The organism is Brevibacillus sp. HB1.1, from assembly GCF_013332445.1.
Taxonomy (GTDB): domain Bacteria; phylum Bacillota; class Bacilli; order Brevibacillales; family Brevibacillaceae; genus Brevibacillus; species Brevibacillus porteri.
In genome coordinates this window covers 1-51187 of the sequence record NZ_JABMIV010000021.1, presented here as the reverse complement: position 1 = coordinate 51187, position 51187 = coordinate 1, and the positions used below count along the sequence as shown (strand labels likewise).

51 protein-coding genes and 1 pseudogene are annotated in these 51187 nt (G+C 46.1%); 15 read left to right on the top strand and 37 right to left on the bottom strand.

Annotated features, from left to right (window positions below):
• The 3 genes and pseudogenes from HPY27_RS29260 to HPY27_RS29255 form a co-directional block, all read left to right on the top strand.
• A pseudogene (locus HPY27_RS29260) lies at positions 1–1806 on the top strand (hypothetical protein); the annotation flags it as partial.
• Positions 1807–1889: 83 nt separating this feature from the next.
• Positions 1890–2078 carry a hypothetical protein gene (locus tag HPY27_RS29980; protein ID WP_145958313.1) on the top strand — a complete coding sequence of 63 codons (189 nt, stop codon included), beginning with the start codon at positions 1890–1892 and terminating at the stop codon, positions 2076–2078.
• Positions 2079–2100: 22 nt separating this feature from the next.
• Complete coding sequence (locus tag HPY27_RS29255) at positions 2101–2490, top strand: M67 family metallopeptidase (RefSeq protein WP_217438134.1); 390 nt, start codon at positions 2101–2103, stop codon at positions 2488–2490.
• Positions 2491–2526: 36 nt separating this feature from the next.
• Here HPY27_RS29255 and HPY27_RS29250 read toward each other — a convergent pair whose 3' ends face one another.
• From HPY27_RS29250 to HPY27_RS29225, 6 genes are all read right to left on the bottom strand, one after another.
• A complete protein-coding gene (locus HPY27_RS29250; RefSeq protein WP_017251140.1) occupies positions 2527–2715 on the bottom strand; it encodes a hypothetical protein in 189 nt (62 codons plus the stop codon).
• 16 nt (positions 2716–2731) lie between these two features.
• Positions 2732–3028 carry a ferredoxin family protein gene (locus tag HPY27_RS29245; RefSeq protein ID WP_007726971.1) on the bottom strand — a complete coding sequence of 99 codons (297 nt, stop codon included), beginning with the start codon at positions 3026–3028 and terminating at the stop codon, positions 2732–2734.
• Positions 3028–4323, bottom strand: coding sequence for an FAD-dependent oxidoreductase (locus tag HPY27_RS29240; protein ID WP_017251139.1), 1296 nt, complete (start codon positions 4321–4323; stop codon positions 3028–3030). Before HPY27_RS29240 ends, HPY27_RS29245 begins: the two co-directional genes overlap by 1 nt.
• Complete coding sequence (locus tag HPY27_RS29235) at positions 4316–5338, bottom strand: electron transfer flavoprotein subunit alpha/FixB family protein (protein ID WP_173622415.1); 1023 nt, start codon at positions 5336–5338, stop codon at positions 4316–4318. Before HPY27_RS29235 ends, HPY27_RS29240 begins: the two co-directional genes overlap by 8 nt.
• Positions 5335–6165, bottom strand: a complete 831-nt coding sequence (locus HPY27_RS29230; protein ID WP_069845507.1) for an electron transfer flavoprotein subunit beta/FixA family protein — start codon at positions 6163–6165, stop codon at positions 5335–5337. Before HPY27_RS29230 ends, HPY27_RS29235 begins: the two co-directional genes overlap by 4 nt.
• Positions 6166–6398: 233 nt before the next feature.
• On the bottom strand, positions 6399–8660 hold the full coding sequence (locus tag HPY27_RS29225) for an immune inhibitor A domain-containing protein (RefSeq protein ID WP_173622414.1): 2262 nt from the start codon (positions 8658–8660) through the stop codon (positions 6399–6401).
• Positions 8661–9057: 397 nt separating this feature from the next.
• Between HPY27_RS29225 and HPY27_RS29220 the strand changes: the two genes are divergently transcribed.
• The gene (locus HPY27_RS29220; RefSeq protein WP_017251135.1) at positions 9058–9816 is read left to right on the top strand and encodes a TrmB family transcriptional regulator; all 759 of its coding nucleotides are present in this window, start codon (positions 9058–9060) and stop codon (positions 9814–9816) included.
• Positions 9817–9940: 124 nt separating this feature from the next.
• The gene (locus HPY27_RS29215) at positions 9941–11128 is read left to right on the top strand and encodes an MFS transporter (RefSeq protein ID WP_173622413.1); all 1188 of its coding nucleotides are present in this window, start codon (positions 9941–9943) and stop codon (positions 11126–11128) included.
• A 77-nt stretch (positions 11129–11205) separates the two neighbouring features.
• Here the strand turns inward: HPY27_RS29215 and HPY27_RS29210 are convergent, their stop codons facing one another.
• Positions 11206–12492: an ATP-binding protein gene (locus tag HPY27_RS29210; RefSeq protein WP_254613029.1), complete on the bottom strand. Its 1287-nt coding sequence runs from the start codon at positions 12490–12492 to the stop codon at positions 11206–11208.
• Between the two features lie 283 nt (positions 12493–12775).
• On the opposite strand from HPY27_RS29210, the gene HPY27_RS29205 reads away from it, so the two are divergent.
• On the top strand, positions 12776–13960 hold the full coding sequence (locus tag HPY27_RS29205; RefSeq protein ID WP_069845512.1) for an amidohydrolase: 1185 nt from the start codon (positions 12776–12778) through the stop codon (positions 13958–13960).
• Positions 13961–14018: 58 nt separating this feature from the next.
• Here HPY27_RS29205 and HPY27_RS29200 read toward each other — a convergent pair whose 3' ends face one another.
• The 13 genes from HPY27_RS29200 to HPY27_RS29140 all read right to left on the bottom strand — a co-directional run bounded on the left by HPY27_RS29200 (position 14019) and on the right by HPY27_RS29140 (position 27841).
• A complete protein-coding gene (locus tag HPY27_RS29200; protein ID WP_174226554.1) occupies positions 14019–15194 on the bottom strand; it encodes an FAD-dependent monooxygenase in 1176 nt (391 codons plus the stop codon).
• Between the two features lie 15 nt (positions 15195–15209).
• The gene (gene cysK, locus HPY27_RS29195) at positions 15210–16124 is read right to left on the bottom strand and encodes a cysteine synthase A (RefSeq protein WP_174226553.1); all 915 of its coding nucleotides are present in this window, start codon (positions 16122–16124) and stop codon (positions 15210–15212) included.
• 133 nt (positions 16125–16257) lie between these two features.
• Positions 16258–17310, bottom strand: coding sequence for a hypothetical protein (locus tag HPY27_RS29190; protein ID WP_174226552.1), 1053 nt, complete (start codon positions 17308–17310; stop codon positions 16258–16260).
• Positions 17311–17434: 124 nt separating this feature from the next.
• Positions 17435–18265: a hypothetical protein gene (locus HPY27_RS29185; RefSeq protein WP_174226551.1), complete on the bottom strand. Its 831-nt coding sequence runs from the start codon at positions 18263–18265 to the stop codon at positions 17435–17437.
• Between the two features lie 151 nt (positions 18266–18416).
• Complete coding sequence (locus HPY27_RS29180; RefSeq protein WP_174226550.1) at positions 18417–19403, bottom strand: ROK family protein; 987 nt, start codon at positions 19401–19403, stop codon at positions 18417–18419.
• A gap of 27 nt (positions 19404–19430) precedes the next feature.
• The gene (locus tag HPY27_RS29175) at positions 19431–20255 is read right to left on the bottom strand and encodes a sugar phosphate isomerase/epimerase family protein (protein WP_174226549.1); all 825 of its coding nucleotides are present in this window, start codon (positions 20253–20255) and stop codon (positions 19431–19433) included.
• Positions 20256–20260: 5 nt separating this feature from the next.
• The gene (locus HPY27_RS29170) at positions 20261–21235 is read right to left on the bottom strand and encodes a Gfo/Idh/MocA family protein (RefSeq protein ID WP_174226548.1); all 975 of its coding nucleotides are present in this window, start codon (positions 21233–21235) and stop codon (positions 20261–20263) included.
• A gap of 15 nt (positions 21236–21250) precedes the next feature.
• Positions 21251–22225 carry a Gfo/Idh/MocA family protein gene (locus HPY27_RS29165; RefSeq protein ID WP_174226547.1) on the bottom strand — a complete coding sequence of 325 codons (975 nt, stop codon included), beginning with the start codon at positions 22223–22225 and terminating at the stop codon, positions 21251–21253.
• A gap of 13 nt (positions 22226–22238) precedes the next feature.
• Entirely contained in the window at positions 22239–23228 is a 990-nt protein-coding gene (locus HPY27_RS29160; protein WP_017251124.1) for a Gfo/Idh/MocA family protein, read from the bottom strand.
• 70 nt (positions 23229–23298) lie between these two features.
• Positions 23299–24141, bottom strand: coding sequence for a carbohydrate ABC transporter permease (locus HPY27_RS29155; RefSeq protein WP_174226546.1), 843 nt, complete (start codon positions 24139–24141; stop codon positions 23299–23301).
• Between the two features lie 30 nt (positions 24142–24171).
• Positions 24172–25131 carry a carbohydrate ABC transporter permease gene (locus HPY27_RS29150; protein WP_173622406.1) on the bottom strand — a complete coding sequence of 320 codons (960 nt, stop codon included), beginning with the start codon at positions 25129–25131 and terminating at the stop codon, positions 24172–24174.
• A 71-nt stretch (positions 25132–25202) separates the two neighbouring features.
• Positions 25203–26483: an ABC transporter substrate-binding protein gene (locus HPY27_RS29145; RefSeq protein ID WP_017251121.1), complete on the bottom strand. Its 1281-nt coding sequence runs from the start codon at positions 26481–26483 to the stop codon at positions 25203–25205.
• A gap of 152 nt (positions 26484–26635) precedes the next feature.
• On the bottom strand, positions 26636–27841 hold the full coding sequence (locus HPY27_RS29140) for an ROK family transcriptional regulator (RefSeq protein WP_017251120.1): 1206 nt from the start codon (positions 27839–27841) through the stop codon (positions 26636–26638).
• A gap of 220 nt (positions 27842–28061) precedes the next feature.
• On the opposite strand from HPY27_RS29140, the gene HPY27_RS29135 reads away from it, so the two are divergent.
• Complete coding sequence (locus HPY27_RS29135) at positions 28062–28304, top strand: hypothetical protein (RefSeq protein WP_174226545.1); 243 nt, start codon at positions 28062–28064, stop codon at positions 28302–28304.
• 250 nt (positions 28305–28554) lie between these two features.
• Here the strand turns inward: HPY27_RS29135 and HPY27_RS29130 are convergent, their stop codons facing one another.
• Complete coding sequence (locus HPY27_RS29130) at positions 28555–30780, bottom strand: glycosyl hydrolase family 18 protein (RefSeq protein ID WP_174226544.1); 2226 nt, start codon at positions 30778–30780, stop codon at positions 28555–28557.
• Between the two features lie 305 nt (positions 30781–31085).
• Between HPY27_RS29130 and HPY27_RS29125 the strand changes: the two genes are divergently transcribed.
• The 4 genes from HPY27_RS29125 (at position 31086) to HPY27_RS29110 (ending at position 33956) form a co-directional block, all read left to right on the top strand.
• Positions 31086–31604, top strand: coding sequence for a hypothetical protein (locus tag HPY27_RS29125; protein ID WP_017251117.1), 519 nt, complete (start codon positions 31086–31088; stop codon positions 31602–31604).
• Positions 31605–32300: 696 nt separating this feature from the next.
• Positions 32301–32570 (top strand): hypothetical protein, encoded by a 270-nt coding sequence (locus HPY27_RS29120; RefSeq protein WP_174226543.1) that lies wholly within the window; start codon positions 32301–32303, stop codon positions 32568–32570.
• 224 nt (positions 32571–32794) lie between these two features.
• A complete protein-coding gene (locus tag HPY27_RS29115; RefSeq protein ID WP_017251115.1) occupies positions 32795–33181 on the top strand; it encodes a hypothetical protein in 387 nt (128 codons plus the stop codon).
• A gap of 376 nt (positions 33182–33557) precedes the next feature.
• A complete protein-coding gene (locus HPY27_RS29110) occupies positions 33558–33956 on the top strand; it encodes a hypothetical protein (protein WP_173622403.1) in 399 nt (132 codons plus the stop codon).
• A 67-nt stretch (positions 33957–34023) separates the two neighbouring features.
• On the opposite strand, the gene HPY27_RS29105 is transcribed toward HPY27_RS29110, so the two are convergent.
• Complete coding sequence (locus HPY27_RS29105) at positions 34024–34176, bottom strand: hypothetical protein (RefSeq protein WP_017251113.1); 153 nt, start codon at positions 34174–34176, stop codon at positions 34024–34026.
• 73 nt (positions 34177–34249) lie between these two features.
• On the opposite strand from HPY27_RS29105, the gene HPY27_RS30700 reads away from it, so the two are divergent.
• Positions 34250–34519 (top strand): DUF1871 family protein, encoded by a 270-nt coding sequence (locus HPY27_RS30700; protein WP_173622402.1) that lies wholly within the window; start codon positions 34250–34252, stop codon positions 34517–34519.
• On the opposite strand, the gene HPY27_RS29095 is transcribed toward HPY27_RS30700, so the two are convergent.
• From HPY27_RS29095 to HPY27_RS29085, 3 genes are all read right to left on the bottom strand, one after another.
• Positions 34428–34835: a dATP/dGTP diphosphohydrolase domain-containing protein gene (locus tag HPY27_RS29095; RefSeq protein ID WP_254476011.1), complete on the bottom strand. Its 408-nt coding sequence runs from the start codon at positions 34833–34835 to the stop codon at positions 34428–34430. The genes HPY27_RS30700 and HPY27_RS29095 overlap by 92 nt on opposite strands.
• A 381-nt stretch (positions 34836–35216) precedes the next feature.
• A complete protein-coding gene (locus HPY27_RS29090) occupies positions 35217–35648 on the bottom strand; it encodes a hypothetical protein (RefSeq protein WP_173622401.1) in 432 nt (143 codons plus the stop codon).
• 256 nt (positions 35649–35904) lie between these two features.
• Positions 35905–36138, bottom strand: a complete 234-nt coding sequence (locus tag HPY27_RS29085) for a hypothetical protein (RefSeq protein WP_254475982.1) — start codon at positions 36136–36138, stop codon at positions 35905–35907.
• 140 nt (positions 36139–36278) lie between these two features.
• On the opposite strand from HPY27_RS29085, the gene HPY27_RS29080 reads away from it, so the two are divergent.
• Positions 36279–36614: a DeoR family transcriptional regulator gene (locus HPY27_RS29080; protein ID WP_085965035.1), complete on the top strand. Its 336-nt coding sequence runs from the start codon at positions 36279–36281 to the stop codon at positions 36612–36614.
• Positions 36615–36727: 113 nt separating this feature from the next.
• Here HPY27_RS29080 and HPY27_RS29075 read toward each other — a convergent pair whose 3' ends face one another.
• A complete protein-coding gene (locus HPY27_RS29075; RefSeq protein ID WP_483296521.1) occupies positions 36728–36904 on the bottom strand; it encodes a DUF3850 domain-containing protein in 177 nt (58 codons plus the stop codon).
• An 80-nt stretch (positions 36905–36984) separates the two neighbouring features.
• Between HPY27_RS29075 and HPY27_RS29070 the strand changes: the two genes are divergently transcribed.
• Positions 36985–37506: a M23 family metallopeptidase gene (locus HPY27_RS29070; RefSeq protein ID WP_017251108.1), complete on the top strand. Its 522-nt coding sequence runs from the start codon at positions 36985–36987 to the stop codon at positions 37504–37506.
• A gap of 485 nt (positions 37507–37991) precedes the next feature.
• On the opposite strand, the gene HPY27_RS29065 is transcribed toward HPY27_RS29070, so the two are convergent.
• The 11 genes from HPY27_RS29065 to HPY27_RS30475 all read right to left on the bottom strand — a co-directional run bounded on the left by HPY27_RS29065 (position 37992) and on the right by HPY27_RS30475 (position 50417).
• Positions 37992–38333: a hypothetical protein gene (locus tag HPY27_RS29065; RefSeq protein WP_174226541.1), complete on the bottom strand. Its 342-nt coding sequence runs from the start codon at positions 38331–38333 to the stop codon at positions 37992–37994.
• A gap of 193 nt (positions 38334–38526) precedes the next feature.
• Positions 38527–38748 carry a helix-turn-helix domain-containing protein gene (locus tag HPY27_RS29060; protein WP_003387736.1) on the bottom strand — a complete coding sequence of 74 codons (222 nt, stop codon included), beginning with the start codon at positions 38746–38748 and terminating at the stop codon, positions 38527–38529.
• 421 nt (positions 38749–39169) lie between these two features.
• Positions 39170–40093, bottom strand: coding sequence for an ABC transporter permease (locus HPY27_RS29055; protein ID WP_017251105.1), 924 nt, complete (start codon positions 40091–40093; stop codon positions 39170–39172).
• Between the two features lie 44 nt (positions 40094–40137).
• On the bottom strand, positions 40138–41061 hold the full coding sequence (locus HPY27_RS29050) for an ABC transporter permease (protein WP_017251104.1): 924 nt from the start codon (positions 41059–41061) through the stop codon (positions 40138–40140).
• 34 nt (positions 41062–41095) lie between these two features.
• Complete coding sequence (locus HPY27_RS29045) at positions 41096–41959, bottom strand: ABC transporter permease subunit (RefSeq protein ID WP_017251103.1); 864 nt, start codon at positions 41957–41959, stop codon at positions 41096–41098.
• Between the two features lie 355 nt (positions 41960–42314).
• Positions 42315–42836 (bottom strand): GNAT family N-acetyltransferase, encoded by a 522-nt coding sequence (locus HPY27_RS29040; RefSeq protein ID WP_100169666.1) that lies wholly within the window; start codon positions 42834–42836, stop codon positions 42315–42317.
• A 31-nt stretch (positions 42837–42867) separates the two neighbouring features.
• A complete protein-coding gene (locus HPY27_RS29035; protein ID WP_174226540.1) occupies positions 42868–44961 on the bottom strand; it encodes an ABC transporter transmembrane domain-containing protein in 2094 nt (697 codons plus the stop codon).
• 20 nt (positions 44962–44981) lie between these two features.
• Positions 44982–45506, bottom strand: a complete 525-nt coding sequence (locus tag HPY27_RS29030; protein WP_174226539.1) for a hypothetical protein — start codon at positions 45504–45506, stop codon at positions 44982–44984.
• 74 nt (positions 45507–45580) lie between these two features.
• Positions 45581–46039 (bottom strand): chemotaxis protein CheX, encoded by a 459-nt coding sequence (locus HPY27_RS29025; protein WP_017251098.1) that lies wholly within the window; start codon positions 46037–46039, stop codon positions 45581–45583.
• A gap of 177 nt (positions 46040–46216) precedes the next feature.
• The gene (locus HPY27_RS29020) at positions 46217–46615 is read right to left on the bottom strand and encodes a hypothetical protein (protein ID WP_069845532.1); all 399 of its coding nucleotides are present in this window, start codon (positions 46613–46615) and stop codon (positions 46217–46219) included.
• Between the two features lie 70 nt (positions 46616–46685).
• Positions 46686–50417, bottom strand: a complete 3732-nt coding sequence (locus HPY27_RS30475; RefSeq protein ID WP_174226538.1) for a S8 family serine peptidase — start codon at positions 50415–50417, stop codon at positions 46686–46688.
• Between the two features lie 189 nt (positions 50418–50606).
• Here HPY27_RS30475 and HPY27_RS29010 point away from each other — a divergent pair, with 189 nt between their 5' ends.
• Positions 50607–51050 carry a MarR family winged helix-turn-helix transcriptional regulator gene (locus tag HPY27_RS29010; RefSeq protein WP_017251095.1) on the top strand — a complete coding sequence of 148 codons (444 nt, stop codon included), beginning with the start codon at positions 50607–50609 and terminating at the stop codon, positions 51048–51050.
• Positions 51051–51187: the final 137 nt, after the last annotated feature.

Here is a 51187-nt window from a genome sequence, read left to right as displayed (position 1 = left end):
GATCTTGATCAAAAACTTCAGACGAAAGACCAAGAACTTCAATCCCTGACTCAAAACTTGCAGAAGCAAGAACAACAGCTCACTTCCAAAGCGTTAGATCTACATTCCCAGACGCAAGATCTCAACGCACGGGAGCAGGACCTTCTCCATTTTGAGCAAGAGCTCCAAGTACAAGGGCAAAAACTGCAGACACAAGCAGATAATCTGCAAACAAAAGAACAAGAACTAACCATCCTCGAACAAGGTATTAAAGCTCGGGGGCAAGACCTTCTCACCCAGGCGCAATACCTTCAAGCACGAGAGCAAGACCTTTACACTCTCGAGCAAGAGCTGCAAACGCGCGGGCAAGAACTTCTCTCTCAAAATCAAAACCTCCAGACGAAAGAACAAGAGCTGCTCACTTTCGAGCAAGGGCTTCAGGCACGAGATCAAGAACTTCTCGCGCAGACGCGAGACCTTCAAGCAAGGGAAGAAGAACTAAACGGTTTTGAACAAGATCTGCAGGTACAAGGAAAAGAGCTACAAGCTCATGCACAGGCGTTGCAGGTTCAAGAACAAGAGCTCAAGACCCATGAACAGGGGCTTCGGGATTGGGAACAAGCCAACCTCTCCCAGGAGCAGGCGCTTTTGGCTCAGAGCCAAGAACTACAGGTTCAAGAACAAGGGCTTCAATCCCGAGAGCAAGCACTACAGCTTCGCGGACAGGAGCTTCTCTCACATGAGCAGGAAATCCACTCCCACGAGCAAGAGTTACTCACACTAAAACAAGAGCTGAACGAGCGAGATCAAGAGCTACACAACCAAGAGCAGGAGCTCCAGGCTCAAGGGCATACCCTACACAATCGTGAACAGGAATTGCTTACTCGGGAGCAAGAACTAAATACACTGGAATTGGCCCTCCTCTCTCAGGAGCAGGAAATACATGTTCAGAGGCAAGATTTGCAAACCCGAGAGCAGGAGCTACAAGTGCAGAATCAAGATAGATACACCCGAGAGCAGGAACTTGAAGCGCAAAAACAGGATTTACGTACGAAAGAGCAAGAGCTAGAAGCCACCCGCCACGATATGTTGCAAAAAGCAATAGATCTCGAACAAAGTTGGACAGCAAAGCACGAAGAGACTTCTCAGCAATTAACAGAAGCTCTCCTTGAGCTGGAAGCAGCTCGGTTAACGAAAAATCAACTCGTCGCTGACTATAAAAAGCTGGCCGAATCGCATTCCCTGCATGAGCAAGAATTGCAGCAAAGCATCCAAAAACGCGACGAAGAAATCCAACAAACACAAAACACCGTTAAGAGTCTCCAGTCGGAGTTAAAAGATACACAACAGAAATTAACGGAGGCACAGGATCGTATCAAAGCTTTTCAGCAACAAGCCAAGGAAACCGACGAAAAGCTCGCAAACGTCTCTCTTCAAAAAACTAAATGGAACGAAGTACTGGAGAAAACTACCCAAAAATACGACTCTCTGTTAACAGAAAAAGAAAAAGCTATTGAGCAGTTTACATCCCAGGAGCAAGTATTGAAAAAGACGATCACCGGACTCAAAAACGTGGTGAAAGATCTCCAAAACACCGAAGAAAAATACAAGCAAATCATCAAAGAATTCACGCAAAAAGAAGCTCGAACCAATAAAGCCTTCAGTCAACTCCAGCATAATGCCCAATTTCAACCGAGTACTCAATTCCACCCAAGCACGCAATTCATGCCAAGCTCCGACCCCTCCACTCAACAACTATCTTCCACACCAGTAAAGATGCAGATGCCCTATCCCAAAAATGGCAACGAGTTCAACCCCTTTCGTTGAAACGTTGAAAATGTGCGAGAGCCGTTACCATGTGAATCTATCCTGAATACAACATAATACAGTACAGAAAGGGAGGAAAAACCATGACACCTGAACAAATGCGTGCACTGTATCAGCAACGTCAACAACATCAAGTCCATCCTGCTCAGCGTCCATCGAGAATGCCGCCATCACCATTGCCAAAATCCGGTCCGGTTCACAGAGTCCAACCGCAACCGTCCGTCCAGAATAGAACGAGCGGAGGTTGCTGCGGCAGGCGTTGGCAGGGCTAATCTTTTAGAGATCCCCTTTTCCTTGACCCGTACAGTCTGGGATGAAATCATCCGAGATTCCCTGGAGAAGAAGCCAAATGAAACGTGCGGATTGCTTTCCGGTAGAAATGGGAGTGCACAGACGGTTTGGCGTATGGAAAATACATTGAAAAGCCCGGTCGCCTTCGCCATGGACCCCAAGCAGATCCAACACGTTTTCCACAAAATGGCGTTACGTGGGGAGCATTTGGTCGGGATCTATCACTCCCACCCTACTGCACCTCCCATTCCGTCACCTGAAGATATTGCTTACTGTCATTACCCGGAGGTCGCGTATCTCATCGTTTCGCTCGCTTCTCCACAACCAGTTCTCGGCTGTTTTCAAATTGAGGGGCCTTTTGCTCGGGTGTATCCTTATACAGTCCGTAACTAGTGTCAAATTCACTCAAAACAAAAGAACAGTGGGAATTTACTCCCGCTGTTCTTTCTGTTTTTGAAGATCGCCATGTTCCATTGAACTGGGCAGCAGCCATTCCCTTTTCTCCCAGCTGACAAAATCATCTTCCCACTTTACCTGGAAGCGGTCCTCCTCAATATGAATAACGACTCCCTTTGCACCATCCTTAACGTATACGACCAGATCGCCTACTTGTATCACCGCTCATCGCCGCCCATTACCCGAGTCTGAAGATGATTCCGTGCCCACCCTTCGGATACACCCATTTGATATTTTCGTACGGACAACCAATGCGGCAGCTCCCACACTCGTGACACCCTTCGTAACCGACGTGCATCCGCACTTCTTCCCATTTGTATACTTCCGCAGGACAGAAGATCGTACAGAGCTTATCAGGGCATTGCGTCGCACAAACATCTGCGGAGAGCACATGCAGATGTGACTCCGTATCCGCTTTGAAGCGCACAAGGTACTGTTTCTCCTCGATTGACTGGCCCTTCGGTAGATCCTGCATCACTTCATCACCCTCCACGCATTCATCAAGTCACGCGCCATTTTCCATTTGTCCTTCGCAGAGCCGAGGTCGCTCCAGATTTTCTTCTGCTTGCTCCATTTCGAGCTGCCATCAACAGTAAACATTTGACTCGCCGCTTTGTTCATCATCGGAATATACTGTTCGAAATACTGCGGGAATTTTTCAAAGTGATGCGTTGCGTCCTTGTACTTTTTCAAATCTTGACCGACAAAGCTATTCAACAGATTGATTCGGTATCCGTCGAGCATTTTTTCGGAATAGTCCCCTGCCTCTTTTGCCGCCAGGATCGTTTCCGCCGCCATGACACCAGATGCCATTGCCATATTCGATCCCTCTCGATGGATTGCATTGACGAGCTGGGCAGCATCTCCTACGACAAGTACACCATTGCCGACAACTTTGGGAATGGAACGATATCCGCCCTCGGGAATCAGGTGCGCCAAGTATTCCTGCTGCTCACAGCCTTGGATATACGGCCGAATCATCGGATGATTCTTAACATAGTCTAACAACTCATAAGGTTTGATCTTGTTTTTGATTAGACCTGACAGCATCGTCCCTACCCCAATGTTCAAGCTGTCCTTATTCGTATACAACCACGCCGTCCCCAAAATCCCTTTGGTCGAATCCCCGAAAATTTCAATCGTACAACCGTGATCGCCCTCTAAGTTAAAGCGATCCTCGATTATTTTGCGATCCAGCTTCAGTACTTCCATGACGGCGAGCGCTACTTCATCTGGGCGAAACTCTTTGTGGAAGCCTAACGATTTCGCCAGCAAGGAGTTGACGCCGTCTGCCAGTACGACAACATCTGCATATAGATCCCCATCCGGTCGATCTGTTTTGATACCGACTACCTTGCCATTTTCAACAATGCACTGCAAGGCAACGGTCTCATTGAGTAACAGTGCTCCCTGCTGCACGGCTTTATCTGCAAACCATTGGTCAAATTTCGCCCGCAGCACCGTGAAATTGTTATAGGGTTCCTGGGCCCACTCCATGCCTTTATAACTGAAATTGATGGCTGATTCCTTATCGAGCATCATGAACCGCTGTTCGACGATCGGACGTTCAACAGGCGCCTCTTTGTAAAATTCGGGAATGATGTCTTCCATCGTTTTACGATACAAAACACCTCCCATGACGTTTTTGGAACCCGGATATTCCCCGCGCTCCATCAACAGAACATTTACACCCGCTTTGGCAAGCGTATAAGCACAAGCTGTGCCAGCCGGACCTGCTCCGACAATGATTACATCAAATTTCTCAGCCATACGTTACCTCCTTGTCCGGCTCCTTTTGGAATGCTTCAATGAGCAATGGCACAATTTCAAAAGCATCACCGACAATACCGTAGTGACAAGACTGGAAGATGAGTGCATTCGGATCTTTATTGATGGCAATGATCAATCCCGAGTTGCGCATGCCGACCAAATGCTGGATAGCTCCCGATATGCCGATGGCAAAGTAAATTTTTGGCGTAACAGTCACTCCCGTCTGCCCTACCTGATATTCATGACCGATCCAGCCTGCTTCCACCGCATCTCTGCTGGCCCCAACGGTTGCCCCGATTCGTTCTGCAAAGCGATGAATAAGTGCAAAACCTTCCTTGCTTCCGAGTCCTTTGCCACCAGCGACGATCACATCAGCCTCATCCAGACGCACCTTTTCCTTCGTCTCCCGGACGATTTTCAGTACTTTTGTGCGAATGTCTTCTTCACGTAGCTCCATGCTTTCTTCGATAATCTTTCCTGTACGTGACTCGTCTGGCTCAAGCGCTTTCATGACTTTTGGGCGGACGGTCGCCATTTGCGGTCGATGTTTTTTGCACAAAATGGTCGCCATGATGTTACCGCCAAACGCTGGACGGCTCGCCTCCAATAAGCCTGTCTCCGCGTTCACATCGAGCATGGTCGTGTCAGCGGTCAGCCCTGTCTCCAAGTCCGTCGCGACAGCGCTCGCCAAATCTTTTCCGGTTGAAGTCGCACCGTACAAGATGATTTCCGGCTTGTGCTTTTGAACACATTCGATAACAGCTCGCATGTACGACTCTGTTCGGTAATCATGAAAAATCTTTTGATCGTATACATACACTTGGTCCGCACCGTATGGAAACGCCGTGTGGGCCAACTCCTTGATTCCATCTCCGATTAACAAGCCAGCAAGCGGCACGTCTCGCTTGTCAGCCATTTGTCTTCCCGCCCCCAGCAGCTCGAGTGATACAGGCGCGATACGGCCGTCACTCACCTCTAAAAACACCCAGATGCCACGAAAATCATCCAGATTCATATCTGCTCCTCCTTCACCCGAAACAGTCGCTGTTTATCGTGCAAAATTTCCATCAAGCGTGCGATTTGCTCGCTGGCGCTTCCTTCGAGTATCTCGCCACCCTTTGGCTTCTCTGGGGGCCAAACTTTTGCAACGATGGTAGGAGAGCCCTTCAGACCTAACTGCGTCCGATCGATATCCCCCAAGTCATCGACGGACCAGACAACGGGATTATATTTAGCAGCTCGAAGCATGTTAGGCAGCGGAGAATAAGGTACCTCGTTAATCTCCTTCTCCACGGAAAACAAACAAGGCAAGGTCGACTGAATGACTTCATAACCATCCTCCAGCTTTCGATGCACGATGGCGTAACCTTGTTCTTTGTTTATTTCCACTACTTTTTTCACACACGTGAGCGGCGGAATATCCAACCTTCTGGCGACACCCGGTCCGACTTGTCCCGTATCACCGTCGATGGTCATCTTCCCGCAAATGACGAGGTCGACTGGCTGGCTTTCTGCAATCTTCTCAATGGCTTTGGTAATTGCATAGCTGGTCGCCAATGTGTCTGCTCCGGCAAATGCACGATCCGTTACCAGATAGCCTGCGTCTGCTCCGATCTCGATACATTTCCGAATAGCCTTCACCGCTGGTGGCGGTCCCATGGTGACGACGGAGACCACACCCCCATATCGATTTTTCAAACGAACGGCTTCCTCCACCGCATGTGCATCATACGGGTTGAGAATGGCTGGCGCACTGGCGCGATCCATCGTATTCGTCTTCGGATTCATCTTGATGATTTTGGTGTCCGGCACCTGCTTAATGCAAGCAACAATATGCAGCATGATTGATCCCCCCTTGCTGCCGGGCGCGATACCTATGCCTGTACAAAAGGTTGCCTTTCTTACGCGCAATCAGATCGGGCAGCTTGTCGTTCATTGTTATAGCCTATTGCGATGAAGCCGAGCTTAGACCAGTAAAAACAGGCCTCTGAATTTAGATATCAGGGGCCTTCATGGAAACGTAAAAAGACGCCAAACATCAGCTTAGCGATGCGTGGCGTCTTTTGACTTATGAATTAATCTTTATCAATGGAGAGTTCAATCGTAGCATCCGTGAACTTCTTGGCAACTCTTTTCAGTTTGATTTCCAAACCGATTTGCGGCAGGATTTTACCGACTTCGGGCACTTCCGGCATCGAGTAATCATCACTGTCTTCAAACTCAGTTACTCCATCCAACGGCTCGTATTCCATGGTTCCCATAATGTAATCCAGCTTTATTCCAGAAGTGTCGTTCGGGCTAAACGCAGCGTCATTCACTTGGTAACGGGAGTCTGCAATTGCCTTTTTGTTACCTTCATCATTGTTCCAGTAACGTACTTCCTGATGGGCATCTACTACACCGAGCATGCCGTAGCCTGGATGCAGGCTCGTATTGTTGTCACGGGTTCTTTCATAGCGACCATCAAAGTACCAGATCACCATACCTGGATCATACGTGAAGAAAGAGTCGTTGCGTCGGAAATGCTTCAGACCAGCGTCAATTCCTTCGTGAGAACGCAGCTCAATTAGGTAGTACGCATCGAACATTTTTCCTTTTCCATCGAAGTGAGAGAAACCATCCAATTTGAACTTCTTCTCACCCTCTGCATCATCTGCGAAGATGACTTGTCCATCCGCCTCTACTTCAAAGTTATCCAAATAGAAGCCATCCATCACGAAAGCGACATCCGTTACATAGTTAAACTCGACTTGTACCTTTTTACCAGCGAACTCGTTCAGGCTGATTTCTTCTTTGTCCCAGCCTTTTGTTACGTCATCGTATTTTTGAACTTCTTTTTTCTCGCCTGTATCCGCGTCGATTACATTGACGCTCACGTAGTCATAGCCTTCCTCAATGCTTCTCCACGAATCGAATTTCATCGTTGCGGAGCTGACCCCTGTTAAATCGATCACATCAGACGTCATTTTTGTATTCAGCTTGTTGCCTTCATCCGAGAAGTAGGCGTATCCTCCATCTTTTGGCTCAACCGGCGGTTTCTTTTCGACCTTTGGCATGTTCAGCTTGATGACCTTGCCGTCCTTCTCAAGGCTGCTCGCATCAATGAGTCGAAGGGATCTCTTGCGCTTCTCTACATCCTTGTAGTCCAGCACGTACGGATTAATCCAGTTTCCACCGAACATTTGTTGCAGCACCATTTTGGACCAAGGATCAAGGCCAGTAGGTTCTGTTTGGAAAACCTTACCTGTATGGCTACCGGACGACATGAGGGACCAAGCACCTACTGGCGAATCTTTTCCGCCTCTTGTCGTGTCATACAAGTCTGGCAAACCGAGATTGTGTCCGTATTCGTGAGTGAATACGCCTGGTGCGCCATCCTCTGGTTGAATCATGTAATCAAACGCTTTGAGGCTTGTACCTGGAATTTCTACAGGTCTCTTCAAAGTCCAACGGTGGGACCAAATCGCATCTGCGTCTTCCCCAGTTTCTTCGCCGATCCCAGCATGAACGAGCATGAGGTTGTCCAGATTGCCATCTGGCTCCATCAGATCACCATCGCCATCGAAGTCATACGGATCGCGCTGATCGTACAATTCCTCTTTCCCGGCAATGGAATCCCCAACTGCCTCAAGCGTCTCGATTACTAGATCGCGCGGATTGGAATCGTCACCAGCCTTGGAATTTTCGCCATAATACTTGTAGCTATTCTCAGCCATCTGCCATGGCGTTACCACACCATCAACCGTCCACGTTTTTCCCGATTGCAGATAGAAATATTTCGCCATCGTTGTCATACCGATACCTTCAGGAGTTTCGTACCCCTTCTGATCAAACAGCATCTCTTTGTAGTGCTTCTCGTTGAAGTCTTTCGTCCAAAGCGAGTCATTCACTTTTGGTAGCTGATTATGCTCCCGGTCAGGGAACTCGACAAGAGCGACAACGATGTTATCAGTATGTAGTCGTTTGGAAGAGCGCAATTCATCGCCATCCTCCATCTCAGCCACTTTCTGGGCTGCCTTCGCCAATGCTGCCTGCTGACCTCTGCTTGCTTCTTTACCGAAAGAGGTCGATTCGTCAACGCCGTGTGGTACTTTTTTGTCTTCCAAGTACTCGAGCAACGCCTCGTCAATCTCATCCTGATCGGCGTCTTCATCAATGATTCCTTGCTCCATTAACCCTTTAATCAGTCGCTCCAGGTTAACTGTGGACAAGTCTACATGCAGATCATGCTTGTCCTCTTTTGATTTGGCCAAACCAGCTGTAGGTGCAGCCACGAAAGTACTGAGCACGAGTGAGGAGGAAAATAAAACGGATAAGAGCTTCTTGCTTTTCTTCACTACGGTTCACCCTCTTTTTCTATCTATTTGTGATGCATCGGAAAAATCAAACCCCCAATTCCGACTATTCATAATTATTGCGTGATACGTAATTTTTGCCAAATTCTTTTCTTCGACAAAAAATACTTCCCGTTCAAAAGAAATTGCTCAATAAGGCTATCGAACTACTTACGACAAGTGCCGAATTTTCGGCTAATCATTTATTCAAAGGGTATCTGTTCGATATATTACCGTTGTGTCTACATCCTAAAGACCTATAGAGATTTGTTGAATTTTGTCGAAAAAACTCGATGTTTTTCTATCATATATTTCTTTCGCCCTCCTCTCTTTCTTGCAAAACAACTCGATTATCGGTACGATCGAATAAAAATGCTCGTGTTGTCCATGGAGGATTTTGATGCTGCAAACATTTGGTTTTTCTCTGTATGAGAGTAAAGTTTATGAAGCGTTGGCGTCTAGCGGCGAGCCTCTCGATGCAGCAATGGTCGTGAAGCATTCGGGAGTGCCAAAAGCAAAAATTTACGAGGTGTTGAATCGTCTGGTAGAAAAGGGGATGGTTCTTGACACCGTATCGGAAAAGAAAAAGCGGTATACAGCCCTGCCTTTGGACAGCCTGGTAGAAAAGCTGACCCGCCAATTTCAAACAGACGTCAAAAAATTGACCAGCTCCCTTTCTCATAAAACTGTACGTGATGACCGAGTCTGGAGCCTGAAGGTTGATGAATCGATCCGCGCGGAATGCAAACAATTGATCCAACGAGCAACACGGTCTATTCGCATCTCTGCCTGGTCCAATGATTTTTTGGAGTATGTACCCCTACTGGAGATGAAAGAAAAAGAAGGGGTGGAGATCGAAGCCTTGGTCATCGGGCAGATTAACACCAAGCTCTCCTGTGTTCATTCCTTTATCCCTGTGCAAGAGCATCAAGGCTTGGAGCGCTATCAGCTAATCGTAGCGGACCAAGATGAAATGATTTTTGCAGGCGAGGAGGACACGGGCTGGCATGCGATCAAGACACGCGGTCAACCTTTCGTCAAATTTTTTGCTGATTCGTTTTACCATGATGTCGCGTTGACAAAAATCACCCAAAAATATGTGGATCAACTCTTTGACGATGAAGAAATCCGCAAGATGATCATTCGCCTCCGATACTGACAATACCTGGACTTTGGCTTTTGGCCAGAGTCCTTTCTATTTGTAAGGAGAAATTTCTAGTTGCACATGATCAAAAAGGTTACTATTATGGTAGTAACCTTTTTACTCGAGAGGAGCTATTGTTTTGAATCCACGTGTCTTCATCTTAGCGATTGCTACCTTTGTTGTAGGTACGGTGGAATTGATTATCGGTGGTACGCTCGATCTGATTGCTCGTGATCTTCAGATATCGATTAGCGCTGCCGGACAATTAATCACCATATTCTCACTTGCATTTGCTGTTGCCGCTCCTCTGCTCCTGCATGTTACGAGGCGTGTTGAGCGCAAAAAGCTATACTTGTATGCATTAGCGGCCTTTTTCCTGAGTAATGTGCTCGCGGCACTTAGTCCGAGCTACGCTGTATTAATGACGGCGCGCATCTTGAGCGCAGCAAGCAGTTCCATCCTGATTGTGCTGTCGATTACGATTGCGACGAGCCTTGTGGAACCTGCTTATCGCGGCCGTGCCATTGGCGTTATTTTCATGGGGATTAGCGGTTCGCTCGTACTCGGCGTCCCTGTCGGATTGGCTCTGGGGAATGCCTTCGGATGGCGTGCCCCGTTTTGGCTAATTGCGGCACTGAGTATCGTCGCGATGATTTTTATCCTCTTGTTTTTGCCAAAAGTCCAAACTGCACCGCCGATTCCGCTACGTGATCAAATGACTACCCTCCGTAGCAGCAAGCTATTCAGCGCCTTATTTATCGTCTTGTTAATGCTGACAGGTCACTTGACGCTGTATGCATACTTTACTCCTTATCTGCAAACGACGATGAATGTGGACGGAACGACACTGAGCTGGATTTATCTCTTGTTCGGGATTGCTGCCGTTGCAGGCGGTGGTATTGGGGGGTGGATCTCAGACAAATGGGGAGCAACCAAAAGCATTCTGTTCATCATTCCAGTGTTTGGCTTGATCATGTGTGTCTTGCCGTTTTTTACAGGCTCGCTATATTTGTTCTTGCCGATCATGGTAATCTGGAGTGCGCTTAGCTGGGCTATTTCGCCAGCACAACAAAACTATTTGATCTCCTGCTCACCTGCTACCGCAGACATTCAATTAAGCTTGAATACTTCTGCCCAACATTTAGGTATCGCCCTTGGCTCTCTGGCTGGCGGTCTCGTCGTCGAGCGGTCATCTGTCATCTACACCCCTTGGGTTGGAGCAATGTTCGTCCTGCTTTCGTTCGGGTTTGCCTTTTACTCGATCTCACGTCCATTTCAAGCACAGGAAAGCCAAGTAGCGCAGCCTGCGCCAGCACAAAATGCATAGCGACTCACAAAAGCAAAAAGCCGTCAAATCATTGACGGCTTTTTCTTTATCATCCTAGAATCGTTTTCGTTACTTGCCTATTTCACTGGCAACCAAACGGTAAATCTCGTGATTCCCCGCTCCGACCCAACCTCAATTTTCCCCTTGTACTTGTGAACAACTGAATCTACAATCGTCAGACCCGTTCCACGCGAGCCACATTTTTTCTCTGTTTTCGTTGTATAGCCCTTCTCGAAAATACGTGCACGTTGTTCTGGCGTTATTTCCGGTCCTGTATTTTCCACTTGGAAAATAATATGTTCTTCATCACAGCAAAAATAAATGCTGATTCGCTTTTCCCCATCCGCTAATTCAGCCGCTTCAATCGCATTATCAATCAGATTCGATAAAATTTTGATCAGATCAATGGAAGGAATACTATCCATTGGATCAGAACATTCTTCAAATTGCATTACGATTTGTTTGGATTTAGCCTGCTCCCATTTCGTGTGAAGCAATACCATTAAGGCAGGATTCGCAAACCTCACGGTGAGGTCCAGAAGCTTGGTTTCTTTCAGCAGCGACTGCACGTAATCTCGTGCTTTTGGATAATATCCGCATTCGATCAATCCGTACAGCACTTGCATGTGATTGACGAAATCATGGCGTATGGAGCGCATCGAACAAATGACTGAGCGTAATTCATCCTGATAGGTTTCTTCCGTCTCGCCAACTGCTGCCTTGATGGCGCGTTGGTACCAGCGTTCCATGCAAAGAACCAGGAAGATCAGTACGACGACAAAAAAACCTTGAATCGCAAAAACAGGAATGCTGTTACGAACGACATCATTTCCAATGTCCTCGACGATGGCTACATCCGTATCTACTCCGATGATTCCAATGATTCTTCCTTCTCTATCTCTAAGCGGCGCACCCGCAGACATGTAAACCCCGTAATCTGGATCTCTGATAATATCTGAGTAGTACGCTGATGATCCTTCGTAAATCATTTGAATGTGCTCAGAAGATAGAACAATAGGCATACCGATATCAAAATTTTGCTGCGCACTTGGAGGTCTTGCAACGATCATCGCGCGACCACTCTGCCTGTCTTCATTGACTTGAATCGTGTATAAATACAGCAGACCGAATTGCTCACGTGCTTGATTCAATTGCTGTTCGATTCGTTTATAGGCGGGGGTCTCTTTTACCGGATTTCGTAAAAACTCCTGGTACGCGTCAACATCTAGACTGTCTGCTACCACCGAAGCAGCTTTCATGCTTTGATTCGCAATGGAGAGTCGGACGGATTGAATCGTATTGAAATAGGAAATCGCGATGCTTACACAAGTCAAGATCAAAACAAGGATACCAGAAACGAGCATAATGAGTAGTACTCTAGGATTTTTTGGATGTGAACTCGTCATAATCCCCTCAATCTATCTGTTCAAAAAGTCGTCTGTGGATGGCGCAGTTGTACTAAAAACACGACCTTTTGAACACGTCTCTCTAATATTCTAGAGATTTCTACTGGAAATGTCTACATAATATGAATTTCGCTTCATTATAGTTCTCAAAATCATACATTGAATTATGATTCGGAATATTTTTATAATAAGACGAATACGAAATACCAATCTCTTTCCCTAGGAAAAAGGAGTGGGTTCGATGGAAGAAAAATGGTTTGCCCGACTGCAGGAGATTTATCCAGAGCTTGTTTCATTCAGACGTGATTTGCATATGTATCCCGAGCTTTCTTTTCAGGAGGAAAACACAGCGAAGAAAGTTGCGGACAAGCTGGCTTCTTTTGGTATAGAAGTACAAACCGGTGTCGGCGGCATGGGTGTTGTCGGTCTCTTGCGGGGTGGAAAGCCAGGAAAAACAGTTGCGTTGCGGGCTGACTTCGACGCCTTGCCCATTCAAGATGAAAAAGAAGTACCGTATAAGTCCCGCATTCCAGGCGTTATGCACGCTTGCGGTCACGATATACATACCTCAGGACTTTTGGGAGTCGCACAAGTGTTGAGCGAGTTTCGCGATGAGCTCCCAGGAAATGTGGTATTTCTGCATCAGTTCGCGGAAGAGCTGCCACCTGGTGGCGCCAAAGCCATGGTGGAGGCGGGTTGCCTCGAGGGAGTCGATGTCGTGTATGGCGCGCACGTCGCCTCCGAGCTTCCCGTAGGCACTGTCGGGATCGGTCATGGCTACATTACGGCAGCAGCAGACAGCTTTGAGATCGTCTTGTACGGAAAAGGCGGACACGGTGCTTATCCTCATACCTCCGTTGATCCAATCGTATTGGGCAGTCAGGTTGTCATGAATTTGCAGCAGATTGCCAGCCGTCAGGTAGATCCGCTGAAACAAGTCGTTCTGTCTGTTTGCTCCTTCGTGGGCGGGGGCGAAGCGTTCAACGTCATTCCTGATCAAGTAAAGCTAAAGGGAACCGTCCGCACGTATGACGAGGAAGTGAGAGTCGCGGTTGAGCAATCCCTGAAACGTATCGTGGAAGCCAGTTGCCAGGCAGTCGGCGCTACTTGCGAAATCATGTACCAACGCGGCTACCCAGCTACTTGGAACGATGAGACCGAGACTCCGCTTTTTGTAGCAGAAGCCAAGCGGATTTTTGGTGAGGAGCGCGTATTGAAAATCCCACCTGGCATGGGCGGAGAGGACTTTGCTTACTTTGCCCAAGAACGCCCCGCTACCTTCTTCATGGTCGGTGGGCGCAACCCGGAGATTCAGGCGACGTATCCGCATCATCATCCCAAATTCGATGTTGATGAGCGCTCCATGATTCAAACCGGTCAGTTATTCATTGCAGCGTTGCTAGCCTATCAGGCACGTCATCAATAAACGGATAAAGTTGAAAGGCAAGGGCCTCATGCACCTTGCCTTTTTTCTGCCGCCGTATTCACACCTCGTGTCCAACAATCCAGTCCAGTCTTCTGCTCTGGATACGGGCAGGAATCGTTTTTAACAGGAAATGACGGGTCGCGATGGCCAGCGGATTTTCCCACTGGGTGACTGCCCCCATTAAGCGCGAACCTTTCACAATTGCATTCGCCCGCTTCTTCCGTTTCTCTTCATACATACGCAAAGCATAAGCCGAGTCCGAGTCCGAGTCCGCATCGGCTTCTGCCAAGCATCTGGCCAGCACAAGTGCGTCTTCCATTCCCTGACCCGCTCCTTGCCCCAGATTCGGCAGCATCGGATGGGCCGCATCGCCTACTAATGTAACTCGGCCCTCACTCCATCTCCTGAGTGGTGCACGATCGTAAATATCATGCCGCAAGATGGCTGCATCCTCTGTCGCCTCAATCACTGCACGTACTGGCTCATACCAGCCATCCAGTCGGCGCAAAGTCTCTCGCTTTCGGCCCAGCGGTCCATCCTTTTCTCCCTCAGGTGCATTGATAGCGGCAAACCAATGAATTCGATTGTTGCCGATATGGGAAAACCCGAAACGAATCCCCCTGCCCCATGCTTCAAAGCCGCCTCCTGACTCCAGTGGATAACGAGGGTCTTGGTAAGTAGCAATCCCGCGAATCGCCGTGTACCCGGAGTATCTCATCGACTCTTCACCGAACAGTCTCTTCCGTACATGAGAATGAATCCCGTCCGCTCCGATCAGAATCGCCCCCTGTGTACTTGACCCATCTGCAAAAGCGGCTTGAACGCTTGCTTCTTTTTGAGAAAAAGAAACGAACTGCTTGCCTAAAACCAATTCATGTGTTGAGATTTTCGCCAAAAGAGCCTGCTGTAGATCAGCCCGATGAATCAAGTAGCTGTCAGCCCCGTACCGTTCTGCTTGTTCCGTGACAGGTAGCTCGACTAACAAATTTCCCTTCCAGTCGCGAATCCTTGCTGAATGGACAGCTGCCCCAAGCTCGCGTACTTCCTGTCCAACTCCCAGCTTATCCAATGCCTTCATCGCATTGGCAGCCAAAACGATTCCAGCACCGATTCCTTTATGCTCCTGTGCCTGCTCATAAAGCGTCACTTGCCACCCCTTTTGCTTCAAGGCAAGCGCTGATGCAAGCCCGCTCAAGCCTGCCCCAATGATCAGTGCGTGTTTTTCGTTGCTCATCGCCTTTTCTCCTAATTAGAAAAGATTCATACTCAAATACCGCTCCCCTGTGTCAGGCGCAATGCAAACGACCCGCTTACCCACTCCCAGCCTTTTCGCAATCGTGATGGCAGCAAAGACCGAGGCACCCGATGAAGGCCCGACGAGAATCCCTTCCAACGCTGCAAGCTGCCTCATGCTTTGTAGGGCGTCTTCGTCTGCGATTTGAATGATTTCATTATAAATGTTTGTATTGAGGATTTGCGGAACAAAACCAGGGCTCGTGCCGACCAGTTTATGTGGGCCAGGCTTTCCGCCAGACAGAACCGGGGAGCCTTTTGGTTCGACGACAGCGATATACAGCTCTGGGAGCTTTTCCCGCAACGCTTCGCCTGTCCCGGTAATCGTTCCACCTGTCCCAGCAGTGGCGACAAAAGCATCCAGTCGACCATTCGTTTGCGTAAAAATTTCCTCAGCTGTCGTCGTTCGATGAATGTCCGGGTTCGCCTGATTCTCGAATTGCTGAGGAATAAAGCTGCGCGGAATCTCTTTTTGCAGCTCTTGCGCTTTGGCAATCGCCCCCGGCATTCTCAGCTCGCTCGGTGTCAATACCACCTCTGCCCCATACGCTTTCAATATATTGATCCGTTCCTTCGACATATTGTCAGGCATGACCAAAATCGCGCGATAGCCTTTTGCTGCGGCATTCATCGCCAAGCCGATTCCGGTATTTCCGCTCGTCGGCTCTATGATCGTATCCCCCGGTTGGATCAGTCCCGCTTGCTCAGCCGTCAAAATCAGATTGTAGGCAGCGCGGTCCTTCACACTCCCGGACGGATTGAATTTCTCCAACTTCACAAAAACTTCTGCTGCTCCTTCAGGAACCATGCGCCTCAGTCGAACAATCGGCGTATTTCCAATCAATTCGGTAATGTTCTGGTAGACGCTCATCGTACTCCTCCTGGAAAATTTGCCTTATGATTATCTCTTAGTAATACTATAAGAATAATACAATTTTTTCGACCTGAAAACGACAAGGGTGCCCAAATGGGAAAAAGCTCTCGAATGAGAGCCTTTTTCCTGTCTAAAAACCATACTTTGCTTTTGTCTGATTCAGTACATTCACCGCTTGTTGATACAGGCCGTGCGCGGTTTCTTTCACTTTTGCTTGTCCGCTTTTGTCTACCGAGCCTTGGCGCTGCTTCGCCTGCGCGATTGAATCGGTCGCCGTCTTGACTGCTGCATGGATTGCTTTTTCCCTTTTCTCGGCATCCGGCACGCTCGCTTTGATTTCCGCCCATATCGTTTGGATATCCTTCAAGTCGGTCTCCATGATGGCGATCATTTCCTGCATGTTTTTGTTTTTATCCTGGATGGAACCATCCATCGTGTTCATCCCATCGACCAACACTTTCATACTACCCAGTGTTCCTTGCATGACCTCGAATTCCATCTTGCTCAAGTCTGGCTGTGTCGAATAGGTACGAATCTCTTCCAACAGTCTTTGCAGCTCCGCTATTTGATCGTTTGAAAACTGCGCTTCATCCGTAAATTGCAGCTCGTCCAAATACTTTGCCGTTTCAATCAGATCAGCCTCTAGCTTTCCTGTCTGTTCTACTTTTTTGGCGAAGTCGACACGTGCTGCTTCTTTGACTCTTTGTTCTGCTACTTCTTTCTTTTTTACTTCCGCTTCCTCGTTGATGCGCTTGGTTAATGTCGCCAATTTGCTTTCGTACGCGCTTTTGTTTGTGGCAACAAGACTCGTCAGTCCCTTATTCTCTTCCATAAGCAGGCCGTCAAATTGGAGCTCATCACCGTTCACTGTGCCGATGATATCCTGGCCAGTTGCCGGATTTTTGAGTGTCAGCTTCTCCCCATCCAGCGTTCCCTCCAGCAAGATCGACTCCGTTTTCAGAACAGGGATGCTGTCTTCTGCTTCGACGATGGAATCCTTCATTTCAACGTTTACTTTCTCGTTATTCACCGTGACACTCGTGTATAGCATGCGTGTATCGTCTTCATACAAATACCCTTCCGCCAGTGTCACAGGACCAAGGAATCGATAGCCTGCGTATCCCAGCAATGCGACGATGACCAGAGCCATGACGATCATGATGCTTTTGTTTTTTCCCTTCATGCTGCGACCCCTTTACCCACAATTTCTATTACGTTTGACCTGTTTTTCTTGCCAAAACGTGCCATAGTTTTATGATACATGAATCGCGGGGGAAAACCCTATGAGTCTAAAGGCCAAAACAAGCTTAAATATAGGTATTACCAAAATCGTGGCTAAAATCGAGCGTTTGGTTTTCTTCAATCGTAATTTTTGAAAGTTCATGTTTATACAACAAAAACGTAGCGGCTTCGAAATTTTCCCAATCCCTAACGTACGGATTTAACGTAAAGGCAGTAAGGTCATCTACAGGTTCCTGCACATTTCGAATGGTTTGTTTTGACACTACTAAGATATGATACTCCCCAGCAGGCACGTTGCCGATCTCGTAATTTCCATACCCATTTGCTTTTGCAGCATACAATCCCGAGCCTTTTGGAGCAATGGTATCATACGCAAACATACCCTCTTCCAGATCTGTAATCGTATTTTTATCAAAGTCAGTAGGAATGAGGTAAATCCTTGCATTCACATCCGGCTTCGTCCCAACAAAATCGTTATATTGCCACGTAATCGTGCCCTTGAGTGATCCCTTTTCAGTAGGAAGTTCGGTTCGTGCTACCTGTCCTCGCTCATTACTTTGTTGGCCTGGCGTTTCGACGGGATAGGCCGCTGGCATTGCCACGTCCGTTGCACCAGTTCCCTCAGAGGAAACAGCTACAGCGTTTGAATGCTGATTTGTGCCCGCTTCTTGATCTGTCGACGCCGGACTTTTGGGTGCAGGAGTCGTTGCAGGCTGATTCACTTCCTTTTTCGCTACAGGTCGCGCACCTAGTAAATCATCAAGATTTTTCCCAGATAAATAGAAAATAGCACCGCTGGCGATTCCGAGGATTAAGGCAACTACAAACAAAAAAGTAATGAGTTCTTTGAAAAATCCTGGCTTCTTCGCTGCTTTTGCTGTTTTGGCTTCTGCCATGGTACCCCTCCGTCTATTTCTCTCTATTCATGCGAAAATTTTCCAATCTATATTTTACCAAAAGAAAAGAATCTAGGTCTAGGCTTCTATGTCCGCTTTCATAGGAAAAAGCCGATGTATTCAAACATCGGCCCCCACAACTCTCATTCTATTAAACCTCAACCATTTCACGCTCGGACGGATAATACATGCCTGCTGCACCGAGCACACCTGCTTCCGCTCCGATCGTCGTCAACTGGATGCTCACTTGGTTTGCCATCCGAGAGATAGAGCGCTCGCGAATGACGTTCTTCGCTTCCGCAAGCAGTAGCTGTCCGTTCTTCATCACACCGCCACCAATGACGATCACCTGCGGATTGAACAGATGGATCAGATTAGTCAGCCCGACCCCGAGATAATAACCAGCTTCCTTCATCAAGGTCATACTGAGTAAGTCTCCCCGAACCGCTGCCTCTCCAACCTCTCTCGCCGTTATCCTGCTCAGGTCATTCCCATTTTCAACGAGCAATGAGCTGGTAACACCCTGTAGAAGCTGTTCCCTAGCTCTACTTCCCAAAGCCAGCCCAGACGTGTAATTTTCCAGACATCCTCTATTCCCGCACACGCACAACGGTCCTTCGGGATCAAGCGAAATATGCCCGAACTCCCCGGCACTATCGCCAACACCTGTCATCAGCCGTCCTCCACTAATAATGCCAGCACCAACACCCGTACTGACCGTTACATAGATCAAGTCTTTCGTGCCTCTTGCACTTCCAAACGCCCATTCTGCTACCGCTGCTGCATTGGCATCATTGATCAATTGCACAGCTACGCCAAACCGCTCCTGAAGCATCGCGCCGATCGGCACATCGCTCCAGTTTAGATTGCTCGCAAAAATGACCATTTGGCGCTGTGTATCAATAATTCCCGCAGTTGCAATCCCGATCCCGCGAATGCGAGAGAGATGGATGCCGCTATCGTCTAAGACAGTCTGCACCAAATCACCGATACGACCGATGACTGTCTGCGCTGCCTCTTCTGTTTGGGTCGCTGCGTTCGCCTGACTGAGGATATTGCCATGCTGGTCGACGATCGCGGCTATGATCTTGGTACCACCCAGATCAATCCCGATGGCATATGGTTTGTCTTGATTCATCTTACGCTTCACATCCTTGCTGTCCATTCACGATTGAAAAATGGCGTCCAACGCTTGGGACGTATGCGCGATCAATTGCTCAGGCAACTGGCTATAAGGCGAGATTTCCGGGATAATGTAGCCGTCGTACCCGATCTCACGCAATGCTTCCACCACACGGTTCCATGGAATATCGCCAGCAAGCAGCGGCACGAAACCTGTGATGTTGCCAGTCGACGTCTTGAAATCTTTGACGTGAATAGCTCGGATTCTCTTGCCCAAAATGCGAATCCATTGCTCAGGAAAACCGAATTGCAGCACGTTGCCTACATCAAAATAAGCACCTACCCATGGACTGTCTACTTCATCGATCAAGCGGGCCATCTCCAGTGGACTGAGCAAAAACTTGTTCCACACGTTTTCTACCCCAATGTATACCTGATGCTGCTCTGCCTTTTTTGCCAAGCGCTGCAATGCTTCACGCGCTCGCTCGTAGGCCGTATCATACGACACCTCAGCCGTTACGAGACCTGGGACGACAAGAACGGTCCGTGAGCCAAAAATGCTTGCCGCCTCTATCATTTTCTCGACAACACGAATGCCTTGCTCGCGGATCGCTTCCTCATTGTGTGTCAACGGATATTTCCATAAAAGAGCCGTAGAGACGCTTGGCAGCTCCAAACCGAGCTCGCGAGCCTCATCCGCCAAGCCCTTTAATTCCTGCTCTGTCATTTCTAGATGAAAGGGAGCATCTCCCTCGTCCAAATTCAGTTCTACCCCTTGATAGCCATGTGCTTTCGCCTGGCGAAACATTTCTTGCACGCTCGTTTCCTTTGGGAAGCACCACGCATTGATCCCCTTTTGAAAAGCCATGTTGCTCACTCCCCTTTTCTCAAAATAGTGACAGGCTTCCCTTCTTGTGCCGATTGATTCGCTGCCAACGTTACTTCTAGCGTCTTTCTCGCTGATTCATACGGCGACAGAATCAAGCTGCGATCCCCTGTCAAAATCGCTGTGATAAACGCCCGATCTTGCTCCACGTACATATTCACTGCGCTCTCTTTCGTACGTGTTCCCTGCTCATCCATGATCACTACTTTCTTTCCGTCGATCATGACGCGGAAATCTTTGCCCAAGATTTCTACATTCGTACGGTGATCCTGCTGGATGAAACACGTATCCAGATGTCCTAGCGCCCCTGACTGAAACACCATACTGATGGAAGTCACGTCCGGAATATCGATGTTTGGAATGTCACGCGAGACGAGCAAGGCCATCTGCGCATAGACCTTCTCGATATCTCCCGCCAAATACCGCATCATGTCCAGCGTATGTGTCGCCTGCTCGACAAGCTGTCCACCTGACTTGCCCATTTCCCTCCACCAAGGTGTCGTGACGAACTTGGTCAAATAATGGCCGCGGACGAGTGCAATCGACTTGCCCTCCAAGTACGCTTTCGTTTCCTGCACGATATCGAGATAGCGCAGGCAATAGCCCGTCGCGGTGATAATCCCTGCCTTTTCAATCGCCGCTTGCTTTTCGTTCACTTTCTGTATGTCCAGCCCAATTGGCTTTTCCACAAACAGATGAATGCCTTTCGCCGCCGCCGTTTCCTCAATCTCTTCATGTGCAAAAGGAGGGACGCACACAAACAAAGCATCCAGCTTTTCTACCTCCAATAGCTCACGCCAAGAGGTGTAGCCATGCGCACCAATGCGCTCAGCAGTCTCTGCAGCCGCCTCATGGTTCACGTCGCACACTGCAACGACCTTTACCCTTTCGTCCGTCAACAAGCCTTTCAAATGATGCTGCCCGATTCCACCTACGCCGATCATGCCTACACGTACACTCATGCGTTATTCACCGTCCTAGCGTAATACAACTGGTTGCTTCTGTTCAGCAGATTGATAAGCTGCGAGTGCTACTTCCACCGCTCGCAAGCCGTCTTCACCGGTAATCGACGGTGCTTTCTTTTCACGCACGCTGGTGACGAAATCTTTGACCAATTGACTGTCCATGTCATCGCCCCAGTTGACCCACTTCAAGCCTTTTTCATTGGAATAGACATCCAGCTTTTGAGAAAAAGCGTCGAGCGAGATCGTGCCTTCTGTCCCGATAATTTCCATCGTCACGTCTCCCCATGTCGGGAAGGCCTTGTTGCGAGACCAGCTGCAATCGAGTGTGGCAAAAACTCCGTTCTCAAATTCCATGGTCAAAATGCCGCAATCATCAATCGGTGTATCGGAAAACTTGCTGTCTACCTCCGCATAAACCTCACGCACTTCAGAGTCCATGAACCAGCGCATCAAATCAACAACGTGAACCGTGTGATCGATCACTGCACCTCCGCCGGATTTTTCCGGATCGACGAACCAGCCACCAGGATTTTGTCCACGGTTCGTACCCCGAATCGCCATGATACGTCCGATCTTACCTTGCTCCACCAATTGCTTTGCTCGCACGACAGCCGGATGGAATCGCACTGGGAATGCCGTCTGCAAAATGACGCTCTGTTCGCGGCAAAAGTCAATCATTTCTTGAGCAGCCTCTGCTGTTGTCGCCAGCGGTTTTTCGCACAAGATGTGCTTGCCAGCCTTCGCTGCCGCTAACGTATGCTCTTGGTGCTTGGCATTTTCCGAGGTGACGATGACCGCATCGATACCCGTTGCGAGCAGCTCATGATAATCGGAGAAGAACGGAACGCCAAACGTTTCAGCCGCCGCCTTTCCGCGCACTTCATCCTCGTCTGCTACCCCGACCAATTGAACCCCATCTAATTTCGCAACCGCATTTGCGTAGCTGTATGCATGCATATGTGCAACACTGATGATTCCGAGTTTCATGTCCAGTCCCCTCCTACACCAAAGTTACGGGTTTGCCCGTTTCGATTGACACAAGCGCAGCACGAGCGATTTCTACCGCTTTCACGGCATCTTCTGCCGTCACGAGTGGCTCCAGATCACGGTCGATGCATTCGATGAAATGCTTCAATTCTCTGAAATACGGGTTTTCACGCAACGGACTCTCCGGAACTGCTACTCCGCTCATACCCGCTTGCTTCGAGCGATTAACCGCCACTAACGGTTTTTCCTTCGAACTGTCGTAGGCAATGATGCCTTCCTTTCCTGCCAGCTCCATTTTCATCGCGAAGCCTTCATGTGCCCATGAGCCTTCCACATGTGCAATCATGCCGTTCTTGAAGCGAAGCGTAACGAGTGCGTAATCCATCCGGGCAAACCCTCGGCCAAGCAAGCCTTTCGCGTACACACGCTCCACATCCCCGAAGCACCAACGCAAAAAGTCAAAATCGTGAATGATCATATCTAAAACAAGGCTGCCACTGTTTTTGTAGTCGGCGTACCAGTCGTTCCACGCTGTCGGGAAGATACCACCGCGGAACGTACGTGCCACACCAACGTTGCCAATCGCGCCGTCATTAACCAGCTGACGGGACTTCTCGTACTCTGGGAAAAAGCGCAGGACGTGTCCGACGAACAGCTTGACGTTCTTCTCCCGGCAATAATCAACGATAAAACGAGCTTCTTCCTTATCACGAGCCAACGGCTTTTCGCAAATGACATGCTTGCCTGCATCCGCTGCCTTTTTCACATAGGTTTTATGCAGGTACGTAGGCAAACACACATCTATGATGTCGACCTGCGCCAGTTTTTCCATAGCTTCTTCATAGCTCTCAAACCATTCCGTCTTTGTCTCGGCTGCTAGCTCTTTTCCTCTCTCGCTGCGGATATCGACGATCCCGACCAGCTTGACGTTTTCCATGGCAGCATACGATTTCGCGTGAACAGTCCCCATGGTGCCTGCTCCGATTACCAGAACATGATTCATAATGGTTTCACTCCTTTTTTCGAAAATGACTATTTACGGTTGTTCAAAAAGCCAACTTTTTGAACTTGTACTATTTGGACCCAGTTAGGGTAATTCCCTCGACAAAATGCTTCTGCATGAAAATAAAGACGATAATCATCGGCCAAATGGCAAGAACGGAGCCCGCCATCAATATCGGGTAGTTCGTCAAATTGGTGTGCTCGCCTGTCAAGTACGCCAAGCCAGCAGAGAGCGGCATTTTATCAGGCGTGCTGTTGACGATCAGCGGCCACATCAGGTCGTTCCAAGACCACAGCGCTACGAAAATGGCGAGTGCGATCAAACCGGGCTTCGCCAGCGGTAGCATAATTCTCCAGTAAATCTGAAAATGGTTGCAGCCATCGAGCTTCGCTGCTTCTTCCAGTTCTTTTGGCAGCGACATGAAAAACTGACGCAGTAGAAACGTGCCGAATGCACTGAACAAGCCCGGTACAATCAATGCTGTCAACGTATTCAGCCAGCCGAGCTCTTTCATAATCATAAATTGCGGGAGCAGAAACACCTGACCTGGCACCATCAAAACGGTCAAGAACAGGATGAACAAGGCGTTTCGCCCTGGAAATTCAATTCGCGCGAATGCGTACGCCGCAAGTGAGCAAAGGAATACTTGCCCGACTACCTTCGCCAAGGTTGTGATCACGGTATTCCAATAAAAATCCAAGAACGGCAGCATCTCAAAAATATGGGTGTAGTTCTCCCATTGATACTTGGTCGGCAAAATGACCGGAGGCACCTGTGTCGATTCGCCCAGTGACTTGAGCGAAGTGAGAACCATCCAGATGAATGGCGCAATCATCACGAGAGCACCTGCAATCAACAGCAGATGAATGAACAACTTCTTGCCCATTTTGTTCCGACTCGTATAAACACTCATTCCATATCCCTCCCGTCTGTTCAGCTTTGATTAATCATAGTGAACCCATTTTTTCTGCAATTTCATTTGAATAGCCGTGACAATCAGGATCATCACCAGAAGCACGACGGCAACCGCGGCCGCATAGCCACCGTTCCCTGATTCAAATCCATTGGTAAAGAACAAGTACGCCATCGTTTGCGTTTGCTCAGTAGCTGGATTGCCCATTTTGCTTCCAAGCATCAGATAAATCAGGTCAAATACCTGAAAAGCCCCAATCAAGGAAGTGATACTGACGAAAAAGATGGAAGGAGTCAACAGCGGCAACGTAATCTTGAAAAACATGCGAACCGGTCCTGCGCCGTCAATTTCTGCTGCTTCGTAATAGCTTCTCGGGATGCCTTGCAGTCCGGCCAGGAAAATCACCATGTTGTATCCGATGGAGCTCCAAACGGCAACGATAATCACCGCATACAAAGCAATAGCGGGATCAGATATCCAGCGTGGCCCCTCAATGCCTACCAAGCCCAGTAAATAATTGATCAGACCGTAATCAGCGTTGTACAACCATCTCCACACCATCGCCACCGCTGCCGCCATCGTCACAACGGGCAGGAAGTACAGGGTGCGATAAATCGTAATCCCCTTAATTTTCTGATTAAGCAGCACAGCGATAAAAATGGAGATAGCGATACCGACAGGAACTGCGATCACTGTATAAATCAGCGTGTTTTTCAGCGCGATCCACAAGTAAGGGTCCTTGAACAACAACTCGTAATTATGTAAGCCAGCCCACTTGTACTTGCCGAATCCCCCCCATTTGGTAAAGCTCAAATAAATGGTTTGTACAATCGGCCATAAGTAGAAGACACTCAACCCGATCAGTGTCGGAGCAATCATGAGATACGCCCAGAACCAATCATTTCTCTTCATATGATTCAACGATTTTTTCGTTTTTTGCTGGACGGCGGCGTGCATTTCAGGCTGCAACTGGCTGCTCATCGCATTCATTCCCTCCTTACATAAGCTTTTCAAAAAAGGATGGCCTCGTCCATGATACGAAGCCATCCATCATGGACCTTCTATTCTTGGCTAAGCATTTCGTTCATTTTTTGCGCGAGCTCTTTGGATGCATCCTCTACGCTCATTTGTCCAGCCCAAGCCTTGGTCATGAGTTCTGTTTCCAGCTTGGCCCATTTTGCCGTGTCCTTCGAGATCGGATACGGTTTCGCTACAGCTGCCTGATCAATAAAAATTTTCAGATTAAAGTTCGGCATGGATTGTATCCATGTATCCTGTGTTCCGTTAAATGCCGGAATCGCAGCACCCGATTTTGCCAGGATTTCTGCCCCTTCTTTCGAGCCCAAGAATTTCACGAATTCCCATGCTTCCTTCGGATGTTTGGTATTAGCCGAAATCACGTTGCCCAGGCCGTGAATGACGCTTGTGTTCTCTTTCCCTTTTGGAAGATACGTCACGTCCACTTTGTCCTTTGTATACTCATTCTTATTAAAAGCGGATGCCATCCATGATCCGTTGTACATCATCGCGATCTTGCCTGATTCAAACAGCTGTGTTGCCTCTGTTTCGGACAATTGCGCTGCTGTTGGCGATGCTTTTTCGTTGATCAGGTCTGTCCAAAACTTGAGGCCATCGATCGTTTCCGGTTTGTCATAGCCGGACGTTTTCTTGTCTTCCGAAATAATATAGCCACCGTTTTGATAGATCGTGTTATAGAAGCCGTCCTGTCCATAAGGAGGTGCTGCAATTCCCCAAACGCCTTTTTTCTCATCAGTCAGTTGCTTTGCTACTTCCTTCAGCTTGTTCCAATCCCAAGTTTCGTCTGGATACGGTACTTTTGCGTCGTCAAACAGCTTCTTGTTGTACCAAAGGCCAATGGTGTCGAAATCTTTCGGTAGCGCGTAGTTTTGTCCATCGTAGGTGTAGAGATCAACGAGAGCTTTCGGATAATTGTTCAGATCGATGCCATCTGCCTTCATTTGATCTGTAAGCGGCAAGAGCATGTCATTCGCTGCGTATTTAATGATACGTGGACCATTAATCCAAAAAATGTCCGGCAAGGTGCCACCCGTTGCGGCTGCCTCCATCTTTGTCCAGTATTGCTTGTTAGGCGTTAGCTCTATTTTGATGTCCACGTTCGGGTTCTTTTCGTTAAACTTTTTCGCCATTTCCTCCATCGCAGGCAATTGGTTTTTGTCCCACAGCGCATATGTGAGCGTTACCTTTTCACCTGAAGCAGCACTGCCAGTCGTTCCAGCTGGTGCGGAGCTCTGTCCACCGCCCGAACATCCTGCCACTGCTACCAAGAGAGCAGCCATTGCAATCGAAACCAACTTCTTCATCAGAAATCCCTCCTCGATTTACGTTCTCCTCTTTTACCCCCAAAATATTGCCAAGCACGACACGCTCCCCTTTTCGACTCGCCCCCTTTCAACGATTTTTGATGGGTTGACTTTCTTTTTCCAATGACCAAATAAAGTTTGCAAAAAAGATGTTACAAGCTGAAGTGAAAAACATCTTGTAACAAAACAGCAGCAGCAGCCTTGACCTCGAAATCAGCCCCCAGTACCGTTGGACGGAATTCCAGCCCTTCGACCATCGTCCCCATCGCTTGAGCCATTACTTGTTTTTGGATGCGCTCAAACAACACTTGATTGTCCCGGATCATTTCTCCACCCAGTATGATCAGGCTCGGGTTGAACAAATTCACCAGATTCACAATACCGATCGACATGTACGAAGCGATTTCGTCGACGATGTCTTGGCATACTTGATCCCCCTGATGCAGTGCTTGGCGAAAAACATCAAATGTGATTTTTGTCATATCTCCGTCTGCCAAATCCATGACGAGCGTTTCTTTTCCGCGTGTAACGGCGGACAGTATACCTGAGTAAATGGCTGGCCACGCCACGTAGTTTTCCAAACAACCAACGTTGCCGCAGTCACAGCGCATCCCGCTTCGATCGACTGTCGTATGTCCGAATTCACCTGCTCCACCACGACTTCCACGGAAGATGGAACCGTTTACAACGAGACCCGAACCAACCCCTTCTCCTACGGTGACAAACAGGAGATTATTAGCATTCAGTCCACCACCGAAGTTTTTTTCTGCCAGGGCGATTGCATTGGCATCATTGTCGAGCCAAGTTTTTAGCCCAAAACGCTCTTCTGCCATGTCCTTTAACGGAACATCATGCAAGCGCAGCTTGGAGTTGAATCGGATGACCCCACTCGCTGCATCGACAATCCCTGGTGCGATGATGGAAATTCCAAGACAACGGCTGACATCATCCACCGACTGGAGAAAGTCCTCGATCGAATCCAGCACATACTGGATGATCAGGTCACTCACTAGACCAGCTTTTACCGGATAGATTTTCTTTTGCTTTGTAGCCGCTTCCAAATTCATTTCGGCAATCGTAATCGCTGTATTCGTAATAGAGACGCCAATCAAAAACTTCCCGTCTGGACAGAAGCGAACCATAATCGGCTTACGGCCACCCTTTGACTCACCTGTTCCATCTTCTGCAACCATTCCGTCACGGATCAGCTCATTGACTGCCGAGGTGACTGTAGTTGGACTGATGCCCTGCTTTTTGGCGATATCACTTCGCGAGATGGGCCCAAACTGGCGAATGGTGTCGAGTATAATAAAGCGATTGAGCTCTTGGATTAGTTTCAGATCTCCAGTTCTGCGCATCGTATTCGTTCATCCTTTATTTTTCCAATGACTTTATAAAGTGATCATACTGAAATTTGTATTTTGTGTCAATTTCGTTTTTTCTTATATTTCGATCAACTTTTTCTGATTGAAAAAGAACCACACTTAACCTGCTGGCAAAGGAGGTTCTTCTTGCTTATGGCTTGGCTTATTTCTTATGTATGTTAAAATTTACAAAAAAGGGAAATGGGGCGTTAGTATGAGTGAGCAGCCCTTTTGGTTTAAAGCGACTACAACTGTTGTTATTGTCATTGGAATTTTAGCACTACTGACAAGTGTCGCTTTCTTTCAGCTATTCGCATTGGTAGGCCTTGTCGTTATCTGTGCCTCGAAAGGTGTATTGGAATGGAAAAAGAACAGAGACTGGGCTGTTATTATTTTTGGTCTAGTTGCACTACAAATCGCTATTTTTCTCAAGGCATTCTATCGCTTTTTTACATAAGCCACTTAATTAATTCAACATGAGTGGAAAATATTTCTTGATTACTATTATGAACATTAATATAATAATAGTGAATTTGGAATTTTAAGGAGGGGCTTCTATGAATACTGCAATTGCGATTCTTACTTTTATTGGAGATCTTATTCCATTAGTCCTCCAACTGTTAAAAGCCTTTGCTTAATTTCCAAACGAACAAATAGGGGCTGTTCTTCCGTCATTTTCATGACTGGAGGGACAGCCCCTTCCCTACTTATTGGGTATCTACATTTCCTTCTGTTTCTGGTGTTTGTTCTGTTTGTTCAGTACCTTCTGTTCCTTCAGTACCGTCTGTTTCCTCCACAATTGGCTCATCTACATAACCCTCGACGCCTTCAACTGCCGCTTGTTGTTGAACTTGCCAGAGAGCTGCTACATTTGGTGGCTCCCATCCCACGAGTGAAGTGTGTGGTTGCAAACATTTGTATACCTTGCCTTGATAGCTGACCAGATCACCAGGCACGTAGCTTACATTTGGTGCCCACGCTGGGGTTCCCGGATTTGCAGCATCTGTTACACCTACTACCTCGACGCTCTTCTGTGAAGAATTACCTGCCGCATCCTTCGCTACTACAGAGAAGGTATAGGAAGTGTTAGGTGTGAGTCCTGTGACAGTTGCAGTCGTAGTTGTTACATCCGCAGCTAATGCTGTTCCGTTGTAAACCTCGTAATTCGTCACCGCGATATTGTCCGTAGAAGCAGCCCAGCTCAGACTGATACTCGTTCCTGTTTTCCCTGTAATAACCAGATTGCTTGGTGTGCTTGGAGGTTGATTATCTGGCTGAATTGTATCCGTCGTAACCGTTACCTCATTGCTTGCTACGGAGGAATTACCTGCTGCATCTTTCGCCTTCACAGTGAACTGGTAAGCGGTTCCAGCAGTAAGCCCGCTAATTGTAGTAGTTGTACCGGTTACCGTTTTTGCAAGCTGAGTGCCATTGTATACCTCATAGCCAGTAACCCCTACATTGTCGGTAGCAGCTCCCCAACTCAGGCTAACACTTGTCGCTGTTTTTGCAGTCGATTGGAGAGTGGCTGGTGCTGTCGGCGGTACGTTGTCGACTGGAGCTGGCCCGCCCAGAAGATCGCCATACACTTTATCTAGCAGTGCTTTGTTACGGTCTCCGCTAAATTCCCAGAACATCGCGCCTGCCAAACCTTTGGATGTAATATAAGAAGTTTTGTGTCCGATTGAAGTCACATCGTCATAGCTAATATATGTTTTCGAAGCCGGGTTGAAGAGATAGGGCACTTTTGCCGCGTCATTCCAGTGGCGTGTGAAGCCATTTTTGTTCACATAATTATTTTGGATATCCGTGAAGTCAAGCATGCCAGGTTCCCATGTTCCGACTGACGGCCCCGTGCAATTTTGATATTCTCCATTGTTAGCCGTTGCGCAACCCGACCAGCCCCTTCCGTAAAACGGAAGTCCGAGAACGAGCTTGCTGGCAGGAACACCGTCACGGAGATGACCCTCTACAGCTGTTTGGATATTATAGGTTTGAGCATTTGGCAAACCAGCTGCTCCTGCTGCCGGATCATAGGCCAACGGCGCATTATGTCCGCTCTGCTTTTGGAAGGCTCCATAGAAGTCGTAGGTCATAATATTGATCCAATCCACAATCCGGGCAATGTTTCCAAGCTCTGTATTTGCGGCATAACTAGGGCTGGCACCAGAGGCAATCGTCAAATAGTACTGTTTGCCATCCGTTACCTCAGCCGCATCGAGTTTGTCTCTGACAGCCTGTAGCAATAGCGTGTAATTTTGTTTATCTTCTGGACGTGTGCTGTTTCCAGGCAACCCTCCACTAACCGGGTACTCCCAATCGAGATCGACCCCATCCATCTGATATTTCCGGATAAAATCTACCGAGGACTGTGCAAATACTTGGCGTGCAGCCGGATCTGCCGCTACATCAGAGAAGCGATTGGACCACGTCCAGCCCCCGATCGATATTAATGTCTTTAATTGAGGGTTTTTTTGCTTTAATTTTGCCAATTGATTCAAATTTCCGCGGATCGGCTGATCCCACGTATCTCCTGGAAAGGACTTTTGCACATCAATCCATGGATCTCCGAGAACAACTGTACCATTCGGGGCGTTAATATTGCCTACTTCATCCTGGCAAGCCCATGTTTGTGGGTTGGGCCCCGTTGGATCTGGGTTGCCGTGTCTGCCATTCCAGCAAATATCCGCAAATGCGTAGTTAATATGCGTTACTTTATTGGGATCGATATCCGTTACATTGTAGTTTCGTCCATAAGCTCCCCATGAGGGATAGTAGCCAATAATTTTGGAATTGGATACCGCTGTCGCCTCCGCTTGATTTTCCTCTGCTTGTGCCGCCATGGGCAATACGGAAGTGACAAGCAGGGCACCTACCATTAGTACATTCCTAACACATTTCTTGAATTTCATAGTATCCCTCTCGATCTTCATGGATTATGTTACAAATCCATCTTATTACGACTTATATCACGATATGCTAATACATTTACATAAATGGTAATAAAAGGGTTATTGAGCGCAATTGAACATAAAAAAACCCCTCCCTTCCGGCCAAGGGAAGAAAAGGGCGGCTGGGTCACTAGAGATTACCGCCAGCCATGTATTGAAAAAACTCCTCGAAATTTCAGTATTCACATTTTTGTAACAAATCCTTCCATACATCAAAAGGAAAACAATTGATAGTCAAGAAATTCATATTGAATTGGAAAAAAATTACAATTGAGGAGTTGTTTTTTATGAAGCGAACTTTGTCTTGCCTATCTGCTACATTACTTTTAGCTAGTATGTTGGCTACACCATCGTATGCTGAATCAAATAAGACGACTGCCACCTCTCATTCTTCAAAATCAAATCAGTCCATTCAAGCAAAAGCAATAGATCCACATCTATTGAATGGTTTTCGGGTGAAAGAAACTAACAGTGCAACTGTATATTTGGTCATGGATGGTAAAAAAAGAGGCATTGTTAGTGCCGAAGTTTATTTTAAATTATTTAATAATTGGGATGGTATTCGGGAATATTCGTCTCTAAGCAGTATTCCAGATGGGCCAGTCATTGGTGAAAATGCTCAACTGATAAAGTTCCAAAATAGTGCAACTGTCTACCTTTTGGATGAAGAAAATGGAAGAGTCGTTAAGCGCGGCATCACAAGCGCATCTGTTTTTAACAAGTACAATTTTGATTGGAGTAAAATTATTGTACTTGCTGACTCTCTAAAGAATGCATTTCCCGATGGTTCCCTACTAGACAACTAAATTTACGTTTTAACAAAGTTTGATAATAGACACACCTCTTCCATTTGGTTAAGAGGTGTGTTGACGTTTCTTGCGTCTTTCCCCTTCATGAAATACTTCTGTTCCTTCATAAGGATATATTTTGCCAACTTTCATTCCGTATTTCATGACATATCCCCCCTTACATTTATCAAATCGTGTGCTAAGTTCCCATATGCAATCATTCCAATGGTTGATAGATCAATATTTTACAAAAATTTGAAAACAAGTTACACCATTATATTGTCCGTTATATGACATACCTTACTTTTGGGGTTGTCCGCAATCACAATTAAGTAGTGACATTAATGAGTGTAATTGTTGCTTGCAGTTTCGAGTAATTTTCAATGTTTATGGGCGGCTTTATTAGCTGCCCTTTTTACATAATTGCCCTTTACACTTTGTCGTTCATTTGGATAAGCCTTTATTAAATGAATTTGCGAATCAATTAGCACATTTGCGTTTACCATAGGTTCGTATCAGTTGCCAAGCTTCCCTCATTTGCATTCTCTATACCATGTGAGAGAAACGAGCTGATTAATATGTCGAGAACTGGCGTGGTGGTCATTCCATTCAAACGTATCAGCGTGGCTGGCGTACGGAGGCCAATTATACGCAAATCTCTCTCACAAAAACATCAAATTTAGTATTAACGATCGTTTATAAGGAGGTGCAGAATTGGCAGCACAAAAAGGTGTTACAACTTCGTCGAGAAAAGTGTCCTTAGAAGTACAAAGAAAGAATCGTAGAAAAGCAGTCCGTTTAATCAACAGAATTGTTGTAGTAAGAACAATATTTGATACATTTACAGGCTGTCTGCTCAGTGTCGGACCAAATGGTTTTCGCGTTCGGGTCTACACTGGTAGCAATGAAACGTTCACCATCATCACCATTCCATTAAATTTCGTTATAAACCTCTTTCCTTTCCCTTGCAATTGCAATTGCTAGGTTCAAGGCCCCAGTCCAACGGGGCTTATACATATTCACCAGATATAAGGAATTCAGTAGACGACCTTTGTAAAATAGGGTCGTCTTTCTACTTTCCTATTTCTCATATGTTAATACTTGTTCTCCATTCGAAAGGAAAGAATATTTCGAGTTTTAAAATATTGTATTTTTTGTCATATAAAGGTAACCTCTAAATAAACCGAAATATTAGGAGATGATAGAAAATGAAAAGATTAGCATCTGTAGCTTTATCAATTTTTTCACTCTTTGCCATTGTTTCATCAGCGAGTGCCGCATCACCTCATCCCGTACAATCAAATGTTACAGCTCCAGTCACTGTCACGAAGCTTGTTATTGAAGAAGATATCCCTCGTTACTTCTATCCTGGTGACTATGCTCCTATTTGGGTAACTGCATTTTTTTCAGACGGCACATCTAAGGTTGTGTCAAATGAAGTTAACATACTTGAGGAAGCAGCATGCGAGTACATTAAACAGCCTAGAACTGTATATGCTATGGTTAAAGCGACACATTCTACAGGATCGGATGTTGGATGGTTTACTGTTGAGTACGGTGGCGTAGAAAAGACAATCTATTTTAGTGTTCGATAAGAAATGAAACCAGAGTCCTTCAGTAATCTAGAAGGACTTTTTTGTTCCCCTCCCCCTGCCGCCTCTGCCTCATACCGATTTATACAAATGGGATTTCAAAACACATAAGATCATTCCAATCAGTAATAAGTGAAACCGTATATCTTTATTCGCCAAACAGCATCCGGTGTGTCTTAGTTCAAAGGGCACACCGTTTTCATTGTTTCTGGACAAACTCGCGAAAGGTCTCTTTGGCCAGTTCAAGAGTATTCAGAGCCTCTCCATTTAACTAATCGTGTGTTTTGTAAAAAAAATCGAAATAAGTTGTAACAAATTACCATTAACTTCGTCCTTAAAATGTAAGCAAGATCAGTATTAGAATCGGAGGTAATTCATTTTGAACAAAAAACTTTTTAAATCCGGAAACTTACTAGTTGTTCTGCCTCTCTTATTTGCACTTTTAATTCCTGCAAGTTTCTTACTTGACCCATTATCAGCCCAAAGAAATGAATTTGGATGGAACTTACAAGCCGGTTCTGCCAATGGAATTGTAGCCAAAACTCCAATTGATGTAGCGAGCAATTTGTTTTACAATGATAGGCCGTTACGGAATGCACTTGTAAAAGTAACTTACTTTGACAATAACCAAAATGTGAGCATTGTAATGCAACCTTATGAGGATGGATATGAAGGGACAGTTTTCTTCCAAGAATCAGGAAAATATACCCTTCGATTTTCTGTAGAGAAAGGAAATATTATAGGATCAGAAGATTGGGAAATTGATGTAACAGAGTAAGAATCAATGTCTCTTCTTACACTTCTCGGTGAGAAGTGTTTTTTTAATTTTCATAATTACCGTTTTGTTAATAACCATTGAACTCAGGCATTTGATGGAGCTGCCACTGCTGCATGGTCTCTACTACGATCTGATAGTCCTCGAAAATCGTGTTCGTTCCGTCGATCCCATACCAGCAGGAATATGATGTAAACGTCTTAATCTTTGTGCAATCTAACATACCCTCCCCTCCCTAACTAATCAGTTAACGTCCGCTTTTTTATGGTAATATACTTAGACTGACCAAATTCGAGGTGAAACAATTGATTTATGCTAAAGTAAAAAACATTATTGATAGATGGGACCCGATTGGGTTAGTTAGTATAGATCCCGAACACGATCATTACCGATTTGAAATAAATGAGATTATTACACTGCTTCAATCTAGCTACAGCACCCCTGAAGAGTTGGCCAAACATGTAGAAACCATTTTCATCGAATATTTCGATGACGAAATTTATGATCGTCCGTTCGCAGAATGCCTGGATGTCGCTCACATTCTAATAACAATCGATATCGATTAACAATGCCCCTTTTAAGTGCTACATCTACCTTTTCCCCCATTCTCTTCATACACTTTTTGATAAATTGCTCTTCGCCAGTCATATATTGAAAAATGTGCCTCAGAGCGCTATCCATAAACTCACTGATCGGCATCCCTTTTTCCCAATTGCGTCCATCGCCGTATTTGATTTCACCTAGCTCACTTCTCTGTGCTATTCGGCGCATTGCTACAGGAGAGAGCACATCATATCTGCCTTTCCCTAGCGCTCGATCTCGTTTTGCTCCAGTTTCAAACGTCTTATGTTTTCCGTTATCTCGGATTCCAGCAGGCACCATCGTTCCCACACCTTCACTCCCGAAATATTGTGTTAAATACTTTGGCTCCGCTGCCTACCCACACTTAACCCAAAACAGCTTTTCTTCTCCGTCCATCCACCACATGTGCTCGAACACAATTGGGGGGTTGCCCTCCGTGGATTCATCTTTGCAGTAGAGGATAATTGCTATTTTCATAGTGAACGAGGGCGATCATGCTCTCGTTTTCTTACTTTCTCTTTTGTTAAGTAACAATAGACTAACCATGTGTGGGACAGTCCTCGCAATCGAAGTTTTGATCGCACTGTTTCTTGGCATGTTCTGCCAATGATTGGAGCCTTCACAAAATCATTAACAAATTCAGCTATTCATTTCATCATCTGTAAAGCGAAATACCGACCGCTAAGTTGTACTTCTCTTTGCTTCATTATTTTCAAATACCTCTTTCAGACCGATAAGTGTTGCTATTTTGAAATCTGTCAATCTGGTACTTCCAGGACGGATTTCAAGACTTATGAGCTTGAACATGAAATTGCCAATTGCCAGATTTCGTTCGTGATATTGATATTGTATATACTCTTTTAAAGCGTCATAGATGCAACATATCAATATAGGAAACAGTCGTTCCCACTCTGTATTTCCTTTCAAATCATCTTGAATCAATGCTTCATTCTTAAAGCCAATAAGACCTTGACATGGTTCGATTACGAAATCAACGATGGCATAATGGTCTGGCCCTGCCTGTCTAATATATCTAGCTTGTTTTTCAACCCATTCCGTTACAGTAATAATCGATACTTCTTCTACTTCATAAGGTGGATTAATCCAGATCATAGCGAGCCCCTTTCTGTTTTAACATCTGAAATGATTGCTTCCATAAATAACTCCTTCACCAGATATCTTATTTAAGCACATTCTAAGGAGATAACTGATTGTAATTGTAATGAATTTGGTCTTGGATTTCTAAAGATGAGGCAGTCGGAAGAATTAATCACCGAAGGTCCCTAGATAAACTCCGCTTTATTCTTAACTCCCGTAATGTTGTGTTAACTCATTCGAACCACATACACTTCTTTTATGTGCGACTTATTCACATCGTAATATTCACTCGCGCCCACTTGTTATTTTTCTTTTCGTATACCAACTCTCCGTTATTGTTGATAAATACCCATTGGTCAGTCACTACCACGCCGCCTTCGCGTTTGATCAAAATAAGCGGAACCCCGTTTGTCCAATCCTTTCCGCCATGATGTATGTGAGACGTTTTCGGGTCTTCGTACTTTGTCACTTCCTCCAATTTCTCGATCTTGATTAGATTAATCATGCTAAACCCTCCATTTAACAAATGTGTGTTTTGTAAAATGCCGCTGTACTTCTAGTAAGTTGTTTAAAATCGATTGCATATTTACCATTTTCTTGAAATATGATCTTCATGTAGTTACTTTCCTGAGAGGGTGTTTTTTCATGAGTGCACTTAAGTCGACGTTTATCGGCGCTATTTATTCCGCTCCTTCCCCATTGCCTGGTCAATCGCATCGTTCTAGCTCAAATATTGGTACGGAAGTCCTTCCGCCAGACACAGTTAATTTTCAATGGGTAATAAGTGGAGTTTCCAATCCTAATCAAATTAGTTTTTCTGTCAGTCAAGATGTTAGTGGAGGCAATGATCCTACTCATTTTACTGGAGTAGTTAGCGAGAAAATCACAGATGTTGTTTCTACTCGCTCTCTTTACATTGGGAGTCCCAAGGGTGCACAAGAAAACTTTTTGGTTGAAATCTATGCACTTTCAAGATCATAAATAATGCTGTTCAATTAGGGTGTCCTTTGGGACACTTCTTTGTTATTTGCAAATGACTATCTTGCAATACCGTTGTGATAAATCAGTGCCATTGACAGCATGACCTTTCCTGGCTACAGAAATTGCTTATCTGCCAGTACGTGGGTGATAACCCGCCTTACAATCCGACCGGTGTACTCTTCTTCTTCTGGGTCCCACTCTCGAGGCAAAAGTGGATCTCCTGCCTTATAGCCTCGATCATTTTTTCGTATCTCTGCCTTTTTGGTACCGTACATGACCTTAAGAAAAATAAAGTTTGATTAGCAGTTACATTTTTCCATAATCCTCGTATTTCATAATGAAACCAACTTTATATGAAGTAGGAGGAAATATGAAAATCAGAAATATTGTTATTTTGAATCTATTAACTTTAGCAGTTACTTTAACCCCAACAGCTTTCGCAGCGGAGGCAAGTAATTCGAGTCAGCCTAGTAAAATTAACGAAACACACTTTTTTTTAGAGGCCCCCATCCATGATACCTATGTAATTTCCTCTGATTTCGGCTTGCAAATTAATCCTGAAACTAAGGAATCAAAAGGTCATAACGGATTGGACTATGCAACCGCTAAAGGTACAGCTATCTTTGCAGCAAATGATGGTGTCATTCTTTTCGCTCAAAGCTTAAAAGGATTTGGAGAAACTATAATAATCAAGCACAATTCCGAATTCAGTACTCTCTATGGTCACATTCTCCTTGGTTCATTTCTTGTGAAGGCCGGAGATACCGTAAAAAAAGGGCAAAAAATAGCAGAAGTAGGATCGTCCGAAACAGGAGATATGTTGCATTTTTCTGTTATCAAACAAGGAACTCCAGTGAATCCTACCCATTATTTACCACAAAGTACTCAATGAGGATTTTAGTCACCTTCCGCAAGGATTGGTGGCTTTTTCAATTCCACACAATAACTATCTCAATTGATTGTTTTCTGATGCCCATTTCCCTAAAATGGTGGATCTCATTAAATAAATTCATTTCTGGAGAAAGTCGTTATGTTGGCGAAGACCAATAATAACAAAGTACACATTTTGATAAATTGCTCTTTAAGAAAGTCCATATACTTGAGGTTTTAAAGCCAAAAATGGTAATATTTTTTCTAATCAACATTCAGGGGGTGTCTCAAATGAAGTTATATCCTCAAACATAGAAAATTTGAAAGCGAGGAGTTATATGTCATTTGAGATTATAGAACGCACCCCTACTCTTGAAGAGTTTCATCAATTGTGCGTTTCGGTTGGTTGGGAAAAGACGATGAATTTCAAAGTGATCAAAGACTCACTTGAAAATTCGTTGTAAGTATCCTGCTTTAACAGGAATGTTTCGAGTAGCGCCAATTTAGTTAGTACAAAAAGTATCTCCTTCGAGAACAAACTAAATCTTCTTGCTTGTGACCCATACTCGAAAGGCGTTGTGTTCCCACCAATTGCTGGTATTCTTCTGTATGGAAGATTTCCATGTAGTCTCGCTTCAAAGGAACATCTGATTTAAAATCCTTTGTTTCCATGTAGAAAGTATCTTCAAAACGTCTTTCTTCTCCCCATGTGTGCATCTTCATTTCGTATATCGTCCCTATGTACTGCACTGTACGTTTCATCATTTTTAATTCTGCACCCTTGGCAATTAGGGCATCTAACCTTGAATGGTTCCGATAATGTGGTGGCCGAAGCCTCCAGCCCGCCATTACCGATTACATCCCAACAGCCGAAGAGATTCAAGCTCCGTTCAGATCCTATACCCTTCGACCATCGCCTTCTCTACTTCTTTCTTGTTTGCTATTTATACAAAAGTAATTAAAAGGGCATTTAAACGCAAATGAACATAAAAAACCCTCCCTTCCGACCAAGGGAAGAAAAGGGAGGCTGGGTGGACTGGGTTCAAATCTCTAGTTCACCAAGTCGAACGAGTTCGACTACTGCCTGAGATCGACCTTTGACACCTAATTTTTGCATGACATTACTAATGTGATTGCGCACAGTCTTTTCGCTGATGAAGAGTTGTCCGGCAATCTCTTTGGTTGTCTTATCTTGGACCAAGAGTTCAAACACTTCTCTTTCGCGATTCGTTAACAACGGCTTGGTTTGGTCGCTACCCTTCAATCGTGCCACCCCTCCTTGTGGGCTCTACAGGAACAAGGTTGAGGGATTACAGAGTCACCTTATCCTATGATGGGGGGTGGGTGATGGTGCCGGAATTTCAAGGATTTTAGGCTTTTGCCTTACATCCTATTCAGAAAATGGGCAATGGGTTCCGAACACCGCTGAGAAACCTCTTCGACATCCGCCGTGAATTTTTCCGTTCGAGACGACGATGGCCGCCAGTTGTCCCCCGTTCAGATCGCGACGAGTTCGCCTCGTCTGATGAGATTGCCATCGGAACCCAAGGCCAACACCGCCCCCGACACTCCAGTCTATTCACCCGACACATATACTGCTCCCTACAAATCGACTTCCATTCCACTATTTTTAATCGGATCAACCAAAAATGCCCTTGATTCGTAAAAATCAAAGGCACCACAACTTAAATAAATGGTGTACGATTATACGTTTGCTCGAACTTATCACGCAAGCCTTTGGCCAACAAGCTAAATGATCCAATGGCGATCATGAATGCCCCCAATGGTACGAGAAAAATCCACGTATAGTTACTGTAAATAAAGCCTCGATAAGACCCGAGCAGTCCTGCCCATTCATGTGTAATAGAATGATACAGAACCGGGTCAAAGGTCATTTTCGTACCACCTACAAACAGGTCAAATATACCGAGAAGCCCCATCAAGGTCATGACGGCGATCATTTCTGTCACCAAGATGATAATGAGCTGTTCCTTCAAATGTGGCAAGATGTGGCGAAAGACGATTTGATTCCGGCCAGCTCCCAGTGCAATGGCAGCCAAAACGTATTGTGATTCTTTAATTTGTTCGGTCATTTGACGCACAGAAGAGGCTACAGAAGGGGTTCCAAGGACAGACACAAGCCCAATGAAAATCAGTACGAGCGTGAACGTCGGCAGCTCGGAATTCACATTGATTCCTCGCAAAAGAAAATACACGGGAATAAACACAGGCATATAGCTCCATGCATTTTCAATCGCCATCCACCAACGCTGTTCTTTATCTTGGATGCCGATATAGAGTCCAATCCATGTACCAAGTAACACGCGAATAAATGCGATCGCAAGGGTAATAAAAACGGTGTATGGCGCTCCATGGAGCAAGAGGGTCAGTAAATCATACCCCCATTTGTCCGTGCCGAGTAAATGTTCCTCTGACGGCGGAAAGGGCGGTGAGACCATGACTTGTTTACCGTTCACAACCTCGTGACGCATCTTCGCTTGATATTCCAGATCATAGGGAGCCAAGTAAGGCCCCGCCACAGCGATCACGATCAGAAGGAACACAAAAATACTGCCTAGCCATAAAGAAAAATGGAATCGTTTTTTCATCAAAAAACCTCACTTATCCCTCATGCTGAAAAGTGACCAGCTGCTTAAATAAATGGGGTACGACTATACGTCTGTTCGAATTTATCACGCAATCCTTTGGCCAATAGACTAAAGGAACCGATTGCAAGCATATAAGCAGCAAGTGGAATCAGGAAAATCCACGTGTAATTCGTGTAGACAAAGCTTCGGTAAGTCCCGAGCAGTCCTGCCCATTCATGTGTGGTCGAGTGATACTCAACAGGGTCATAGTACATAGTCGTGCCGCCTACAAACAGACCAAAAATCCCGAGAAGCCCCATCAACGTCATGGTGGCGATCATCTCTGTCACCAGGACAATGACCAGATGCTCCTTCAAATGCGGCAGGATGTGGCGAAAGATGATCTGATCCCGCCCAGCCCCCAGCGAAGTCGCAGCCAAAACGTACTGGGATTCCTTGATTTGCTCCGTTTTTTGACGGATGGACGCAGCTACCGAAGGCGTCCCAAGCACTGCCACTACCACTACGAAAAACAACACGAGCGTAAACGTTGGCAATTCGGGATTGATATTGATTCCTTTCAATAAAAAATAGACAGGAATAAATATGGGCATGTACCCCCAGGCGTTCTCTATCGCAATCCACCAACGCTGCTGCTTGTCCAATATCCCAATATACAGACCGATCCATGCTCCAAGCAATAATCGCAATAACGCAATCAAGAGCGTAATAAAAATGGTGTAAGGTGCCCCGTGGAGCAGTTTTGTAAGCAAATCATAGCCCCATTTATCCGTACCCAACAAATACTCGCCTGAAGGTGCCAAAGGAGGCGAAATGATCACTTGCTTCCCGTTTACCATCTCATTGCGAACTTTCACCTGGTAATCGATGTCATAGGGGGCCAAATAAGGTCCGGCTACACCGATAATTATTAGAAAAAATACCAAGATACAACCTAGCCATAAAGCCCAATTGAACCGTTTCCTCATACCATACCCTCACTCATTCCATAAGAAGTCTGGGCTATTTATACACAACCGCGCGTTCAATCACATACAGAATGAGACGAATCAATACATAGACTAAAATGGATAGCAAAATAATACCTAAAAGTCCCATGACAGCAGCATTGAATTCGTAACCGCCATCTTTACTAAAAATAAAGCGAGTCAATCCTACGACGTTTAATAAGTACTCAACAATAAACAAGTTGGCTACTGTAATGGCAATCGTCTTCTTTAAATCAGCAATGAGAAACGGCTTGATATTTTTATAGACATGGTGAATGAGAACATGCCAAATCCCCATCCCCTTGGCAAGTGCTGTTTTTATGTAGTCTTCGCCGCCGATTTGTACATACTTCAGGCTGACAACCTTCATGAGGAAAATCGTTGGTCCAATTGACAGTAACGTGATCGGAAACCATGTACTCTCAGAGTCACTTATAGGTGACAGGGTGATAATTCGAATGTTCGTCAGCTTGTAAAATCCGACAGCACCCACAATCGAAACAACAATTAGGATAAAGTCAGGAATCGTGGCAAGCAGATTCAAAACCTTTTGAAATTGACGTACAATCCGAAAGCGCTGCAATAGCAATCCAAAAATAATACTAGCAAGGACTGCGACACCAACACTCGCGAACAGTAGTTCAAAGGAGCTAATTGCAAATGGGAGGATATCCTCAGCGATGCTCCTTTCCGTTTGCCCCGAATAATAGGTTCCGAGGGAGCCCTCTGCAATCTGCTGAATCAGATATACCGTATGAACTACGATATTTCCCGGTTCGAACACGATTTCTTCCTTTTGCGTATATAGCATGAACGGCCCACCGCAAACGACGATAACTAGGAAAAACATCCCAATTAATTGTTTTACATAGGTCAAGCTCTCATACCCCCTTACTATTTCCAACAATACACTATCTATTAAAAATCATCCAGACAATAGAAAATATTTTATTTTTTTATTCTATTCAAATAGAATGACAAAATAAAAAGTGGCTGAGCAGGATAGCCTGTCAACCACTTCTCCATTCTTGGGACAGTTGATTCGAAAAAGATGATAGCTGATCGACTACTTCGCAGAAGAAGTAGCTACACGCAGCTGCTCATTTTTCATGAGAAGATTTTGAATCGAAGCAGTGAACGGTTTTCTTACTCCGTCTTTCAAACGTGGTACCATTGGAATCATCTGATAGTCCTCCTTTCTGACAATATCTTCTTAAGAATAGCATTTTTCCTTATTTAGCGTCAATTACGGCTCCCAGATAGGAAGCGAGTTGATTGATTTCGGCCATATAGATGTTTTCTTGTCCGTAATAGCCCTCCTGCTCCCCTGCAACCTGTGCAAATTTCGAATAGAGCCGGTTCAGATAGGCATGATCAGCATCAGCGCAAAAGGTCACCTGTTTCACTTGTGCATTTTCTGCGTGAACCTGTCTGATTAGATGGCGAAAGCCTTTCAGAAATACCCTGCTCCTTCGATATTTTTCTTCGACGATGACAGAATGAATATAGCAAATTTCTCCCTCTGGGTTTGGTTGCCTTTCTGCTGTCATGTATTGATAGTGGCCCCATCCGACCACTTTACCGCGCTCGTCCTCTATCAGGATCAAATGAGAATCCGGGAGGAACGTCAAAATATGAATGAGCGTGTCACTAAGGGAAAACATACGACTAAATTCCAATCGATTGCGCATAAAGAATAGCGTGAACTGGGCAAAATCGTTGTCACTGGTACAACTTCTAAATTGGACATGCATCCTTTGCACACTGCCTTTCTTTTTCTGTTCGTTAGCGTATTAGCTGTTGGGCGTTTTTGCCAATCGTCGAGTGTTGGGACGTGATGTACTGGTATACCTTTAAAGGCAAGGTCAAAACAACACAAGAGGTGAGAGCCGTCACCGTTGTTGTCTGTAAAGCACCCGCTAGGTCTGTTTCTCCAAAGTGATCGCCGTCCTCCAGAATCGCAAGTCGAATCGGCTCCTCAAATTCAGCAGATGATTGGGAAACTTCTACCTTTCCGCGTGCGAGGATATGAAACTTTTCTGCTGCTTCTCCTTCCCGAATGATCGTCTGTCCAGCAGTAAACGTCTCGGTATGGAAAAGATGCAAAATATCAGACACGTCGACACCTAGAACATCCATAACACCTTCTGGGCTGGCCAACACACTTTGTTTCTCCCATAGCCTTTTGTAATAACCCCGCTTTTGCAACAGTTGAGAGTGTGTCCCTTGCTCCACTAGTTCCCCGTGCTCCAACACAAAGATTTGATCCATGTCCGTTATCGTCGACAAACGATGTGTCACCGTAATGACAGTCCGATCTCTGGAAAGCTTCGCAAAGGTCTTGTTAATAGAAGCCTCTGAAATGGGATCGAGAGCAGAAGTTGCTTCATCTAGAATGAGTAGAGAAGGATTACGCAGAATCGCTCGAGCAATGGCAAGGCGCTGCCTTTGTCCCCCTGAGAGGTTGCTGCCCCCATCCAAAACAAGTGTTTCGTACTTGTCTGGTAGACTTATGATAAAGTCATGGATCTCCGCTTGCTGTGCAGCCATCCTCAGCTCATCATTGGTCGCATCGAGTTTGCCGAGCCGGATGTTTTCGGCTATGGTTCCGTGAAAAAGAAAGTTATCTTGAAAGACGACCCCTACATGGTTGCGGAAGGCTCCCCGATTATATTCATCGAGTTTTGTGCCGTTTATCTCGATATGACCAGAACGAGGTTCATACAAGCCTACTATCAGCTGAACGATCGTGCTTTTTCCAGACCCGCTGGAGCCAACAATGGCAACTTTTGTCCGAGCCGCAATCTGCATGCTGACCTGATTGATAGACAACTGATTTTCCTGATAGCCAAACGTAACATTTTTTACGGAAACTTCAGTCATACGCAAATCGAGCGGATCCGCTGTAGAATGGTCGACTTTTTCACTAGGTTCATCCAGTACCTTGTGGATTCGTTCCATACTGACTTGTACATCTGTAATCAGAGGGAGCGTAAAGGTCAGATTAAACACTGCATTCCCCATCGACGTATACATGGTGAAAAAGGCGACAAGCGAACCGACAGAGATTCGCCCGGTGAGTGCCAGATAGGAACCAAAGCCAATGATCGTAAAGTTGATGAGTAGTAAGCATAGCGCAGGAATTCGTTCCAGCTTCGCTGCCATCAGATTTTTGCGATAGTTGCTGATCAACAGCAATTTGAGTCTTCCATTAAATTTATCGATCATGACATCTTGCAGGTTGAATCCCTTGATGACCATTTGCGCTTTCGTATTTTCCTGAACATCGTTCGTCATAGCTGCGAGCTGTTCTTTGTATGCAGCATTGACTGCGTGTGCACGTTGGCCAAGCAAATAAGGACCTGTAAAGATCAAGATTGCTCCCAACAAAATACACAGTGCCATCACCCATTCCAAGTAAAACAACACCATCGTACTAATCGACACGACCACCAATGACTGAATACCCGTCGTGAAGAGAATGGCCAACGATCTATCAATGACAGGCAAATCCACTGAAAAGGAAGAGACCAGATCGCCAGAACGCGTTTTGTGGAAGTAGCTGACCGGCAAATGCTGCATATGCGCAAACAGTTTTTGCCGCAAATCATTTTGCACACGTGCATTTAGTTTTGCCAGCACATAGTCACTGATTATTCCAGCACTGACACAGATAAACCCGCTAATCGCCAATACGATCATGATGACTGTGAAAATGTGCATATTTTTAGGAACAATCGCTTTGTCAATGATCATCTGGAAACTAAGAGGTGCCAAGGATAAAAAAAGCAGATCGAGTGCAAGCGTGAGGAAAAAAAGGAAACTCAGGAGCTTATAGGGGCGTATGTAGCCAAACAGTTTTTTGATGACGAACAGCATCGTAACGTCTCCTTCTTGGATTAGAAAAATGGTTCATGTTGAAACCTGGCTGCATAGGATTGCCAAGCCAAAAACGATGCGCGATATTCATCCAATGGACCGTTTGCCGTTTCCACAGAAGCTACTCGTTCTGCAATCTTGGTAAACAATTTGCGTAAAGAGTCTTCCGAGGAAGTCCAGAATCGAAACTCCTTCACGTCCTCCTCCATATAGGCGATATATTCGGTTACATACTGAAGAGCGTGCAAAAAAAGGCGACTGCTGCGATACTGTTCTAAAAAATAGACCACCTGAATTTGAACGATATGCTTGTCTTCGTACTGATTTTCACCTGTCCCGTAAATGTACGAAAAAGCACCGATCACTTCATCGTCATCGTTGAAGCAAAGAAATGCTTTCCCCTCCATTAAAACGGGACTCGCCAGAAAACTGAGCGCCACAGGAAAGGAATATGGCATGCGGAGCTGGTCGTAGTTTTCCAATAAAAAGGCCATGTATTTCTCATAATACATCTCAGCTGAACAAATCGAGAAGTAATGATCCATCTCTTTCCATCCCTCCTTTGAATGATGATGTGTAGCTACGTATCCTTCACAAAAAAGACGGCCATAAGCCGCCTCTATCTTATCACAATAATTTGAATATCCAGTCTGCCCATGTCATGGAGATCGAGCGGTGCAGTCAATGCTGTCCCTGCCATGCCTTTCAAGTCATGCTGGTGTAAAAATAAGGGCGGGGTAATGTCTACAAGAACACCTCGATTGGACAAAAGCGTACTCGCATTCCCGGAAATCATGTTCCCCAACTCAGAAATGGCACTTTTTCCGAGCTCATCCATCTCTTGCACGGGATAGCCGCCCATCATGGCCGAGACAATGCGCAAAGCCAATTCCTCTTGCAGACCGAAAAAGACCTCACCCTGTAATTGACCTGTCATTCCGATTCGAATCCATGTATGGCCTTCTACATGGCTCCATTCTCTTTCAGCTAACTCTCCACGCGAAATGTCGACATTGCATACTTGTTGAATCACGGACGAAGCTGATTCAAGAAATGGATCAAGGTACTGGACTATCATCTGCATTCTCTTCCTTTCCCGGGCAATTCACTCTTAGAGGTTGTTCAAAAAGTCGTCTTTTGATCACGTAGTAGTACCGGAAGCCTATTCGACATCGAAAGAGGTGCTGAAAAGACGACTTTTTGACGTACTCGTATAGGACTATCATAATGTCGACTTTTGGCAGATGCAATAGGATTACGAAAACTTCATAGGCATAAGGTCACGAAAACAGGGAGTACTGGGAAAATAATCCTCTACTTTTGTCTCATGACGAATGGTATAGATGGCCGTGCACGTTCGCAAGTCTAATATTTCTACACCGATCTCATGCTTACTCAATTGCCACATCGGAAGCTGAACGCGATCAAAGGCAAAAACAGTATCTCCAAATGCCAAGCACTCTTGTATACAGCGGACAGCATCGTAATGTTCGTCGGCCTCAAGCAAATGAACGGGCTCCAAACCGAATTGTTCGATCAGATGAATGCGATCCCACAATTGCTCTGCCACACGCTTCCTTCTGGCGGTCCTTCTCGGTGATAGCACAGGGTACTCTCTCGTAACATATTCCCACATGATCCCGTGGTAAAACATCAAATAGAATCCTCCCACAAAAATTTGGCCCGGCAATAGCCTTCTATCTGCTACTGACGGGCCCGCTATCCTATTTTTTCTTTCCGACGACATTCATCTCCGCTCGGGCTTCCCTACCCAGTGCATCAGTCGCAACAACCGTCAGTTTTTGCTTGCCTTCCTCTACCTCATGAAGCACCAGGCGAAATAGCCCACGATCATTCGCGTTGGTCTGAAAGCTTTTTGATCCATAGTTGATTTGGAGGTTAACAGCACCAGCACCTGTCACTTTCCCTTCGATGGGCAGCGCTTCACCTTCCTGCCCTTCTAGCTGTTTGTTCGGCAGCTGGATCGTCGGAGCTGGCACTGTTCGCGCCTTGTAGGATATACGCTGCTCCCCATTACTTATGACGACCGACCCTGCATTGGCATCGACATACGCATACACCAGCAACATGCTTTGATTGCCTGCTCCGTCTTTGCCTTCAAGCAAAATACGATTCTCTCCCTGCTTCATACTCAAAATTTGCGTCACGTATTTTTGCGCAGGGATTTCCAATTGCTCTTCTTCAAAGTAGGACACGATTTGCCCATTGATACTTACCTGACCTTTATAGGTTTGATCTCTGTACATGAAGCGGACTGGAACCAGCATGTTCTTGGTTGCTGCATCGAATTGTACGTCTTCACTGCCATCGTTGATCAATTGCAGTGTCGGAGGACTCGTATCGACGATGACCCGTTGCGTGAATTGGCGCTTGTTTCCATACATATCCATTGCACTGTACATCACATAATTGAGACCTTCCGTTAATCGCAGGATGGTTTCAAATGATCCATCCGTCGCCAGCTTTACAGGCGTTTTGTTAATCGATAAGCGGACTCTGTCCATCATATCCTCGCCTGTTACTTTGCCCCTGAAGGCTACATCCGGCTGCTTGGATATTTTCAGATAAGGAAACAAATCATCCGGAAACTCCACAAATGGCGGAGTACTGTCACTTTTCCCGTTAATATGCGCCACGCTGATATTCCCTGCATAATCATACGCGACTACACTCATTTTTTTATCTGGCTGATTAATAAGTGTGCTGGACACTTTTGGAGAATAGGGGCCTCCTACCCTCTTGCCGTTTACATAAAGGAAATAGGCTTGGATATCTTTATCGCGGCTGCTCCACTGAACCCGGTTTCCTGACACAGAAGCTGTAATCACAGGAGCTTTTGTATCCACGCGGATGGGGAGTGTCATCGATTGCCAATTGGCATTGCGGTCGTCTATTTTGGCCTTAATGGAGAATTGGTACTGTCCATCAGGTGCCTGTATATAGGCGCCTTTTTGTGGTGAAAAGATCTTTCCGTCCCAGCTCCACGCTTCCTTTTCTGTATAATAGTATGGCGTTCCCAGCTTGGATTGGTCGTACTTGCTCACCTTTTCATCACGCACAAGAGTGCGAATCGGCTTGCCTGACTGATCTGTTACTTCGACGATAATATGACGGGCATTGCGCAAAAAAGTAATCGAAGGAGCAGCGACATCGTAATGCCCATCCCCGTTTGGCGAAAAGGCAATATGATTGGGATCGATTTTCGCACCGCCATCGGCTTTGACACCTGTAACACCTAGATAATCCCGATAGCGCCATTTGTCATTGCGTTTATCGTGATACCAGCTCGTCTTGACACCTGTTCGTTTTTCCTGACTTTCTGCCTCCCATACGGGCTGATCCATTATCTTTGGTTCATCCCAGTCCCCGTAGAAGCCATAAAACGGCGTGCGCAAAGTAGGCAGCTCTTTATCATCTGGTTGAAAAGAAATAAATCCTTCTGCAAATTGATTACGTGGAGAACCTGTCGGAATCGTGAGCGTTACCTTCACTTCCTCTAACTTCCCCGGCGCAACGGTAATCTTAGGAGCGGAAAATTGTAGTTCTGCCCCCTCCAAAAGGGTATCTGTCAGCATGTTGATCCCGTTTTTGCGTAAGTCAGTCATGACACCAAACTCATTTTGTAGCTGATACGTAATTGGCTTTTTACCAAACTTGTTATTAATAAATAGAGAAAAGGTCGTTGAATTCCCAATCTCTCCTAACGAGACACCTGCTTTTCCTTTTGCATTCACAACAATGGCTGGCGTCTTGATCGCTTTTGCGATTTGCATCAGGCCTGCCCCTTGAACCCGTGGGCTGTAAGGAACTTTTTTTGCTTTCTCTTTATCCGCTGCGGGTATGCTGATTTGCGGATCGATAATCGGTTCTGCTGTATTCATCGCCGCGGCCTTCAACGTATCGACAAGCGATTTGCCTTGCAGGTTCCGCCCTTGCTTGAGATAACCTTGTTTCAGCAAAGCCATCCCGCCCGCCACATGGGGCGTTGCCATTGACGTACCACTTTTCACGGCATATTCAGACTCTCGCGTGAGTGACAAGATGCCTCCACCTGGAGCAGCAATCTCCGGTTTGAACTGCAAATCGGGTGTTGGTCCCCATGATGAAAAAGCCGAGATCGTTCCTCCGTCTGGATAAGGCATTGGATTTTGTCCATATTCACCGTTAAATGAGACCGTCACTTTCTTGCCTTTTTTAATCGCTTGCGCCATTTGCTCGCCCATGTGCTTCAAGACAGAAACAGCCGGGATTTGCTTGGCATGCTCCGCACTGATAATGAGTGGTCCCATTTCATTGTTGTAGATAACAGCACCAACTGCTCCTGCTTCTTTGGCGAGGCGTAGCTTATCGTCGAATGAAATGTCGCCTCGCTCGAGCAATACCACCTTATCTTTTACGGAAACATTGTAGTCTTCCTTCTTCCCTTTCCCCATATAGACAAGCGGATACGGCTTCATCAATGTCATGACCGGGTTTATCGCACCCCCGCCTTCCACATAGCCCGATAAATACACGACTTTCTCCATACCGGGTACCCCTTGCACCGTGAAGCTATAGCCAGCTAGTGCTGTAGCGTTGACAGAAGCAACCGAAAACGCATCAGGACTCAAGCCTGGAGAACCGATCATGGCGATATCTGGATTCTGTGCTCGTACCTTATCACTGCCGAAATACGCATCATTGCCGGCGGCTGCCACAACTACGATCCCATTATCGACTGCTCGCTTCACAGCCATTTGCTCCACATTTGTTTCATCCACATAGCCCGCTGAGGAACCGAGACTCAAGTTGATGACATCTGCTTTTTTCGTAATGGAATCATTGATCGCAAATAAAATCGATTCACCTAGCCCAGGAACCTCGCTTTGATAATTGGAAAATACTTTTTGGCTAATGAGCTGGGCTTCAGGAGCAACTCCTTTTACTTTTCCGTTCGCCCCAATAATTCCCGCCACATGGATACCATGCTGAGATTCCGATACGTCTTCCGTTGTTTGCGTACGGTCAGCCCAGTTAAAGCCAGGGATCACCTTCTGGGAAGAGCCTGACTTTTGCATGGCAGAACGCTTATCATGTGGGACAGGGAAATCGGGATGGCGCGGATTGACTCCCGTATCGATCACGGAAACGAGCATCCCTTCCCCTTTTACCCCCGCTTCCTCCCAAGCCTTCGTTGCCTCAATCATTTCCAGCGAATCGACAGGCGCAGATTTTAATTGCTCACCTCGCAGTAGCAGTTCTTGTCGTTGCCATTCATCTGCCTTCGTTTTATATTCCTTGTCCGCGTTGCCTGTATGTAATGGCTCGTGCATTTCCGCGAGATCCTGCAAAATCTGCGTACGAATGGTCGCTGTTCCTTCAAACGCTGTTGTGCTGACAGTCGTTGCGGGAAGCAAAGCCAATATCAATCCAATGCTGCATACCTTTTTCTTCATCGTTTGCCCCCTTGCTGGAAGTCATTCCATTATGTTTTCAGTTTTCACTAGGAATCGCTTGGGTATTCCCTTCTTTTCGCGAAGGTTGACAAACGAAGTACTTTCAGCCTATATTTAAGTGCGTTAAATATTACATATCAAATATTCTCGATAACGAAGAAATAGATCAAATAAGGAGACGATACGAACATGCCCTCCCCCTTAACAGATACGCTTGAGCGCCTGCAGGAGGCGTTTCGTACCATTATGCGCACGATGGGAACGCAATTAGCCGAACCTGTCTCTGGTTTAACTGGCCCGCAATTCTACATTCTTCATCAGTTGGAACAGAAGGAAAAATGCACAGTCGGAGAATTGGCTGAATCAATGGGGGTCAAACCAAGCGCCATCACAGCAATGGTCGACCGTTTGGATAAACACGGTTTCGTCGCCCGTGATCGTGATGAGGAAGATCGCCGAGTGGTTTACATCAGCTTGCGCGATTCTGGCAAAAAAATTCTGCAAGTAGCCAAGCAGAATCGAAGAGAAAAACTAAATAAAATGTTCTCTCACCTCAGCGAAGATGAACTCCAGCACTTCGTCCTCCTTTTTGAAAAGCTGGCGATGGCGGCGGTCATCGAGGCGAGTGAATAAACTCCTTGTACGTTGCTGTTGTGGTGGGGAGAAAACAGGAGAAAACGCTCTGCTTCTAGGGCCACCCCCTCGGGGATTGACTGCACGACTCCATGCAAAAAGCGAAACCGCGTCCAAAGTTGTCCTCTCAGGATGTA

Bases quoted from the DNA above. Each gene is read 5' to 3' on its own strand.
- HPY27_RS29135 (WP_174226545.1), top strand. From the start codon at position 28,062: ATGAGTGAGCAGCCCTTTTGGTTTAAAGCGACTACAACTGTTGTTATT.
- HPY27_RS29125 (WP_017251117.1), top strand. From the start codon at position 31,086: ATGAAGCGAACTTTGTCTTGCCTATCTGCTACATTACTTTTAGCTAGT.
- HPY27_RS29145 (WP_017251121.1), bottom strand. From the start codon at position 26,483: ATGAAGAAGTTGGTTTCGATTGCAATGGCTGCTCTCTTGGTAGCAGTG.
- HPY27_RS29220 (WP_017251135.1), top strand. From the start codon at position 9,058: ATGCTGCAAACATTTGGTTTTTCTCTGTATGAGAGTAAAGTTTATGAA.
- HPY27_RS29115 (WP_017251115.1), top strand. From the start codon at position 32,795: ATGAAAAGATTAGCATCTGTAGCTTTATCAATTTTTTCACTCTTTGCC.
- HPY27_RS29070 (WP_017251108.1), top strand. From the start codon at position 36,985: ATGAAAATCAGAAATATTGTTATTTTGAATCTATTAACTTTAGCAGTT.
- HPY27_RS29140 (WP_017251120.1), bottom strand. From the start codon at position 27,841: ATGCGCAGAACTGGAGATCTGAAACTAATCCAAGAGCTCAATCGCTTT.
- HPY27_RS29080 (WP_085965035.1), top strand. From the start codon at position 36,279: ATGAGTGCACTTAAGTCGACGTTTATCGGCGCTATTTATTCCGCTCCT.
- HPY27_RS29055 (WP_017251105.1), bottom strand. From the start codon at position 40,093: ATGAAAAAACGATTCCATTTTTCTTTATGGCTAGGCAGTATTTTTGTG.
- HPY27_RS29150 (WP_173622406.1), bottom strand. From the start codon at position 25,131: ATGAATGCGATGAGCAGCCAGTTGCAGCCTGAAATGCACGCCGCCGTC.
- HPY27_RS29205 (WP_069845512.1), top strand. From the start codon at position 12,776: ATGGAAGAAAAATGGTTTGCCCGACTGCAGGAGATTTATCCAGAGCTT.
- HPY27_RS29105 (WP_017251113.1), bottom strand. From the start codon at position 34,176: ATGTTAGATTGCACAAAGATTAAGACGTTTACATCATATTCCTGCTGG.
- HPY27_RS29010 (WP_017251095.1), top strand. From the start codon at position 50,607: ATGCCCTCCCCCTTAACAGATACGCTTGAGCGCCTGCAGGAGGCGTTT.
- HPY27_RS29050 (WP_017251104.1), bottom strand. From the start codon at position 41,061: ATGAGGAAACGGTTCAATTGGGCTTTATGGCTAGGTTGTATCTTGGTA.
- HPY27_RS29030 (WP_174226539.1), bottom strand. From the start codon at position 45,506: ATGGATCATTACTTCTCGATTTGTTCAGCTGAGATGTATTATGAGAAA.
- HPY27_RS29240 (WP_017251139.1), bottom strand. From the start codon at position 4,323: ATGGCTGAGAAATTTGATGTAATCATTGTCGGAGCAGGTCCGGCTGGC.
- HPY27_RS29190 (WP_174226552.1), bottom strand. From the start codon at position 17,310: ATGAAGGGAAAAAACAAAAGCATCATGATCGTCATGGCTCTGGTCATC.
- HPY27_RS29165 (WP_174226547.1), bottom strand. From the start codon at position 22,225: ATGAAACTCGGAATCATCAGTGTTGCACATATGCATGCATACAGCTAC.
- HPY27_RS29085 (WP_254475982.1), bottom strand. From the start codon at position 36,138: ATGATTAATCTAATCAAGATCGAGAAATTGGAGGAAGTGACAAAGTAC.
- HPY27_RS29020 (WP_069845532.1), bottom strand. From the start codon at position 46,615: ATGTTTTACCACGGGATCATGTGGGAATATGTTACGAGAGAGTACCCT.
- HPY27_RS29130 (WP_174226544.1), bottom strand. From the start codon at position 30,780: ATGAAGATCGAGAGGGATACTATGAAATTCAAGAAATGTGTTAGGAAT.
- HPY27_RS29035 (WP_174226540.1), bottom strand. From the start codon at position 44,961: ATGCTGTTCGTCATCAAAAAACTGTTTGGCTACATACGCCCCTATAAG.
- HPY27_RS29235 (WP_173622415.1), bottom strand. From the start codon at position 5,338: ATGAATCTGGATGATTTTCGTGGCATCTGGGTGTTTTTAGAGGTGAGT.
- HPY27_RS29090 (WP_173622401.1), bottom strand. From the start codon at position 35,648: ATGATCTGGATTAATCCACCTTATGAAGTAGAAGAAGTATCGATTATT.
- HPY27_RS29180 (WP_174226550.1), bottom strand. From the start codon at position 19,403: ATGAATCAAGACAAACCATATGCCATCGGGATTGATCTGGGTGGTACC.
- HPY27_RS29025 (WP_017251098.1), bottom strand. From the start codon at position 46,039: ATGATAGTCCAGTACCTTGATCCATTTCTTGAATCAGCTTCGTCCGTG.
- cysK (WP_174226553.1), bottom strand. From the start codon at position 16,124: ATGAGCGTCTACCAGAACATTACCGAATTGATTGGAAATACGCCGATT.
- HPY27_RS29980 (WP_145958313.1), top strand. From the start codon at position 1,890: ATGACACCTGAACAAATGCGTGCACTGTATCAGCAACGTCAACAACAT.
- HPY27_RS29095 (WP_254476011.1), bottom strand. From the start codon at position 34,835: ATGGTGCCTGCTGGAATCCGAGATAACGGAAAACATAAGACGTTTGAA.
- HPY27_RS29245 (WP_007726971.1), bottom strand. From the start codon at position 3,028: ATGCAGGATCTACCGAAGGGCCAGTCAATCGAGGAGAAACAGTACCTT.
- HPY27_RS29155 (WP_174226546.1), bottom strand. From the start codon at position 24,141: ATGAGTGTTTATACGAGTCGGAACAAAATGGGCAAGAAGTTGTTCATT.
- HPY27_RS29200 (WP_174226554.1), bottom strand. From the start codon at position 15,194: ATGAGCAACGAAAAACACGCACTGATCATTGGGGCAGGCTTGAGCGGG.
- HPY27_RS29065 (WP_174226541.1), bottom strand. From the start codon at position 38,333: ATGGCGGGCTGGAGGCTTCGGCCACCACATTATCGGAACCATTCAAGG.
- HPY27_RS29170 (WP_174226548.1), bottom strand. From the start codon at position 21,235: ATGAGTGTACGTGTAGGCATGATCGGCGTAGGTGGAATCGGGCAGCAT.
- HPY27_RS29175 (WP_174226549.1), bottom strand. From the start codon at position 20,255: ATGGCTTTTCAAAAGGGGATCAATGCGTGGTGCTTCCCAAAGGAAACG.
- HPY27_RS30475 (WP_174226538.1), bottom strand. From the start codon at position 50,417: ATGAAGAAAAAGGTATGCAGCATTGGATTGATATTGGCTTTGCTTCCC.
- HPY27_RS29185 (WP_174226551.1), bottom strand. From the start codon at position 18,265: ATGGCAGAAGCCAAAACAGCAAAAGCAGCGAAGAAGCCAGGATTTTTC.
- HPY27_RS29160 (WP_017251124.1), bottom strand. From the start codon at position 23,228: ATGAATCATGTTCTGGTAATCGGAGCAGGCACCATGGGGACTGTTCAC.
- HPY27_RS29040 (WP_100169666.1), bottom strand. From the start codon at position 42,836: ATGCATGTCCAATTTAGAAGTTGTACCAGTGACAACGATTTTGCCCAG.
- HPY27_RS29210 (WP_254613029.1), bottom strand. From the start codon at position 12,492: ATGCTCGTTTCTGGTATCCTTGTTTTGATCTTGACTTGTGTAAGCATC.
- HPY27_RS29230 (WP_069845507.1), bottom strand. From the start codon at position 6,165: ATGCTGCATATTGTTGCTTGCATTAAGCAGGTGCCGGACACCAAAATC.